General features: G+C 71.9%; 47 protein-coding genes. 22 read left to right on the top strand and 25 right to left on the bottom strand.

What is annotated here, in order from left to right:
• Nucleotides 1-74 precede the first annotated feature (74 nt).
• From ACFULQ_RS28500 to ACFULQ_RS28490, 3 genes are read right to left on the bottom strand one after another with little or no spacing between them, the layout of a single operon-like run.
• A complete protein-coding gene (locus ACFULQ_RS28500) occupies nt 75-1,469 on the bottom strand; it encodes an FtsX-like permease family protein (RefSeq protein WP_383549070.1) in 1,395 nt (464 codons plus the stop codon).
• Nucleotides 1,466-2,164, bottom strand: a complete 699-nt coding sequence (locus ACFULQ_RS28495) for an ABC transporter ATP-binding protein (protein ID WP_383549068.1) — start codon at nt 2,162-2,164, stop codon at nt 1,466-1,468. Before ACFULQ_RS28495 ends, ACFULQ_RS28500 begins: the two co-directional genes overlap by 4 nt.
• Nucleotides 2,161-2,694: a PadR family transcriptional regulator gene (locus ACFULQ_RS28490; RefSeq protein ID WP_383549065.1), complete on the bottom strand. Its 534-nt coding sequence runs from the start codon at nt 2,692-2,694 to the stop codon at nt 2,161-2,163. Before ACFULQ_RS28490 ends, ACFULQ_RS28495 begins: the two co-directional genes overlap by 4 nt.
• A 173-nt stretch (nt 2,695-2,867) precedes the next feature.
• Between ACFULQ_RS28490 and ACFULQ_RS28485 the strand changes: the two genes are divergently transcribed.
• The 3 genes from ACFULQ_RS28485 to ACFULQ_RS28475 are packed head-to-tail and all read left to right on the top strand — an operon-like array spanning nt 2,868 to nt 5,528.
• Nucleotides 2,868-3,119: a hypothetical protein gene (locus ACFULQ_RS28485; RefSeq protein ID WP_383549063.1), complete on the top strand. Its 252-nt coding sequence runs from the start codon at nt 2,868-2,870 to the stop codon at nt 3,117-3,119.
• Nucleotides 3,120-5,174, top strand: a complete 2,055-nt coding sequence (gene malQ / locus ACFULQ_RS28480) for a 4-alpha-glucanotransferase (RefSeq protein WP_383549060.1) — start codon at nt 3,120-3,122, stop codon at nt 5,172-5,174.
• A 57-nt stretch (nt 5,175-5,231) separates the two neighbouring features.
• On the top strand, nt 5,232-5,528 hold the full coding sequence (locus tag ACFULQ_RS28475; protein WP_383549058.1) for a hypothetical protein: 297 nt from the start codon (nt 5,232-5,234) through the stop codon (nt 5,526-5,528).
• A gap of 97 nt (nt 5,529-5,625) precedes the next feature.
• Here ACFULQ_RS28475 and ACFULQ_RS28470 read toward each other — a convergent pair whose 3' ends face one another.
• Entirely contained in the window at nt 5,626-6,192 is a 567-nt protein-coding gene (locus ACFULQ_RS28470) for a TetR family transcriptional regulator (protein ID WP_383549055.1), read from the bottom strand.
• A 127-nt stretch (nt 6,193-6,319) separates the two neighbouring features.
• On the opposite strand from ACFULQ_RS28470, the gene ACFULQ_RS28465 reads away from it, so the two are divergent.
• Complete coding sequence (locus ACFULQ_RS28465) at nt 6,320-7,783, top strand: FAD-dependent monooxygenase (RefSeq protein WP_383549052.1); 1,464 nt, start codon at nt 6,320-6,322, stop codon at nt 7,781-7,783.
• Nucleotides 7,784-7,874: 91 nt separating this feature from the next.
• Here ACFULQ_RS28465 and ACFULQ_RS28460 read toward each other — a convergent pair whose 3' ends face one another.
• Nucleotides 7,875-8,384 carry a MarR family winged helix-turn-helix transcriptional regulator gene (locus tag ACFULQ_RS28460; protein ID WP_383549049.1) on the bottom strand — a complete coding sequence of 170 codons (510 nt, stop codon included), beginning with the start codon at nt 8,382-8,384 and terminating at the stop codon, nt 7,875-7,877.
• A gap of 104 nt (nt 8,385-8,488) precedes the next feature.
• Here ACFULQ_RS28460 and ACFULQ_RS28455 point away from each other — a divergent pair, with 104 nt between their 5' ends.
• Nucleotides 8,489-9,583: an EamA family transporter gene (locus tag ACFULQ_RS28455; RefSeq protein WP_383549046.1), complete on the top strand. Its 1,095-nt coding sequence runs from the start codon at nt 8,489-8,491 to the stop codon at nt 9,581-9,583.
• Here the strand turns inward: ACFULQ_RS28455 and ACFULQ_RS28450 are convergent.
• The gene (locus ACFULQ_RS28450) at nt 9,519-10,682 is read right to left on the bottom strand and encodes a hypothetical protein (protein ID WP_383549043.1); all 1,164 of its coding nucleotides are present in this window, start codon (nt 10,680-10,682) and stop codon (nt 9,519-9,521) included. The two genes, ACFULQ_RS28455 and ACFULQ_RS28450, sit on opposite strands and share 65 nt — an antisense overlap.
• Entirely contained in the window at nt 10,679-11,833 is a 1,155-nt protein-coding gene (locus ACFULQ_RS28445) for a HesA/MoeB/ThiF family protein (protein WP_383549041.1), read from the bottom strand. Before ACFULQ_RS28445 ends, ACFULQ_RS28450 begins: the two co-directional genes overlap by 4 nt.
• Before the next feature lie 316 nt (nt 11,834-12,149).
• Between ACFULQ_RS28445 and ACFULQ_RS28440 the strand changes: the two genes are divergently transcribed.
• Entirely contained in the window at nt 12,150-13,397 is a 1,248-nt protein-coding gene (locus ACFULQ_RS28440) for a M14 family zinc carboxypeptidase (RefSeq protein WP_383549038.1), read from the top strand.
• A gap of 76 nt (nt 13,398-13,473) precedes the next feature.
• Here the strand turns inward: ACFULQ_RS28440 and pepN (ACFULQ_RS28435) are convergent, their stop codons facing one another.
• Entirely contained in the window at nt 13,474-16,050 is a 2,577-nt protein-coding gene (pepN, locus tag ACFULQ_RS28435) for an aminopeptidase N (RefSeq protein ID WP_383549035.1), read from the bottom strand.
• Nucleotides 16,051-16,200: 150 nt separating this feature from the next.
• Between pepN (ACFULQ_RS28435) and ACFULQ_RS28430 the strand changes: the two genes are divergently transcribed.
• Complete coding sequence (locus ACFULQ_RS28430) at nt 16,201-16,674, top strand: DUF1203 domain-containing protein (protein WP_383549032.1); 474 nt, start codon at nt 16,201-16,203, stop codon at nt 16,672-16,674.
• Nucleotides 16,675-16,677: 3 nt separating this feature from the next.
• Here the strand turns inward: ACFULQ_RS28430 and ACFULQ_RS28425 are convergent, their stop codons facing one another.
• Nucleotides 16,678-17,694, bottom strand: coding sequence for an aspartate-semialdehyde dehydrogenase (locus ACFULQ_RS28425; protein ID WP_383549029.1), 1,017 nt, complete (start codon nt 17,692-17,694; stop codon nt 16,678-16,680).
• Nucleotides 17,695-17,999: 305 nt separating this feature from the next.
• Between ACFULQ_RS28425 and ACFULQ_RS28420 the strand changes: the two genes are divergently transcribed.
• Both ACFULQ_RS28420 and ACFULQ_RS28415 read left to right on the top strand, forming a co-directional pair.
• The gene (locus ACFULQ_RS28420) at nt 18,000-18,524 is read left to right on the top strand and encodes a sigma-70 family RNA polymerase sigma factor (RefSeq protein WP_383549027.1); all 525 of its coding nucleotides are present in this window, start codon (nt 18,000-18,002) and stop codon (nt 18,522-18,524) included.
• A 1-nt stretch (nt 18,525) separates the two neighbouring features.
• A complete protein-coding gene (locus tag ACFULQ_RS28415) occupies nt 18,526-19,236 on the top strand; it encodes a hypothetical protein (protein ID WP_383549024.1) in 711 nt (236 codons plus the stop codon).
• Between the two features lie 78 nt (nt 19,237-19,314).
• Here ACFULQ_RS28415 and ACFULQ_RS28410 read toward each other — a convergent pair whose 3' ends face one another.
• Entirely contained in the window at nt 19,315-22,608 is a 3,294-nt protein-coding gene (locus ACFULQ_RS28410) for a S8 family serine peptidase (protein WP_383549021.1), read from the bottom strand.
• Nucleotides 22,609-22,849: 241 nt separating this feature from the next.
• Nucleotides 22,850-23,392: a CGNR zinc finger domain-containing protein gene (locus ACFULQ_RS28405; RefSeq protein ID WP_383549018.1), complete on the bottom strand. Its 543-nt coding sequence runs from the start codon at nt 23,390-23,392 to the stop codon at nt 22,850-22,852.
• Between the two features lie 109 nt (nt 23,393-23,501).
• Between ACFULQ_RS28405 and ACFULQ_RS28400 the strand changes: the two genes are divergently transcribed.
• The 6 genes from ACFULQ_RS28400 (at nt 23,502) to ACFULQ_RS28375 (ending at nt 29,842) form a co-directional block, all read left to right on the top strand.
• Nucleotides 23,502-23,945 (top strand): VOC family protein, encoded by a 444-nt coding sequence (locus tag ACFULQ_RS28400; protein WP_383549015.1) that lies wholly within the window; start codon nt 23,502-23,504, stop codon nt 23,943-23,945.
• 2 nt (nt 23,946-23,947) lie between these two features.
• Nucleotides 23,948-24,823 carry a pyridoxamine 5'-phosphate oxidase family protein gene (locus ACFULQ_RS28395; RefSeq protein ID WP_383549012.1) on the top strand — a complete coding sequence of 292 codons (876 nt, stop codon included), beginning with the start codon at nt 23,948-23,950 and terminating at the stop codon, nt 24,821-24,823.
• 9 nt (nt 24,824-24,832) lie between these two features.
• Nucleotides 24,833-25,276, top strand: a complete 444-nt coding sequence (locus tag ACFULQ_RS28390; protein ID WP_383549009.1) for an NUDIX hydrolase — start codon at nt 24,833-24,835, stop codon at nt 25,274-25,276.
• A 232-nt stretch (nt 25,277-25,508) separates the two neighbouring features.
• Entirely contained in the window at nt 25,509-27,278 is a 1,770-nt protein-coding gene (locus ACFULQ_RS28385) for a TIGR03767 family metallophosphoesterase (protein WP_383549006.1), read from the top strand.
• Nucleotides 27,279-27,377: 99 nt separating this feature from the next.
• Nucleotides 27,378-28,514 carry a serine hydrolase domain-containing protein gene (locus tag ACFULQ_RS28380; protein WP_383549003.1) on the top strand — a complete coding sequence of 379 codons (1,137 nt, stop codon included), beginning with the start codon at nt 27,378-27,380 and terminating at the stop codon, nt 28,512-28,514.
• 143 nt (nt 28,515-28,657) lie between these two features.
• Complete coding sequence (locus ACFULQ_RS28375; RefSeq protein WP_383549076.1) at nt 28,658-29,842, top strand: glycosyltransferase; 1,185 nt, start codon at nt 28,658-28,660, stop codon at nt 29,840-29,842.
• Nucleotides 29,843-29,929: 87 nt separating this feature from the next.
• Here the strand turns inward: ACFULQ_RS28375 and ACFULQ_RS28370 are convergent, their stop codons facing one another.
• Together ACFULQ_RS28370 and pepN (ACFULQ_RS28365) are read right to left on the bottom strand one after the other, a co-directional pair.
• Nucleotides 29,930-30,988 carry a hypothetical protein gene (locus ACFULQ_RS28370; RefSeq protein ID WP_383549000.1) on the bottom strand — a complete coding sequence of 353 codons (1,059 nt, stop codon included), beginning with the start codon at nt 30,986-30,988 and terminating at the stop codon, nt 29,930-29,932.
• 206 nt (nt 30,989-31,194) lie between these two features.
• Nucleotides 31,195-33,783, bottom strand: a complete 2,589-nt coding sequence (pepN, locus tag ACFULQ_RS28365) for an aminopeptidase N (RefSeq protein ID WP_383548997.1) — start codon at nt 33,781-33,783, stop codon at nt 31,195-31,197.
• Nucleotides 33,784-33,920: 137 nt separating this feature from the next.
• Between pepN (ACFULQ_RS28365) and ACFULQ_RS28360 the strand changes: the two genes are divergently transcribed.
• Nucleotides 33,921-34,583: a DsbA family protein gene (locus ACFULQ_RS28360; RefSeq protein WP_383548994.1), complete on the top strand. Its 663-nt coding sequence runs from the start codon at nt 33,921-33,923 to the stop codon at nt 34,581-34,583.
• A 267-nt stretch (nt 34,584-34,850) separates the two neighbouring features.
• Here ACFULQ_RS28360 and ACFULQ_RS28355 read toward each other — a convergent pair whose 3' ends face one another.
• Complete coding sequence (locus tag ACFULQ_RS28355; RefSeq protein WP_383548992.1) at nt 34,851-36,278, bottom strand: FGGY family carbohydrate kinase; 1,428 nt, start codon at nt 36,276-36,278, stop codon at nt 34,851-34,853.
• A 21-nt stretch (nt 36,279-36,299) separates the two neighbouring features.
• Nucleotides 36,300-37,343: a 2-hydroxyacid dehydrogenase gene (locus ACFULQ_RS28350; RefSeq protein WP_383548989.1), complete on the bottom strand. Its 1,044-nt coding sequence runs from the start codon at nt 37,341-37,343 to the stop codon at nt 36,300-36,302.
• A 108-nt stretch (nt 37,344-37,451) separates the two neighbouring features.
• Between ACFULQ_RS28350 and ACFULQ_RS28345 the strand changes: the two genes are divergently transcribed.
• The 3 genes from ACFULQ_RS28345 (at nt 37,452) to ACFULQ_RS28335 (ending at nt 40,342) form a co-directional block, all read left to right on the top strand.
• Nucleotides 37,452-38,864, top strand: a complete 1,413-nt coding sequence (locus ACFULQ_RS28345) for an FGGY-family carbohydrate kinase (protein ID WP_383548986.1) — start codon at nt 37,452-37,454, stop codon at nt 38,862-38,864.
• Between the two features lie 65 nt (nt 38,865-38,929).
• Entirely contained in the window at nt 38,930-39,553 is a 624-nt protein-coding gene (locus ACFULQ_RS28340; protein WP_383548983.1) for a histidine phosphatase family protein, read from the top strand.
• A gap of 12 nt (nt 39,554-39,565) precedes the next feature.
• A complete protein-coding gene (locus tag ACFULQ_RS28335) occupies nt 39,566-40,342 on the top strand; it encodes an SAM-dependent methyltransferase (RefSeq protein WP_383548980.1) in 777 nt (258 codons plus the stop codon).
• Between the two features lie 118 nt (nt 40,343-40,460).
• On the opposite strand, the gene ACFULQ_RS28330 is transcribed toward ACFULQ_RS28335, so the two are convergent.
• The 7 genes from ACFULQ_RS28330 to ACFULQ_RS28300 form a co-directional block, all read right to left on the bottom strand.
• Entirely contained in the window at nt 40,461-41,813 is a 1,353-nt protein-coding gene (locus tag ACFULQ_RS28330; protein WP_383548977.1) for an amino acid permease, read from the bottom strand.
• 112 nt (nt 41,814-41,925) lie between these two features.
• Nucleotides 41,926-42,822: a TauD/TfdA dioxygenase family protein gene (locus ACFULQ_RS28325; RefSeq protein WP_383548974.1), complete on the bottom strand. Its 897-nt coding sequence runs from the start codon at nt 42,820-42,822 to the stop codon at nt 41,926-41,928.
• Nucleotides 42,823-42,834: 12 nt separating this feature from the next.
• The gene (locus ACFULQ_RS28320; RefSeq protein WP_383548971.1) at nt 42,835-44,169 is read right to left on the bottom strand and encodes an LLM class flavin-dependent oxidoreductase; all 1,335 of its coding nucleotides are present in this window, start codon (nt 44,167-44,169) and stop codon (nt 42,835-42,837) included.
• A gap of 128 nt (nt 44,170-44,297) precedes the next feature.
• Complete coding sequence (locus ACFULQ_RS28315; protein WP_383548968.1) at nt 44,298-45,005, bottom strand: ABC transporter ATP-binding protein; 708 nt, start codon at nt 45,003-45,005, stop codon at nt 44,298-44,300.
• On the bottom strand, nt 44,981-45,820 hold the full coding sequence (locus ACFULQ_RS28310) for an ABC transporter permease (protein WP_383548965.1): 840 nt from the start codon (nt 45,818-45,820) through the stop codon (nt 44,981-44,983). Before ACFULQ_RS28310 ends, ACFULQ_RS28315 begins: the two co-directional genes overlap by 25 nt.
• On the bottom strand, nt 45,817-46,881 hold the full coding sequence (locus ACFULQ_RS28305; protein ID WP_383548962.1) for an ABC transporter substrate-binding protein: 1,065 nt from the start codon (nt 46,879-46,881) through the stop codon (nt 45,817-45,819). Before ACFULQ_RS28305 ends, ACFULQ_RS28310 begins: the two co-directional genes overlap by 4 nt.
• A 195-nt stretch (nt 46,882-47,076) precedes the next feature.
• Nucleotides 47,077-48,243, bottom strand: coding sequence for an ROK family protein (locus tag ACFULQ_RS28300; protein WP_383548959.1), 1,167 nt, complete (start codon nt 48,241-48,243; stop codon nt 47,077-47,079).
• Between the two features lie 421 nt (nt 48,244-48,664).
• On the opposite strand from ACFULQ_RS28300, the gene ACFULQ_RS28295 reads away from it, so the two are divergent.
• Nucleotides 48,665-49,240, top strand: a complete 576-nt coding sequence (locus ACFULQ_RS28295) for a biotin transporter BioY (protein WP_383548957.1) — start codon at nt 48,665-48,667, stop codon at nt 49,238-49,240.
• Here ACFULQ_RS28295 and ACFULQ_RS28290 read toward each other — a convergent pair.
• Nucleotides 49,230-50,498, bottom strand: coding sequence for an FAD-binding oxidoreductase (locus ACFULQ_RS28290; protein WP_383548954.1), 1,269 nt, complete (start codon nt 50,496-50,498; stop codon nt 49,230-49,232). The genes ACFULQ_RS28295 and ACFULQ_RS28290 overlap by 11 nt on opposite strands.
• 70 nt (nt 50,499-50,568) lie before the next feature.
• The gene (locus ACFULQ_RS28285; RefSeq protein ID WP_383549073.1) at nt 50,569-51,297 is read right to left on the bottom strand and encodes an LPXTG cell wall anchor domain-containing protein; all 729 of its coding nucleotides are present in this window, start codon (nt 51,295-51,297) and stop codon (nt 50,569-50,571) included.
• Between the two features lie 248 nt (nt 51,298-51,545).
• Between ACFULQ_RS28285 and ACFULQ_RS28280 the strand changes: the two genes are divergently transcribed.
• Nucleotides 51,546-54,110: a protein kinase gene (locus tag ACFULQ_RS28280; RefSeq protein WP_383548951.1), complete on the top strand. Its 2,565-nt coding sequence runs from the start codon at nt 51,546-51,548 to the stop codon at nt 54,108-54,110.
• 101 nt (nt 54,111-54,211) lie between these two features.
• Here ACFULQ_RS28280 and ACFULQ_RS28275 read toward each other — a convergent pair whose 3' ends face one another.
• A complete protein-coding gene (locus ACFULQ_RS28275; RefSeq protein WP_383548948.1) occupies nt 54,212-55,624 on the bottom strand; it encodes an amino acid permease in 1,413 nt (470 codons plus the stop codon).
• Nucleotides 55,625-55,829: 205 nt separating this feature from the next.
• On the opposite strand from ACFULQ_RS28275, the gene ACFULQ_RS28270 reads away from it, so the two are divergent.
• Nucleotides 55,830-56,315: a ribose-5-phosphate isomerase gene (locus tag ACFULQ_RS28270; RefSeq protein ID WP_383548946.1), complete on the top strand. Its 486-nt coding sequence runs from the start codon at nt 55,830-55,832 to the stop codon at nt 56,313-56,315.
• Nucleotides 56,316-56,382: the final 67 nt, after the last annotated feature.

Genomic DNA, 56,382 nt, shown 5'->3' with positions numbered 1-56,382 from the left:
GTCGTGCACCGCGCACGCGGCTCGGTTCCGGCCCCGGAGGTCCCCCGTGCCTCCGGGGCCGGACGTTCATGTGCTCACGTGTACCGCAGCTCCGCCGGGCGGACCGAGCGGCGCAGCAGCGGCAGTGAGGTCGCGGCGGCCAGGAGGCAGGCCGCGTAGATCCCGAGCGGGACCAGGAGGGCGGCGTACGGCAGGACCGTGCCTGACCGGTCCGAGCCCAGCGAGGCGTACCAGAAGCCGATCGCCGTACCGCCCAGGCCCGCCACCGCGACCGCGGGAGCCAGCGGCAGCGCGGTCTCCAGGAGCAGTGCCCTGGCCAGCACCCGGTGGGGCACCCCGGCGGCGACCTGGGCCGCCAGGCCCCGGCGCCGGGTGGCCAGGGACTCCATGGTGCCCACGGCAAGCCCCGTCACGGTCAGCGCGAGGGCTACGAGGATCGCGGCGGTCGTCAGGTCGAGGCCGGTCGTGTAGTACCCCAGATCGGCCGCCAGCGTTCCCTCGCGGCGCATGGTGTGGAGGGTCTCCAGCAGCACCTGCCGTACGCCCACGAAGCCCGAGCCGACGACCGTCACCAGCAGCACCGAGGCATGGGTGCGGGCCGCCGCCCACGGATCGTCCCGCAGCCGTTCCGCCGCGATCAGCAGCGCCGGGCTCTGGGCCCGGGAGGCCAGGGCCCCGCCCAGGCGCCGGGCCGCCGTGCCGGTCAGCGACACCGTGGCGACCCCGACGAGCAGGACGACGGCGAACAGGGCCGGCGGGCCGAGGGCCACCTCGACGGGGCCGCCGACGAACGACGACAGGCCGACGCACAGTGCCGTGACGCCGAGGAGCCCGATCACCACCCGCAAGGCCCGGCCCGGTCCCCACAGCGGCCGGACCCGCCGCACCCAGCCCAGCGGAGAGGCCACCACCCGCCACAGCGACAGCATGCTCACGGCCGCGCCCAGCACCGGTACGACCACGGGAACCAGGGCGACACCGGCCCACGTGAGGGCGCCGGGGCGGTCCCACAGAAGCAGCAGCAGCGGCACGAACACGGCCACGGCCGCCACGGAGCCCGCCAGACAGGCCATCCCGGACTCCAGGGCCGCGATCCGCCGTACCTGCCACGGACCGGCCCCCGCGAGCCGCAGCGCGGCCAGTCGCCGGTCCCGGTGCACCGCGCCGATCCGCGCGCACTGCCCGAGGAACCCGAGCACCGGGACGAGCAGCGTCACCAGGGCGAGCCCGACATTGCGCCGGTCGCTCGCGGAGTCGAGCAGTCCGGACCCGAAGGACACGGAGTAGTACCCGTCCAGCGAGTTCAGCGCGACGACGGCCATCCCGACGCCGGCCGCGAGCGCCGCCCCGACCGCCGTGAGCCCGACCCGCCACCACTCCCGCCGGTCGGAACCGCGGGTGAGCAGCCAGGCCATACGGAGATCGGTGAGCAGCGGGCCCGCGGGGCGTGCCGTGAGGTCGGTGCTCATGCCGTCACCTCCGCCGGAGCCACGACCCCGTCGCTCATCCGGACCTCGCGGTCGGCGTAGGCCGCCACCTGGGTGTCGTGGGTGATCAGCAGGATCGCGGTGCCGGACTCGCGGGCCGTGTGGACCAGGGCCGTCATGACCTGCTCGCTCGCCAGGGAGTCCAGCGCGCCGGTCGGTTCGTCGGCGAGGACCGCCTTGGGGCCGGTGATCAGGGCTCGGGCCAGCGCGGTCCGCTGGGCCTGGCCGCCGCTCATCTCGCCGGGGCGCAGCGCGGACTGGCCGCGCACGCCGAACCGCTCCAGCCACTCACCGGCCCGGGTGTGGGCGTCCGCGCGGGAGACGCCCGCGAGCAGCAGCGGCAGCGCCACGTTGTCGAGCGCGGTCAGCTCCGGGATCAGCTGGCCGAACTGGAAGACCACGCCGAACTCGGTGCGGCGCAGCTCGCTCAGCCGCTTCTCGGGCAGCCGGTCGAGGCGCTCGCCGCCGTAGGACACCGAACCGGTGTCGGGGCGGACGATCCCGGCCAGGCAGTGCAGCAGCGTCGACTTCCCGCTGCCGCTGGTGCCGGTGACGGCGAGGATCTCGCCGACGTCCAGGCGCAGGGAGGCACCGCGCAGGGCCTCGGTCCTGCCGTACGTCTTGCCGAGCTCGCGCCCTTCGAGAAGTGGCACCGGAGTGTCCCCCTTGTCGCTCATGCCGAGTCGACCTCGGCGGTCAAAGTGGTGAGCCGGGCCGCCGTGGTGGTCATCCAGCGGAGGTCGGCGTCGAGGTGGTTGAGGGCGTAGTCCGCCGAGAGCACGGTCGCGAGGTCGGTTCCCGGGGCGGTCTTGACCGCGGTGAGCTCGCGCATCCGCGCCATGTGGGCGGCGCGCTGGGCCCTCAGATAGGCCTCCGGGTCGCCGCCGGCCAGGATCGAGACGACGACCTTGGCGAAGATCTCGTTCGTCACGAAGGGCGCGGGCGGGGCGATCCGGCCGGCCCACCCGGCCAGTTCCCGCGCCCCCTCGTCGGTCGCGCGGTACTTCGTGCGCTCCGGGCCGCCGTCCGAGTCGGTGCCGTCGACCTCGGCGAGACCGTCCCGCACCAGGCGCTGCAAGGTCGTGTAGACCTGCCCGTAGGCGAGCGGACGGGCCTGGGGGAAACGCTCGTCGTGCCGTCGCTTGAGGTCGTAGCCATGGCTCGGCCCACCGGCGAGCAGCCCCAGCAGGATGTGACGGGTGCTCATGGCGACCAGTATGCATCACGTACATGTACTGAGTGAATAGTGATCAGTGGACGGAGGCGGCCGGGACCCGGAACATGACGAACAGCACGTTCTCCACTCCTGTACGTCTGTCGTCGCGTCCTGTGGGTAGGGCTGCGGTAACCCCCGTCGTCGTCCTCGACAAGGAGGCCCCCGTGGCCGCACCGGCACCCCTTCTGCTCCCGGCCCTGTCCAAACCCGAGGCGCCCGCTGACCACTTCTGTGTCTTCAGCGCCGAGGGCGCCTGCACCGAGACCCCGCTCACCAGCGAACCACCCCTGCCCGACGCCGAGCAGCCCCTCACCAGCGAGCCCCCGCTCGCCGACGCCGCCCCCCTGACCAGCGAGTCCGACGCGTATCCGGAGCCCTGCCCGAGCGGCGAGTCCTACGCCCACCTGGAGCCCTAGATGGCGGAGCCCCCCGGTCCGGAGCTGTCCCGGCTCGCCGAGTCCTACGGCATCGCCACCTCCTACCAGCCCTCCCCGGACCGTACGGTCGCCGCCTCCGCCACCGCCGTCACGCGGGCGCTGGCCGCCCTGGGCGTCGAGGCGGGCGACCCGGCCGCGGCCCTCGCGGCCCGTGAGCGCGAGCTGCGCGCCCGCCTGCTGCCGCCGACGGTGGTGTGCTGGAGCGGCAGCCCGCCCGCGTTCCTCGCCGACCTGCCCGCGGGCACCCGGCTGCGCATCGCGACCGAACAGGGCGAGATCCGCGCCGGCGCCGACGAACTCCCGCCCGGCATCCACCGGTTGACCGCCACCGCGCCCGACGGCCGCACTGCCGACGCCCACGTGATCGTGGCCCCGCCGCGACTGCCCACGCCGCCGGGACGGTCGTACGGACTCCTCGTCCAGCTCTACTCCCTGCTCTCGCACCGCTCCTGGGGCATGGGCGACCTCGGCGACCTCGCCGAACTGACCTCCTGGGCGGGGCGCGCGCTCGGCGCCGGCTTCGTCCAGGTCAACCCGCTGCACGCGGGCGTGCCCGGCGCCCCCACCGACCCCTCCCCCTACCGGCCCTCCTCGCGGCGCTTCCCCGACCCGGTGCACCTGCGCATCGAGGACATCCCCGAGTACGCCCAGGTCGCCGACGCCGACCGGCTCGGGGCCCTGCGCGAGCGGGCCGAGCGGCTGCGGGAAGCGGTGCTGGACAAGGGCGCGCTGATCGACCGGGACGCGGTGTGGGAGCTCAAGCGGGAGGCGCTCGAACTCGTCCGTGAGGTCCCGCTCGGGCCCGGCCGCCGCGCCGCCTACGCCGACTACCTCGCCGAGGGCGGCCAGGCGCTGGAGGACCACGCGACCTGGTGCGCGCTGGCGGAGACGCACGGCTCGGACTGGCGCGGCTGGCCGGCCGGCCTGCGCGACCCGCGGTCCGCCGAGACCGCCCGCGCGCGCGGCGAGCTGATGGACCGCGTCGACTTCCACTCCCGCCTCGCCTGGCTCACCGAGAGCCAGCTCACCGCCGCCCAGCGGGCCGCGCGGGAGGCGGGGATGCCGGTGGGCGTCGTCCACGACCTCGCGGTGGGCGTGCATCCCGAGGGCGCGGACGCCTGGGCCCAGCAGGCGTACTTCGCCGCCGGGTTCTCCGTGGGGGCGCCTCCGGACGCCTTCAACGCGCGCGGGCAGGACTGGGGGCTGCCGCCCTGGCGCCCGGACCGGCTGGCGGAGTCGGGATACGCGCCGTACCGCCAGCTCCTGCGGGCCCTCTTCCGCTACGCCGGCGCGCTGCGCATCGACCACGTCATGGGGCTGTTCCGGCTCTGGTGGGTCCCGCAGGGGCAGCCGCCGACCGAGGGGACCTATGTCCGCTACGACGCGGAGGCCATGCTCGCCGTGCTCGTCCTGGAGGCCTCGCGGGCCGGGGCGCCGGTGATCGGGGAGGACCTCGGGACCGTGGAGCCCGGGGTGCGCGAGGCGCTGCGCGAGCGGGGGGTGCTGGGGACATCGGTGCTGTGGTTCGAGCGGGACTGGGAGGGGGACGGGCGTCCGCTGCCGCCGGAGCGGTGGCGGGCCGACTGCCTCGCGACCGCGACCACGCACGACCTGCCGCCCACCGCCTCCCGGCTCACCGGGGAGCACGTCGAACTCCGGGACGCTCTGGGGCTGTTGACGCGGCCACTGGACGAGGAGCGGGCGGAGGCCGCCGCCGACACGGGGGAGTGGCTGGAGCTGCTGGCCCGTCTCGGTCTGCTGCACGGCACGGGCGGTGGCGCCGACCCCTCCTCGGAGGAGGCCCAGATCCAGGCCGTGCACCGGTTCCTGCTGCGCACCCCGGCCCGGATGGTGGGCGTCTGGCTGCCGGACACCGTGGGGGACCGCCGGCCGCAGAACCTGCCGGGCACGTGGGACCAGTATCCGAACTGGCGGCTGCCGATCGCGGACGGGGAGGGCCGGCCGGTGACCCTGGAGGACCTGGCGTCGTCCCCTCGGCTGCATGCGCTGGTGGAGGTCCTGCGCGCGCCGTAGGACGGGATACGGCACCCCGGGCGCGCGCCGTGGAGCGGCGTTGGATACGTTGGCTCCGTGGACAAGAAGAACGCCCTGCGCGCCGGCGCCCTGGCTGCCGGTACGACGCTGATGATGCTGCTCATGTCGGTTCCGGCCTCGGCGCTGACCCGCGACGACGGCGACGACCCGGGCACGGGTCTGAGCGTCATCGAGACGCTGGGCCTCTTCGTCGTGGCCCCGCTCGTGCTGTTCGGGGTCATCGCCGGTCTGGTCATGGTCCTGGACAAGTCCAAGGAAGAGCACCGGGTGACCAGCCGCAACATCAGGACCAAGCCCGCGGCGGCCGAGTCCAAGGCCGGCTCGAAGGCCTGACCTCGCTTTTCCCGGGGCGCCGGCTTCGCCCACGTACCGCTGGTGTGTGGGCGAAGCCGGCGCCCCGGTGTGTTCTCAGGGGTTCCGCGGTGTGTTCTCAGGGGCTCGGTGCCGTGAGATACCGCTGGAGCGTGGGCGCCAGCCACGCCACGATCTCCTCGCGCGGCAGCGCCACGGTCGGCGGGAACCGCAGGACGTACCGGGTCAGCGCGAGCCCCAGCAGCTGAGTGGCGGCCAGGGCGGCCCGCGCGGGAGCCTGTTCCGGGTCCGGGCACACCCGCAGCGCGACCGGCATCACCTGCTCCCGGAAGATGCCCTGCATGCGCTCTGCCCCGGCCTGATTGGTGGCGCCGACCCGCAGCAGGGCGGTGAGCACCTCGTTCTCCTCCCACATGCCGAGGAAGTGGGTCACCAGGGCCCGGCCGATGTCGTGCCGGGGCAGTGTGCCGGGCTCCGGCAGCCTCAGGTCGACCGAGACGGCCGCCGCGAACAGCCCCTCCTTGTTGCCGTAGTAGCGCATCACCATCGACGGGTCGATGTGCGCGTCCTTCGCGATGGCCCGGATGGTGGCCCGCTCGTAGCCGTCGGCGGCGAAGCGCTCGCGGGCGGCGGTGAGGATCGCTTCGCGGGTGGCGTCGGAGCGGCGGCGGGGGGTTTCGTTCACGTTGGGGATCCTATGCCAACGGATGTTGGCCAACAAGTGTTGACGCGTTGGGTGGGTGCGGCTAGCTTCGTCAACAGACGTTGGCCAACGCGTGTTGGCAAGCGTGTGTTGGCAGAAGGAGGCCACCATGAACGGCACCTCAGTGAACGGCACCCCAGCGATCGACGCGCCCGTGATCGTCGTCGGCTCCGGCCCCACCGGCCTCCTCCTGGCCAGCGACCTGGCCGCCGCCGGGGTCTCCGTGACCCTCGTCGAGAAGCGCCCGCACCGGATCAGCAACCTCTCCCGCGCGTTCGTCCTGCACGCCCGCACCCTCGAACAGCTCGACGCCCGCGGCCTGGCCGACGGCCTGGAGGCACTCGGACAGCGCCTCGACAAACTCCGGCTGTTCGGAAGCCTGACCATCGACCTGGCCGACCTCCCCTCGCGCTTCAACCACCTCCTGGTCCTCCCGCAGTACGAGGTCGAGAAGGCCCTGGAGCGACGGGCGGTGGAGGCGGGCGTCGACTTCCGGTACGAGACCGAGGTGACGGGCCTGGGCCAGGACGCGGACGGCGTGACGGTCGGCGTCAGGACCTCCGACGGAACCACGGAGTCCCTGCGTGCCGCGTACGTCGTGGGCGCCGACGGCATGCGCAGCGTCGTGCGCGACGCGATCGGCCTGCCCTTCCCCGGCCGCTCGGTCATCCGCTCGGTGGTGCTGGCGGACGTCCGCCTCGCCGAACAGCCCGAGACCCTGCTCACCGTCAACACGGTCGGGGACGCCTTCGCCTTCCTGGCGCCCTTCGGTGACGGCTACCACCGGGTGATCGCCTGGAACCGCGCCCATGACGTCCCCGACAGCGAGCCCCTCGACCTCGACGAGATCAGGGAGGTCACCCGTCTCGCGCTGGGCCGCGACTTCGGCATGCACGACGCCCGCTGGATGTCCCGCTTCCACAGCGACGAGCGGCAGGCCCCGGCCTACCGGGTCGGCCGGGTCTTCCTCGCGGGCGACGCCGCCCACGTCCACACGCCGGCCGGCGGACAGGGCATGAACACCGGGCTCCAGGACGCGGCGAACCTCAGCTGGAAGCTGGCCCAGGTCGCGGGCGGCCACGCGGGCCCCGAACTCCTGGACACCTACCAGTCCGAACGCCACCCCGTCGGCAAGGCCGTCCTCCGCAGCAGCGGCGGCATCGTGCGCCTCGCGATGGCCAAGCGCCCCTGGGAACTGGCCCTGCGCGCCGCCCTCACCACGGTCCTCGGCCACGTCGCCCCGGCCCGTCGCCGCATGCTCGGCCAACTCACCGGCATCGGCTACCGGTACCCCGCCCCGCGCACCGCCCACCCCCTCACCGGCACCCGCGCCCCCGACGTGCCCCTGGCCGACGGCGGCCGCCTCCACGAGTCCCTCCGCACGGGCCACTTCATCCTGATCACCCCGACCCCCATCGACCCGGGCCCCCGCAAGGACCGCCTCACCGTGGAACGCTGGGCGAGCGGCCGGGGGACGACGGTGCTGGTGCGGCCTGACGGGTATGTGGCGTGGGCGGCGGAAGGGGCGGACGCGCGGGACATCGAGTCGGCGCTTGTCGAGCATCTCGGGTGAGACCTCGCAGGCGCACGCGGCGCCGCAGGCCGATCCGCCTTCGCCGGCGGACGGAACGCCTCCGGCGCGCGCGTGCCCGTGGGGACCGGGCTCACTCCGGTGAGTTCTGCGTTCCCTCCAGCAGCTTTCGCAGCAGGTCGGCCAGTTGGTCGGCCTGTTCGTCGTCCAGGGGGGACAAGGCCGCCGTCTGGGTGGCCAGGCCCGCTGTCACCGCCTCGTCGATCACCGTCAGGCCCTTGTCCGTGAGGGTGACCTGGAGGCCGCGGCGGTCGTGGGGGTCGGGGGAGCGGCGGAGGAGGGCGGCGCGTTCGAGCTTGTCGAGGCGGCCCGTCATGCCGCCCGTGGTGAGCATCAGGGTCGAGGAGAGCTGGCGAGGGGAGAGGGTGTACGGCTCTCCGGCACGGCGGAGGGTCGCGAGGACGTCGAACTCGCCGCGGGAGATGCCGTAGGGGGCGTACGCCTTCTCCACGCGGTCGCCCATCGCGCGGGCGAGGCGGTAGATGCGCCCGAAGACCTCCATGGCCCTGGTGTCGAGGTCGGGTCGCACGGTGGCCCACTGCTCGATGATCGCGTCGACGGCGTCCTTACGCTCTGCACTCATGTGCCGAGTATCCGCGGGCCTCAGCTCGCCCGCAAGAAAGTGGCTTGCGGGAAAGTAGCTTAGGAGTAAGCTACTTTCTTGTAAGCGAACCAGGAGAGGGAGTCATGAGGAAGCCGACCGCCAACCGCCCCGCCACCATCCTTCTCACCGCCCTCGCCCCCGTCTCCTGGGGCACCACCTACGCCGTCACCACCGAGTTCCTCCCGCCCGACCGGCCCCTGTTCACCGGGATGATGCGCGCGCTGCCCGCCGGTCTCGTGCTGCTCGCCCTCGCCCGGGTGCTGCCGCGCGGGGTGTGGTGGGGCAAGGCGGCGGTGCTGGGGGCGTTGAACATCGGGGCCTTCTTCCCGCTGCTGTTCCTGTCGGCGTACCGGCTGCCGGGCGGCATGGCCGCGGTGGTCGGCTCGGTCGGGCCGCTGATCGTCGTCGGGCTGTCGGCGGTGCTGCTGGGGCAGCGGCTCACGGCGAGGAGCGTGCTCACCGGTCTCGTCGCCGCGTTCGGCGTCAGCCTGGTCGTGCTCAAGGCGGCCGGCGCCCTGGACGCGATCGGGGTCGCGGCGGCGTTCGCCTCCGCCGCCTCGATGTCCGCGGGCACCGTGCTCACCAAGCGCTGGGGCCGCCCCGACGGCGTGGGCCCGCTCGCCCTCACCGGCTGGCAGCTCACCGCGGGCGGCCTGCTCATCGCGCCGCTGGCCCTCCTCGTCGAGGGCGCCCCGCCCGCGCTCGACGGCCCCGCGGTCGGCGGCTACCTCTACCTCGCGCTGGCGAACACCGCCGTCGCCTACTGGCTCTGGTTCCGCGGCATCGGCCGTCTCACCGCCACCCAGGTCACCTTCCTCGGCCCCCTCTCCCCGCTGACCGCGGCAGTGCTCGGCTGGGCGGCGCTCGGCCAGTCCCTGACACCGGTGCAACTGGCGGGCATGGCGCTGGCGTTCGGGGCGACGGTGGCGGGACAGCTGGGGGGACGGCCGCACGCCGACCGGTCGTCCGTCGACCGGCCGTCCCCCCACCAGCCGCACGCCGACCGGCCGCACGCCGACCGGCCGTCCGCCCACCGGCCGCACGCCGACCGGTCCTCCATCGACCGGCCGTGCGCCGACCCGTCGTCCGGCTCCCTCGTGAGGCACTCGCCGCCTACGACCGTCTCCGCCCCCGCCACCACGTGCGCAGCCACAGGGCGTGCAGACCGCCGAGGGTGAGGACCACCGCCACCCCGTCCAGGCGGTCCCCGACCGAGGGCCCGGAGGCCGCCTTGACCAGCGCCCGCGCGAAGAGCGTGATGTCCGCGGGCAGGGTGACCGCCGCGAAGAACGCGAGACACAGCGTGGTGCCGACGACCAGCACCACGCTGTAGACGCGCACGGCCCGCCGTTCGTGCGCGGGCAGTTGGAGGCTGGGGTCGGGTTCCTCCGAACGACCGCCTCGGCGGCGCAGCAGCCGCCGCGCCCGGTACCGGGCGAAGGCCACCCCGTCCCCGAACAGGTCACGGCAACCGGTGAGGTCCTGGAGCACGAAGTACAGGTCCGTGCGCATGAAGACCATGAGCTGGAAGGGGAGCGGGAGCAGCGCGAGCAGGGTCACCGCGGCGAGGACCCGGCGGGGAGTGCCGGTCGAGGCGCCCGCCGCGAGGGCGGCCAGGCACGCGACCGTCAGGTTGGTCGCGATGCCGGCGAGGTAGGCCGTCAACCGGTGGCGGCGCGGGGCGAGTTCGATGCCGCTGATGTCGGTCTGCATCACCAGGAACTGGAGTCTGGTGCCCAGCCGTATCCGCCCGGCCACCCCGGTCGCGCGGGCGGTCAGCAGATGGGCGCACTCGTGGAGCAGCAGCAGACTCCAGCCGACGCCCGCGCCCAGGGCGATGACCGCGCTGCCGTGCGCACTCCACAGGAGCGTGCGGTAGTCGAGCGGTACGGGCGGGCGGCTGAGCAGGGTGACCGCGATCAGGGCGAGGACGGCCACCGGGACGGCGGGGCTGAGCAGCCAGCGCACATGGGAGGGCCGTATCCCCGCGAGCGACGGGGGCGGGGGCGGCTCCTGGTCGACCGCCCGGCCGTCGACCTCCGCGACGAACCCGAGTCCGAGCAGGGCCTCGACGAAGTCCGGTACGTCGATGTCGTCGCCGGTGCGGGCGCGGAGCCGGGCGCCGACCTCGGCCGGGGGCAGGCCCTGGGCGAGCAGGTCCAGGGCCTGCTTGCCCACCTCGGGCAGGGCCACGAAACGGCCGGTGGCCCGGCGGCCCACGATCCACTCGTCGCCGTCGGGACGGGAGTCCAGCGGATGCAGCCGTACGTGGTTCACGCACGCTCCCCGCACGCCGGGCAGTCCAGCAGGCGCGGGGTGCGCTGGTGGACGGGGTCGCCGGGGAGCATCAGGTTCGTCCCGAACCGGAAACCCGGCTCCAGCGCCGGGACCCCGGTCAGCAGGGCGAGGGCCGCGTGGGCGAGCAGCGCCCCGGAGAGGCCGGCGGTGACGGCGTTCGCCGGGTTCCACGGCATCCGGGGCGAGGCGACCTCCGGGTCCTGGTCCGGGCCGAGCCGCAGGTCCCGCCGCGCGATCTCCCCCTCCCGCAGACACTCCCAGCAGGCCCCCTGCCCGGGCACGTACACCCCCGCGGTCACGAGCGGCCCCCGGTACCCGGCGTCCACCCACGCCAGCCCGGCCGCCAGACAGACCCGGTTGGCCCAGCGCCGGATCGCGTCGGGACGGTCGGCGGCGAGGACGAGGAGGTCGTACGGGGAGGAGGACTGCGGCTCATCGGCGCTCACCAGCTCCGCCAGATCCCCCGGCCCCCGCACCTCCCGTCGCTCCCCGGTCACCCGCACGTCCGAGTTCAGGGACCGCAACGTCGTCACCGCGGCCTCGACCTTCGGGTGGCCGATGTCGGGTTCGCGGTACAGGGGCTGGCGGTTGAGGTTGGAGAGTTCGACCGTGTCCGGGTCGACGCAGTGCAGGTGGCCCACGCCGGAGGCGACCAGGGCGTGGGCCGCGTGGCCGCCGGTGCCGCCCACGCCGATCAGCAGGACGCGGGACGCGCGCAGGCGCAGCTGGGCGTCCCACGGGCTGGACCGCGGGGCGAGGTCCATCCAGCGCAGAAGCGGGACACCGCGGCTGTAGCGGTCCTGTTCCCGGGGCGGCAGGGGGACCGGGGCACCGGCGTCGTCCACGAAACCGGCGGCCAGCAGGTCGGCCATCGCCTGGCGGGCGTCCTCGCCGGGCAGGTCCGGGTGGACGCGGAGCACCTCGGCGACCACCTCCGATGGTCCGCGCGAGCCGTCCATCGCCTCGACCAGCGTCCACACCCAGCCCCGCGGATCGGCGATCTCCGCACCGATGCCGTGGATGACGCTGCCGACGCGGACATGACCGTCCACCGTCCGGTAGGCGCGGTGCTCGGGCTTGATCCGGGGCCGCCGTAACGCCTCGACCGTCACCGCACCCTCATCCGTCATCAGGGACCCCTACCCGTCACACGCACCCCTCCTTGACACTCTGACTCCCTCGGCACAGCCTTGACAAGAGCGGTCAGCGATCGCTTCGGAAAGGTCAAATCCCGGACGAAGACGAGGAGTTGAGATGCCGACAAAGATCGTGATCCGCCCCTTGGACAAGAAGGAGACCACGGGGGACAGCGGCGGCAACGGCGGCAGCTGAGAGGAGCTCACATGCCCACCAGGATCGTGATTCGCCCGCTGGACAAGAAAGAGACCACTGGGGACAGTAATTCCCAGGGTGCTTGATCGGACCACCAGCGTTCGGAGGACCGGCGTGCGGACTTCGCTCTATCCGGCAGTCGACGAACTGGAGCGAAGGGCCCGCGCGCTGGTCCGCGCCGCTCCCGGAGTGCTCCGCCTCGAACAGGTCGGACGGAGCCGGGCCGGCCGCCCGCTGTGGCTGCTGTCCGCCGGACACGCCGACCGGCACATCCTCGCCGTCGCCGGCGCGCACGCCAACGAACCGGTGGGCGGGGCCTCCGCACTGCGCCTCGCCGCCCTGCTCGCCGGCCGGCCCGAGCTGCTCGAACGGCTCGGCTGCGCCTGGCACTTCCTGCTCTGTCTCGACCCCGACGGGGCCCGCCTCGCGCACGGCTGGCAGCCGGAGGAACCGGAACCCTCGCTGACGGAGTGTCACCGCCGTTTCTACCGGCCCGCGTTCGCCCGCCAGCCGGAGTCCCTGCCGATGCCTCCCGGGGAGCCGCTGCCCGAGTCGGCCACGCTCGTGCGGGTCCTCGACGAGCTGCGGCCGCTCGCCCAGTTCACCCTGCACGGCATCGAGTTCGGCGGCGCCTTCGTGATGATGACGCACGCGGTGCCGGGCGCCGCGGACGCCTTCCGCCGGACGGCGGCACGGCTGCGCATCCCCGTGGACCGGCACCCCGTGGACGGCCCCGACTGGCGGCTCGACCCGCCCGGGGTCCTGGTGCTGCCCGACGGCCACGGCACGGGTGAGCGCGACCCGAGCGGGTTCGTCGCCGAGAGCACCTGGTTCCATCCGCGCCGCCACGGCACGCTCACCACGCTGATCGAGACCCCCGCCTGGGCGGTGCCCTCGGTGAGCGACGCGCGCCCCGTGACCGACCCGGACCGGGAGGCCGCGCGGCTGGGAGAAGTGCTGCTGGGCCGGAGCCGGGAACTCGCCGCCGTCCTCGGGAGCCGGCTCGACGGGGCCGTACCGGAGGAAGTGGCGCCGCTGCGGGACGCCGCGCGGGAGCTGCTCGGCGTGGCGCCGTCGATCGTGGCGAGCTGGGGCGCGGAGGAACCCGGCCTGTTCCAGGGCCACTTCGCGACCCGGGGCATCTCCGCCCGCCGTATCCCGCTCAGGGTGGCGGCGATGGCGAGCCGCGCGCTGGCCCGCACCGACCCCCGGACCGTGGAGATCCTCGACGACCTGGTGCGCGAGTGGAGCCAGGAACTGGAGAAGACGTACGACCTGCGGTGGGTGCCGGTGGCCGCGCAGACCGGCCTGCACGTGCGGACCATGCTCCACACGGCCCGGCTGGTGTGCGAGCGGGACTGAACACGGCCCGCACACCGACGGAGTGGACGTGGGAGGCGGACGACCGAAGTCGTCCGCCTCCCGGTGTCCGGGTCTCCTACTGCTCCGCCTGCGCGTCCGCCGCCTGGGCCTTCAGCGCCCGCTCCACGCCCGCGCGGGACTCGGAGACGAGCCGGCGCAGGGCCGCGTTGGGCTCCGCCGAGGCCAGCCAGGCGTCCGTCTTGTCCAGGGTCTCCTGGGAGACCTGGAGCGAGGGGTAGAGGCCGACCGCGATCTGCTGGGCGATCTCGTGGGAGCGGGACTCCCAGATGTCCTTGACCACCTCGAAGTACCGGTCCGTGTACGGCGCCAGCAGCTCCCGCTGGTCGGTCTGCACGAACCCGCCGATGACGGCCTCCTGGACGGCGTTCGGCAGCTTGTCGGACTCGACGACCTGCGCCCAGGCCTCCGCCTTCGCCTCCTCGGTCGGCCGCGAGGCCCGCGCGGTCGCCGCGTGCCGCTCACCCGCGGCGGTCTTGTCCCGCTCGTACTCGGAGGCGATCTCCGACTCGTCGTAGCGGCCGACCGAGGCCAGCCGCTGCACGAACGCCCAGCGCAGCTCGGTGTCGACGGCCAGGCCCTCGACGGTCTGGGAGCCGTCGAGCAGCCCCTCCAGAAGGTCCAGCTGCTCCGGCGTACGGGCCGTCGCCGCGAACGCCCGCGCCCACGCCAGCTGGTGGTCGCTGCCCGCGGCGGCCGACCGCAGATGGGCCAGCGTGGCGTCGGTCCAGCGGGCCAGCAGGGCCTCGCGGGCGGTGGGGGCGGCGTACAGCTCGATCGCCAGCTTCACCTGCCGGTGCAGCGACTGCACGACACCGATGTCGGACTCCTTGCCGATGCCCGACAGCACCAGGGACAGGTAGTCGCGGGTGGCCAGTTCGGCGTCGCGGGTCATGTCCCACGCCGACGCCCAGCACAGCGCGCGCGGCAGCGAGGACTCGAAGTCGCCGAGGTGCTCGGTGACGAAGGCCAGCGACTGCTCGTCCAGGCGGACCTTGGCGTACGACAGGTCGTCGTCGTTGAGGAGCACGACCGCCGGACGGCGCTTGCCGACCAGCTGCGGTACGGCCGTCAGCTCGCCGTCGACGTCCAGCTCGACCCGCTCGTCGCGCACCAGCTTGCCGCTGTCGTCGTCCAGTTCGTACAGGCCGACGGCGATGCGGTGCGGGCGCAGGGTGGGCTCGCCCTTGGCGCCGGCCGGGAGCGCCGGGGCTTCCTGGCGGATCGCGAAGGAGGTGATGACACCCTCCGCGTCCGTCTCGATCTCCGGCCGCAGGATGTTGATGCCGGCCGTCTGGAGCCACTTCTGCGACCAGGTGCCCAGGTCACGGCCGGAGGTCTCCTCCAGCGCGCCCAGCAGGTCGGACAGCCGGGTGTTGCCGTACGCGTGACGCTTGAAGTACGCCTGCACCCCGCCGAAGAACTCGTCCATGCCGACGTAGGCGACGAGCTGCTTGAGGACGGAGGCGCCCTTGGCGTACGTGATGCCGTCGAAGTTGACCAGCACGTCGTCCAGGTCGCGGATCTCCGCCATGATCGGGTGCGTCGACGGCAGCTGGTCCTGGCGGTACGCCCACGTCTTCATGGAGTTGGCGAAGGTGGTCCAGGAGTGCGGCCACCGGCTGTCCGGGGCGTACGCCTGGCAGGCGATGGAGGTGTAGGTGGCGAACGACTCGTTCAGCCACAGGTCGTTCCACCACTCCATGGTCACGAGGTCGCCGAACCACATGTGGGCCAGCTCGTGCAGGATGGTCTCGGCGCGCATCTCGTACGCGGCGTCGGTCACCTTGGAGCGGAAGACGTACTGGTCGCGGATGGTCACCGCGCCCGCGTTCTCCATCGCGCCCGCGTTGAACTCCGGCACGAACAGCTGGTCGTACTTCTTGAACGGGTACGCGTAGTCGAACTTCTCCTGGAACCACTCGAAGCCCTGCCGGGTCACCTCGAAGATGGCGTCCGAGTCGAGGTGTTCGGCGAGCGAGGGGCGACAGTAGATGCCCAGCGGCACCGACTGGCCGTCCTTCTCGTACACGCTGTGCACGGAGTGGTACGGGCCGACGATCAGGGCGGTGATGTACGACGAGATCCGCGGGGTCGGCTCGAAGACCCAGACGTCGTCCTTCGGCTCCGGGGTCGGGGAGTTCGAGATGACCGTCCAGCCGGTCGGCGCCTTCACGGTGAACTGGAAGGTGGCCTTCAGGTCGGGCTGCTCGAAGGAGGCGAAGACGCGGCGGGCGTCCGGCACCTCGAACTGGGTGTAGAGGTAGGCCTGCTGGTCGACCGGGTCGACGAAGCGGTGCAGTCCCTCACCGGTGTTGGTGTACGCGGCGTCCGCGACGACCCGCAGGATGTTGCGGCCCTCCAGGAGGCCGGGAAGGGCGATCCGGGAGTCCTGGAAGACCTCGGCGGGGTCGAGGGCGTCCCCGTTCAGGGTGACCTCGTGGACCGTGGGCGCGACGAGGTCGATGAAGGACTCGGCACAGTTCTCGGCGACGTCGAAGCGCACCGTGGTCACGGACCGGTAGGTACCGCCCTCCTGCGCGCCGGACAGGTCGAGATCGATCTCGTAGGACTCGACGCTGAGCAGCTTCGCCCGCTGCTGAGCTTCTTCGCGAGTCAGGTTTGTGCCAGGCACGCGGTCATCTCCTCGTTATGTGTAGGTTCGGCGGTTCGGTCATCCTTCCACGAACTGTCTCCCACGGATCGGGGGATTACCCTGCGGTTCCGGGGGCGCCCCGTCCGATTTCCGCCGGTCATCCGCGCTCGGCCGCGCCAGCCTGGTCCCATGACGACCTACCGCGCACGTCCCGTCACTCCCGCCACCCTGAGGGAACTCCGCGCAGCCGACGAATCGGGCCGCCCCCTGTCCCCCTTCACCGACGCGGAGGGCGGCGCTCCGCTGCGCTGCTGTCTGCGCCGCAGCGTCCCGGGTGAGCGGATCGCCCTCGTCTCCTACGCGCCCCTGCGCCGCTGGGCGGCCGGGACCGGGGCGCGTCCGGGGGCGTACGACGAACAGGGCCCGGTCTTCATCCACGCCGAGGAGTGCGCGGGGCCGGACGGGTCCGGCGGGTATCCCTTCGGGGGCGCCCACCGGACCGTGCGCCGCTACTCGCGCGACGGGCACATCCTGGGCGGGGAGCTGGTCGGGGAGCTCGGCGAGGACGCCTTCCGAAACGCGTTCGACGACCCGTCCGTGGCGCTGGTCCACGTCCGGGCCGTCGAGTACGGCTGTTTCCTCTACGAGGTCAGGCGGTCCTGAAGGTCAGTCCTTGAGCTCCGCCGCCACCAGCTCCGCGATCTGGACCGCGTTCAGCGCCGCGCCCTTGCGGAGGTTGTCGTTGGAGATGAACAGGGCGAGGCCGTGGTCCGCGGTCTCGTCGCGGCGGATGCGGCCGACGAAGGAGGCGTCCTGGCCGGCGGCCTGGAGGGGGGTCGGGATGTCCGAGAGGGTCACGCCGGGGGCGCCCGCCAGGATCTCCGTCGCGCGCTCCGGGGAGATCGGGCGCGCGAAGCGGGCGTTGACCTGGAGGGAGTGGCCGGAGAAGACCGGCACGCGTACGCACGTGCCGGAGACCTTCAGCTCGGGGAGCTCCAGGATCTTCCGGGACTCGTTGCGGAGCTTCTGCTCCTCGTCGGTCTCGTTCAGGCCGTCGTCGACGAGGTTGCCGGCGAAGGGCAGGACGTTGAAGGCGATGGGCCGCTTGTAGACCTGCGGCTCGGGGAAGTCCACCGCCGAGCCGTCGTGGGTGAGCTTGTCCGCGTCGGCGGCGACCTTCTGCACCTGCCCGTGCAGCTCGGCCACGCCCGCGAGGCCCGAGCCGGACACCGCCTGGTAGGTGGTGGCGATCAGCGTCTGGAGCCCCGCCTCCGTGTCCAGCACCTTCAGGACCGGCATCGCGGCCATGGTGGTGCAGTTCGGGTTGGCGATGATGCCCTTCGGGCGGTCCGCGATGGCGTGCGGGTTGACCTCGGAGACGACCAGGGGGACCTCGGGGTCCTTGCGCCAGGCGGAGGAGTTGTCGATCACGACCGCGCCCTGCGAGGCGACCTTCTCGGCCAGCGCCTTGGAGGTCGCGCCGCCCGCGGAGAACAGCACGATGTCCAGGCCGGTGTAGTCGGCCGTCGCCGCGTCCTCCACCGTCACGCCGTCCAGGACCGAGCCGGCCGAGCGCGCGGAGGCGAACAGGCGCAGCTCCGTGACCGGGAAGTTCCGCTCCTTGAGGATCCCGCGCATGACCGTGCCGACCTGTCCGGTGGCTCCGACGATTCCGACCCTCACGGTGACTCCCTCTGCGTGTCCTGGATGTGTCTGCGGCTTTTCCATCATGCGGCCGACCCGGGTCAGCCTGTCCAATTCTTTGTGCTCCATGCTCGAGGACTGGGACGCCCACGGTCCGCCACCCGTTGCGGAACTCGTGTCGCACCCCCGCTGAACTGGAGAAATTCGCCTGCCCTCGGCCCCGCGCCGCAAGCCGTGCGGCGCCGCGCGCCCGGTGTGACGTACACCTCGGAAAATTTCCCCCCGGCCCCGCCGAACGTTTCCCGCCCCACCGGCGTCGTAGGAGAAACGCGGCGAGGGGAGGGGTGTCGGTGCTGCGCAGAATCGCCCGCCGGACCCAGGGGGACGACCCGCTGGACGCGGCGCAGGAACGCCGGGTGCGAGCGGTGCTCGCCCTGGGCGGGGTGCCGCAGGCGGACCTGCCGGACGGGGTGCAGCAGGTCCGCCTGCGGCTGCTGGAGCGGGCGGCCAAGGGGTACGAGGCGCCGCGGGACGTGTCCGCGTGGGCCGCCGTGGTCGCCTCCAACCTCGCCATGGACTGGCACCGGGCCAAGAAGCGCCAGGAGCGGCTGGGGGAGCGGCTGGCCTCCCTCAGGCAGCACGAGCACCCCTCGGGGGAGGACACCAGCGTGCTCTCCCTCTCCGTCGCGCAGGGCCTGGACGAGCTGCCCGACCAGCAGCGCCAGGTCCTCGTGCTGCGGTTCTTCGCCGATCTGCCGGTGCGCTCCATCGCCCAGGAGCTGGGCGTCCCGGAGGGCACGGTCAAGAGCCGCCTGCACACGGCGGTCCGGGCCCTGCGCGCCCGCCTGCACGAGGACGAGGTGGTGTGACATGAGCGCCGAGAACGAGACGTACGACGGCGACGCGCTCATGGCCGCGATCACCGGCGAGGAACTGACCGACGAGGCCCGCGCGGACGCCGCGTTCCTCGCCGAGTACCGGGCGGCCGAGACCGACATCGGGCTGCTGCGGGACCAGCTCGGGATCCTGGGCGAGACCCTGACGGCGGCGCCGCCCGCCCCCACACCCGTTCCGGCCCGGCTACGGCCCTCCCCGGCCCGCCGCCGCGCCCGCGCCCTGGCCTTCGGCACCCTCGCGGCGGCCGCCGTCGCCGGTGTCGTCACGGGGCTCGGCTGGCTCATGGGACCCGGCGGAGGCGCGGACAGCATCAGCTCGGCCGACTCGGGGGCCTCGAAGGCGGAAGCCGGCGTCCGCTTCGGCGGCCCGGCCTACCTGGCCTGTGCGACCACGGTCGCCGAGGGCGAGGTCACGGCGGTGAAGAAGTTCGGGGCCACCGGAGAACTACAGGTCACCGTCCATGTCACCCGCTACTGGAAGCCGGACCGGGGCGCCGGGAACCTCACCTACGTGATCGGCGAGTACGACGTGCCCGAACCCCTCACCCGGGGCACCCACGTCCTGTTCGGTGTCACCGAGGGCTCACCGAGTCCCGATCACTGGGTCGTCGGTGAGGACCAGATCGCCCGGGAGCGGGCCTGGATCACCGCCTCGCTGCCCGAGTCCCGCACGCTGCCCTGCTGAAGCGGGCGCTGAACCGGACACGAGAAGGGCGGGCGCCCTCACGGACGCCCGCCCCTTAGATCGCCGTACGGAGAAGTGTTACGGCGTGACCTTCTCGATCTTCACGTTGCCGCTGCCCGCGACCGTGCCGCGCGCGTTGACGAGGCTGACCTGGCCGAAGAACTCACGGCCCTCCGGAGCGGGCGCCAGGGCGGTGACGCTGCCGGAGACGGTCGTCGAGGCACCCGTGGCGAGCTTGACCGGGGTGTCGGCGACGGTGACGGTGCCCAGGGCGCTGGAGAAGAACACGTCCTGGTAGTCGTACGCCGTGGTGCCGGCCGGGACCGCGTAGCCCGCGACCTCGATGGTGTACGTACCGGCGGCGGGCGAGGCGACCGAGACGGCCTCCTCGGAGTCACCGTCGGCGGACTGGCCGACCACGGCGCCGGCCGCGTTGTAGACCGTGAGGTCCAGGTCGGCGGAGACGTCGGAGACGTTGCCGATCACGACGTCCAGCGACTTGGCGCCCGCGGGCACCTCGACCGTGGTGGTCTGGGTGGCGCCCTCGGCGATGGTCGGGCGGGCCGTCTTGGACGAGCCGAGCGGGCCGCCGGCCAGCTTGCCGTCGATCGCGGCGAGCTTGTTGGTCACCTTCCAGGAGGCGGTGGCCGGGGTGCCGACCTTGGCCTCGGGGACGGTCACGGTCTCCGGGTCGAAGGCCGCGCCGTAGACGGCGACGTCGAGCTTGTACGGGTTGTCGAGCAGCGGCGAGGTGCGGCGCGACTCGACCTCGATCTCCCAGACACCGGCCTGCGGGTCGGCGTAGGAACGGGCGTCCGGCTTGCAGCCGTTGCCGTCGAGGTAGTTGTTGTAGCAGTTCGGGGTGCTGGTGACGTCGACCGGGACACCGTAGGGGTGGATCGCGATGAACCGGGTCTGGCTCTTGTCCTTCAGCCCGCCGATCGCGACCTCCAGGGAGGTGGCGCCCTCGGGGACGGTCACGAAGTACGACTGCGTGCTGTTGCGCTGCACGGGGTTCGACGCGGAGTACGTGTACTTCAGCGGCGAGGAGACCACGACCGTGCTGAGGATCTGCTGGTCGACGCCCTCGGTCTTCGGGTCGTCGACGACCAGGATCGCGCTCTTGAGGCCCGCGGACTTCGGCTGGGCCTGGACCTTGACGGTCACCGGCTGGTTCAGCGGGAGCCGGATGTCGTCCTTGCCGAGGATCCGGAAGGTGTCACCGGCGTTGTTCTCGAAGTACACCTCGTGGCGGAGCGCCTTGTCCGCACCGGACGTACGGGTGATGGTGATGTCGTACGTCTTCTTCTGGCCGGCCTTCAGACCGCCCTCGCGGTCGTAGAGACCGGTGCCGTAGCCCGGGGTCTTCAGCAGCTGGTCGATCGCGGTGTCGACCGGGGCCTTGACCGTGTAGTCGTGGGCGGTGGCGCCGTCCTTGATGGCGTCCCAGGCGTCCACGATGTTGATGAGGCCCGCGCCCTCCTCGTACGCCTGCACACCCTTGATGTGGTTGGCGGTCGAGGTCAGGGCGGTGCGCAGGGTGGCCGGCGTCAGCGCGATGTGCTTCTGCTTGGCGGCCGAGATCAGCAGCGCGGACGCGCCCGCGGCCTGCGGGGAGGCCATCGAGGTGCCCTGGAGCATCGAGTAGCCGGCCGGCAGCGTGTAGCCCGACTCGGCGACCGGGGAGCCCGGCAGCCAGGTCTGGGTGGTGTTGATGGCCGCGCCCGGGGCGGAGAGGGTCGGCGTGAAGCCGCCGTCCTCACGCGGACCGCGCGAGGAGAACGGCATCATGGCGTACTTCTTCTCCACGACCGAGCCGTAGTTGGCGGCCCAGGTCTCCTTGGAGATGGTCGCGCCGACGGAGATGACCTTGTCGGCCAGACCCGGGTCGCCGATGGTGTTCGCGCCGGGGCCGGAGTTGCCCGCGGAGATCACCAGCTGGACGCCGTAGGTGTCGATGAGGCGCGTGTAGAGCTCGGCGCGCGCGTTGTTGCCGTCGTTCAGCGCCGGGAGGCCGCCGATCGACATGTTGACGATGTCGACCCCGCGGTTGACGACGAGGTCGATCATGCCCTCGGTCAGCGCCACGTTGGTGCAGCCGCCGGTCCAGGTGCAGGCACGCGAGGAGACGAGCTTCGCGCCCGGGGCAGCGCCGTTCATCTTGCCGCCGAACAGGCCGTTGGCGGCGGTGATGCCGGCCACGTGGGTGCCGTGCTCGGACTCGATGACGCCGATGTTGACGTAGTCGGCCTTGCTGCCCGCGGCGTCGAAGACGACGTCCTTGCGGATCTCGACGACGAACGGCTGACGCTCGACGACGTCGGTCGCCGGGTTGTCGGTGCCGAAGTAACCGACCTGGAACCCGTCCTTGTACGGCTTCAGCGGCGTGTCGTCGGAGAAGTCGTTGTTGTTGTTCAGGTCGACCCGGACGGTTCCGGCGGCCGCGTCGTAGAGGACGCCCCAGACGTCGGTGGTGTCGCCGTCGCGGTTGGCGTCGCCCTTGGCGTCACCGCCGGCGGTGGCCGACTCGCGGAACAGGTTGAACTGGTAGGAGCCCGCCGGGGCCTTCCAGGTGGCGCCCGCGATGGTGAAGGTCGGGCCGCTGACGGGGTTGTTCATCCGCCGCCAGGTGGCGTCGCCGTCGGAGACCGGGTCGGTCGCGGTCACCCAGTCGACGATCTTGCGCTCACCGGTGGTGGTCTTCTGGAGCGCCGGGTGGCCGAGGTCCACACCCGAGTCCAGGATGCCGATGGTGACCCCGCGGCCGTCCGCCTTCGGGTGGTCCTCGACGAAGTCGACGGCGCCCGTCTCGAAGGAGGGGTTGTACGGGTTCTCGGCGGGCGTCTTCGCGCTCGGCGCCGGGTAGGTCTTCGCGGCCTTGTGCGCGGCGCCCTTGGCGGTGTCGGCGCTCGGCGTCGGGTCGTCCAGCGGGATGTCCTGCTTGACGTCGATGCCGTGCACGGAGGACAGCTTCGCGGCGGCGGCGATGGCCGAGTCCGCCTTCGCGGTGGGGACGGTGGCCCGGACGTAACCGAGCTTGTCGTAGGTCTGGCCCACCAGGCCGCCCTTGACCGCGTCCAGCTGCGCGGCGACCTGCTCGGTCTTGCCGGGGGCGGTGGCGACCATCAGCGTGATGCTCTTGTCGCCGGCGGCCTTGGCCTCGGCGAGCGCGTCGGCGTCGTCCGAACCGAGCTTCTCGTCGGCGGACTTCAGGCCCGGGTCCGACGCCGCGGGAGTGGTGCCCGCGTCGGCGGAGAAGGCCATGGGTATCGGCCCCGCCGCGGAGAGCGCGGCAACCAGTCCGGCGGCCGCGGCTATGCGCGCCACACGTCTCGCGCCCGATATCCGGGTGCTCTGGGGGGTGAGGGTCATCGGCATCCCTTGTGAGTAAAGGAACGAGCAGGCGTGCGACCGGGACCGATCGGTCCTGGCCACGGTGATCCGGAATACGACCCCGGATGAGCGCCCAGCTTTACGCATGGGAAGGATGTTTAGGGAGAGTTGACCGAATCGATATGGGTGTATGGGGAAAACCCGCGATGCCCTTTGGGACATCGGTGAAGGTGTGTGAGGAAGCGGTCAATTCGCCTCATGAGCCCTTTGGGAAGCCTTTTCACACGTCCTTGGTGCGCGCGTAGTGCCGGGACGCCTTCGCGCGGTTGCCGCAGGTCGCCATCGAGCACCAGCGCCGGGTGCCGTTCCTCGACGTGTCGAAGAAGTGCAGCACGCACGACTCGTGGGCGCAGGAGCGGATCCGGTCGGGCGCGGTGGTGAGCAGCTCCAGGTAGTTGCGGGCGGCGAGCCAGCCGGGGCCCCAGGCGGGGGTGCTCAACTCGGGGACCTCCACGGGCCCTTGGGGTGTCATCGAGAGGCGGATCCGGCCGTGTGCGAGCACGGCGTCGATCAGCGGGGCCCCCTCCTCGGGCGACCCGTCCACCACCGCCCGCAGGGCCTCGCGGGACTGCCGGACGTTCCGCAGCGTCCGGCTGTCGGGGGCGTACTCGCCGCCCAGCCCGGCCGAGTCCAGCCACACCGCGAGACCGCCGACGTCGGCGAGCAGGTCCTGGAGGCTTCCGTCGCTCATCCACCGCGTGTTGAGCAGGTCCAGCGCGAGCGGTTCGCCGGTGAGCGGGCGGGGATCGCGGGGGGCGGGCATGGGGGGCTCCCTTCCGTACTAACCGGTCAAGAGTACGTGACTGGTTGCGCGCGCCGCTTCTAACCTTTAAAGTCGCTCTCAAGGGTTAATCAAGCTGAAGGGGACAGCCGTGACCTTGCGCACCGGCCACATCGGCCTGAACGTCACCGACCTCGACCGTTCGCTCGCCTTCTACCGGGACGTCCTCGGCTTCCAGCTGCTCGGGGAGGGCAAGGAGGAGGAGCGCCGGTACGCCTTCCTCGGCGACGGCGAGCGCCTCGCCCTCACCCTCTGGCAGCAGGCCGAGCAGCCGTACGCCCCCGACCGCGCGGGCCTGCACCACCTCGCCTTCGAGGCGGACTCGATCGAACGGGTCAGGGAGTACGAGGAGGCCCTGCGGACCTACGGGGCGGACTTCGCCCACGACGGCGTGGTCGCCCACCGCGAGGGCGCCGGGTCGGGCGGCATCTTCTTCCACGACCCCGACGGCACCCGCCTGGAGATCTCCGTGCCGAGCGGCACCGAAGGGGCACCAGCACCTTCCGGTACGGCTCCGACCTGCGGGTTCTTCTAGTCATGGGGGTCTATCACGCGGGCTCGCGGGCCGTGCAGGACCGGGTCGGGGTACGCGAGATGGCGGATCACGTGGGCCGCTCGGTCGGCCAGGGCATCAGGGAGGTCGCGGCGGCCTTCCTGGCGCAGCAGCCGCTGCTGGTCGTCGGTGCCGCCGCGGCGGGCCGGGTCTGGGCCTCGCCGCTCGCGGGCGCGCCGGGCTTCGTCCGGGCGACGGGCCCGCACCGCATGTCGGTCACGGGCGGACCGCTGCCGTCCGACCCCCTCGCGACCACGCTCGCCACGCCCGGCACCCCCGTCGGCACCATCGCCCTCGACCCCCGCACCCGTCGCCGCATGCGCCTCAACGGCCGACTGGCGCCCACCGCACGGGGGTTCGCGATCGAGGCGGACCAGGTGTTCGCCAACTGCCCGAAGTACCTCCAGAGAAGGGAGTCGTACGAGATCGTGGCGGACCGCCGACCGGGCGAGCCCCTGCGCTCCACCGAACTCACCGGGGCGCAGGCCGAGTTCGTCGCCGCGGCCGACACCTTCTTCCTGGCCTCCGTGCACGCGGGCGGGGCCGATGCCAGCCACCGGGGCGGCAACCCCGGCTTCCTGCGCGTCGATGCACCGAGCGAGCTCAGCTGGCGCGACTACCCCGGCAACTCCATGTTCCTGAGCCTCGGGAACCTCGCCGCCGACCCCCGCGCCGGACTGCTGCTCCTCGACTGGACGACGGGCACGGCACTTCAGCTGACGGGCGAGGCGCACACCGAGTTCGGTCCCGAACGCAGGGTCCGCTTCACCGTACGGGAGGCGATCGAGACCCCCTCGGCGCTCCCGCTGCGCTGGTCCGCCCCCGAATACTCACCGGCCAATCCGGACCCGGCGGGCTAACTTGCCCGTATGCGCAAGAAGTTGAGGGTGGCGGCCTACGCCATGTGCGTCCGCGACGGACAGGTCCTGCTCGCCCGGTGGCTCAACGACGGCCTGCCGGAGTGGACGCTGCCGGGCGGCGGTATGGAGCACGGCGAGGACCCCTGTGACACCGTGCTGCGGGAGGTGGCGGAGGAGACCGGGTACCGCATCGAGGTCACCGGCCTCCTCGGCGTCAGGTCGCACCGGATCACTCTGCGCCGTCGCGGCCGCTCCGTCGACCACCACGGCGTCGGACTCGTCTACGAGGCCAGGGTCACCGCGGGCGAACTGCGCTACGAGGTCGGCGGCTCCACGGACATGGCCGCATGGCACGACCTGGACGCGGTACCCGCGTTGAAACGCGTGCCCCTGGTCGACTTCGGCCTGCGGCTGTGGCGCGAGCGGCCGGTGACCGGACGGCCCGCGGACTAGGTGTCGTACCCCGCCAGATGAACACGGCGTGACCACTCCCCGGCCGTTCGACGAGCGCTCCCGAACGCGCGGGGTGGCCCAAGATCCACGTACGGTGATCGGCGTTGCGCGTTGCCGTCTCGTTCACGCGCAGGTCATCCCCGGTGCCAAGCATCCAGAGCGAGCGGGTTGTTCGCGAACGTGATCACCCGCGACCACTGCCGACGCAGTTCGCACTCGGGGAGATCGCGCCATGTCGCGCATACGCTCTGTCGCCAGCACCACGCCGGCGGTCCACCGCCGTACCGTCCTCGCCGCCGCGGGCGCGGCCGCCGCCTCCGTCGGCGTCGGCTACGCCCTGCGGCCCACCGACAGCCAGGCCGCGACGACCACCGGTGCCGCCGAGGCGCCGGTGGCCCAGACCGTCCACCGGGCCGCGGCCGCCCCGGTCGAGGTGCCCCTCGCCCCGTACACCCGCGGCACCACCGTCGCCTCCATCGCCGCCCCCCGCACCTCCTCCGGCTACCGGCGCCTCGGCGACGGCCCCGGCTGGAGCCGCAAGGTGCGCTCCGAGCTCGCCGCCCCGAAGCCCGGGCGGGCCGGGCGCCGCACCTCGCTGGCCGCCTTCGTGCAGTTCACCGACCTGCACCTGATGGACAGCCAGCACCCGGCACGCCTGGAGTACCTGCGCTCGACCGACGTGCACGCCTGGCGGCCCCAGGAGGCGCTCACCGTGCCCGGCGCGATCTCCCTCGTCGAGCGGATCAACGCGCTGCGCGGCGGACCCGTCACCGGCGCCCCGCTCCAGTTCGCCATGACGACCGGCGACAACACCGACAACAACTCCCACACCGAGCTGGACTGGTTCCTCACCGTCATGAGCGGCGGCCGGATCACCCCCAACTCCGGGGACCCGCGCCACTACGAGGGCGTCCAGAACAGCGGCCTCAAGCAGTACTGGCAGCCCGACTCCACCACTCGCGACCAGGACAAGCAGGTCGGCTTCCCGCACCTGCGCGGCTATCTCGCCGCCGCCATCCGCGAGGTCAACAGCCCCGGCCTGAACATCCCCTGGTACTCCACGGTCGGCAACCACGACAGCCTGCCCCTCGGCTGCTTCGGCCACGGCGACTCCTGGCTCGCCGAGTACGCCGTCGGCGGCAAGAAGCTCATGTCGCTGCCCGCCGCCGAGGCGAAGAAGCTCCAGGACATGATCAGGAAGGCCTCCGACCCCCAAGGCCACCACTTCCGCGACCTGCTCAAGGCGCACACCCGGAGCATGCGCTCGGTCACCCCCGACGAGCGGCGCGCCCCCTACACCGCCCGCGACTACCTCAGGGCCCACCTCGACCCCGCGTACCGCGGCGTGGGCCCGGTCGGCCACGGCTACTCCACCGCCAACCTCGACGCCGGCACCCAGTACTACAGCTTCCGCATCGCCGACGACGTGGTGGGCGTCAGCCTCGACACCACCGACCCGGGCGGCCACTACCAGGGGTCCATCGGCGCCAAGCAACTGCGCTGGCTGGACCGGACGCTGCGGGAGAACAAGGACTCCTTCGTCGTCGTCTTCAGCCACCACACCAGCGACTCGATGGACAACCTGCGCCGGGACCCGGCCCACCCGGGGGAGCGGCGCTACGGCGGCGCGGACGTCGTGGCCCTCCTCGCGAGCCACAGCAACGTCCTCGCCTGGGTCAACGGTCACATCCACCGCAATGTGATCAAGGCCCACGCGGCTCCCGACGGCCGCTCCTTCTGGGAGATCTCCACCGCCTCCCACATCGACTTCCCGCACCTGGCCCGGATCATCGAGCTGGTGGACAACAAGGACGGCACCCTCTCGGTCTTCACCACCCTGGTCGAGTCCGCGGCCCCCCACCGCACCGACTTCGCCGACCTCTCCCAGACCGGCCTCGCCGCCCTCTACCGCGAACTCGCCTACAACGCCCCGGGTTCGAGCGACAAGCTGGGCGGCGGCTCCGTGGACCGGAACACCGAGCTGGTGCTGAAGAAGGGCTGAAAGCCACCCAACCCTCTTGATCCACCTCAACCTTCCCTCCGCGGCCGGAGTCTCTCCCGCCGATCACGCTCGCCGAGCGTGCCGGAACAGGGGGAAGACATGACCGTACGTACGACTGTGGTGGTCGGGGCGAGTGCCGTGGCGCTCACGACCGCCCTGGCCGCCCCCGCGATGGCGGCCGGGACCGACACCCACGGGGCCACCCTGCAGGCCGTCCGCGCCGCGGTGCGGGACGGCGTGCCCGGGGTGACGCTCACCGCGAAGGACGGCCGGAGCACCTGGTCGACCACCGCCGGGGTGGGCAACCTCCGCACGCACGCCCCGCGTTCGGCGGACGACCGCTACCGCGTCGGCTCCATCACCAAGACCTTCGTCTCCACCGTCGTGCTCCAACTGGAGGCGGAGGGACGGCTGTCGCTCGACGACACGGTGGAGAAGTGGCTGCCCGGGGTGGTCCACGGCCACGGCCACGACGGCAGCAGGATCACGCTCCGGCAGCTCCTCAACCACACCAGCGGGATCTTCAACTACACCGCCGACGACACGTTCGGGCGGACGTACTTCCTCAAGGACGGCTTCTTCCGGCACCGGTACGACACGAAGACGCCCGCGCAGCTCGTCGCCGTCGCCATGGCCCACCGGCCGGACTTCGCCCCGGGCACCTCCTGGAACTACTCCAACACCAACTACGTGCTGGCCGGCATGGTGATCCAGAAGGTCACCGGGCGGTCGTACGGCGAGGAGATCCGGGACCGGGTCATCGAGCCCCTCCACCTCACCGCCACCTCGGTCCCCGGCACCCGTGTCACCGTCCCGCGGCCCAGCAGCCGGGCCTACTCCAAGCTCGCCGAGACGGCGACCGGACCGACGTACGACGTCACCGGGCTGAACCCCTCGCTGGCCTCCTCGGCGGGCGAGATGATCTCCGACTCGGCCGACCTCGACCGCTTCTACTCGGCCCTGCTGAAGGGCAGGCTGCTGCCGCCGAAGCAGCTGAAGGAGATGAAGACCACGGTGACCGTCGAGGGGATCCCGAACGCCGGCTACGGCCTCGGGCTCATCGACCGCGAGCTCGGCTGCGGGGTCCATGTGTGGGGCCACGACGGCGGCATCCACGGCTCCAACTCCGTGGCCGTGACCACGGCCGACGGCCGGCACTCCCTCGCCTTCAACTTCAACGGCGACTGGTCGGGGGACACCGACGCGGTGATCGAGGCGGAGTTCTGCGGCAGGTAGGCGCCCCGACCCCGGCCCGAAGCACGCAGTTCATCCGGACGTAACGTCTGTACCGCCTCATATCGGCTAGCCCGCACTTGACGGGGATGGCTCGATTTTTGTCCAAGGCGGGTGGTCGTGTGCGTACGGGACACGAACTGCGAGTGCTGTCGGTCTACGAGGGGTTCTTCTCCGGTGGGGCCCGGATCGTCCACAGCGACATCGTGCTGGGCCTCGCCGAGGGCGGCCAGCACCACCAGGTGCTGAGCCTGCACGGCGAGGTGCACCGGGAGGCGACCCGGCAGCGGATGACGGACGACACCTGCTACCGGGCGCTGACCGCGGCCGGCGTGGGGGTCACCTCCCTCGGCCGCACCTACCGCGGCACCGGCGTTTCGGCCGACTTCACCGGCCCGGAGCTGGCCGAAACGGCCCGGGCGGCGGCCGGCGCGGACGTCGTCCTCTCCCTCAAGGAGCAGCCGCTCGCGCTGCTCAACCAGGCGGGCCTGCCGCGCCGCCCGGTCGTGGTCTGTCTGCACCGCTCCGACCCGGAGAACCAGGGCACCGCCCTCGACGAGCTGAAGGCCGCCATCGCCGACGGCAAGGTCGTGGCCTGCGTCTGCTGCGCCGAGTCGACGCGCGCCGCCTACCAGGCCGCCGGCGTCCCCGCCGACCTGCTCCACGTGATCCCCAACGGCGTCGACCTGTCCCGCTTCCGCCCCGACGCGGCCCGCCGCCGCGTCCTGCGCGCGGAGCTCGGCATCGGCCCCGCGACCCCCGTGGTCGTCTTCGCCGCCCGCTACGACGGCATGAAGAACGTCCCCCTGCTGCTCGCCTCCGCCCGCGCCTGGCTCGCCCGCGTCCCGGACGGACAGGTGCTGCTGTGCGGGGCGGGCATGACGGCGGAGAACCCCGGCCTCGCCGCCGACATCGCGACGGCGTTCGCGGGAGCCGAGGGACTCGCGGAGCGGGGGCTGCGGCCGCTCGGCGTCCGCCGGGACATGGAGATGCTGTACGCCGCCTCCGATGTCGTCGCCCTCACCTCCGCGTGGGGCGAGGCGGCCCCGCTGTGCCTCATCGAGGGCATGATGTGCGGCGCGATCCCGGTGGCGACGGACGTCGGCGACAGCGCCGCGATCGTCGCGGGCCTCGGTCTGATCACCGCCCCCGACCCCGAGGAGATCGCGGCGGCCTGGTCGCGGGCGGTGGCCTCGCGCGCCGACCTCGCCCCGGCCCTCGCGGCGAGCCGGGAACGCTTCAGCCGTACGAGAATGATCGCGTCGTACGCGGCCCTGCTGGACCGCGCCGCCGCGAGCGCCATCCGCCCGGCACTGCCGGAGCCGTTCTAGACCCGGGGCGCACGACGAGGAGGGGCCCCGGTTCCCCAGTCCCGGTGGGCCCCTCCTCTCCCCTCCTGATCCCTCCCCGGTCCGTCACTACCGGGGCAGGACCACGACATAGGCCGCGGGATCCCGGTCGCCGGAGGCCATCAGGGCCGTACGGACGACCGTGGCCTGCTGTTCCATCGCGTCGCGGAGCTTGCGCGGGGTGATGTGCACGACCGTGATGCCGAGCCGCTCCAGGTGCTCGCGCTTGCGCGCGTACTCGGACCACAGGGCGTCGTCGTCCTGCCGGTCGCCCTGGCGGGGTGCCCGGGTGTCGAGTTCCAGCGCCACCGCCTGCTCGGGCCAGTACGCGTCCAGGCCGCCCAGGTGCGGCCCGCCCGGGAGCCGGAGGTCGACGTTCCAGACCGGGTCGGGCAGGCCGTACTCCTGGACCATGCGGTACAGGCGGTCCTCCGCGATGGCGCGGCCCTCGGCGAGCAGGGAGTCCACCGCGTCCACCACGTGCGGGCGGCCCAGCAGCTTGGCGTTGTTCAACTCCTTGACCACGGCGGCCGGTTCGCAGTGGCCGCCGCGCACCGCCTCGGTCAGCAGCCGGCGTACCGCGCCCGCGTCCGTCAGCTCGGTGACCGCGTCCGCGAGGGCGCGCGGGACCGGCGCGACCGGGACGCCGGTGACCTGCTCGGCGGCCGGCAGGGCCGAGGTGCGCACGATCCGCGCGCCGCCCGCCGAGCGCAGCCGGCGCATCCGGGGCACCAGCACATCGATCCGGTCCAGGGAGAGCAGCGGCGGGGTCGAGCTGAAACCGTGCAGGGTCAGCGCCGCCAGGCCCGTGATCATCGCCTCGGCGTACACCGGCCGGTGCGGGTCCTCGGCGCCCGGCTGGGCGGGCACCCCGGCGCCGCGCTCCCGTGCCGCGTACATCAGCACCGCGTGCAGCCGCTCCTCGCTGGTCGGCGGGCCCGGGTGGAGCAGGAAGACGCCCGGGAGGAGCTGCTGCCAGGGGCCGCCGGGCCGGCACTGCTCGTTGGCTTCGGCGGCCGAGACGCCCTGCGTACGGAGGCGGCCGGCCGTCATGACACGGCGGTGCACCTCGGCGAGGTGGCGCAGGGGGCGGGGGGAGAGCGGGGGGACCGGGGTGTTGTGGTTCATGCAGCGGAGATTCCCGCACCTGATCGGCCCGCTAACCGCTGTTACACGCTCGTCGACAAATACGGACAAGACAGCACTAAAGGACGGGTGTTCGGATGCCGAGTAGGCAGCGAAAACCCCTGGTCCATTCGGGTGGGACCAGGGGTTACGGCCGCTATGACACGAATTTCGTAACGGCTACCCGACGCTCAAGCTTGGGCCAGAGGTCAGCCCTGATTGACGGCCTGCGCGTCGCACGCCTGACCCCGCAGCGTCCGCGCCAGATCGTCCCGCCCTTCCAGCACCAGCCTCCGCAGCGCCGGCGCCGCGTCCTCGTGCGCCGCGAGCCACGCGTCGGCCGCGTCCAGCGTGGCCTCCGAGTCCTGGAGCGAGGGGAACAGCCCCGAGACGATGTTCATCGCGATCTGGATGGAACGGTCCCCCCAGATCCGGGTGAGCGCCGCGAAGTACTTCTCCGTGTAGGGGGCGAGCAGCTCCCGCTGGACCGGCTGACCCCAGCCCGCGATCGTGGCCTCGGCCAGCGCGTTGGACAGCGCGTCCGACTCCACGACCTGCGCCCAGCCCTGCGCCTTCACCGCCGCCGACGGCCGCGCGGCCAGGCACCGCACCTGGTGGCGCTTGCCGGACGCGGTGTCGTCACGGGCCAGCTCCGCCTCCAGTTCCTTCTCACCGGCGAGCCCGTGCACGACCAGCGGCTCCAGGAACGCCCACCGCAGCTCCTGGTCGACCTCCAGACCCGGCACGGTCGTGGTGCCGTCCAGCAGCCCCCGCAGCATGTCGAAGCCGCCCGCGTCCTCGGCCGTGCGGGCGAAGAACCGCGCCCACGCCAGCTGGTGCTCGCTGCCCGGCTCGGCCCGCTCCAGCAGCTCGCGCTCGGCGCACTCGGCGAGCAGCGCCGCCCCGTGCGGACGCCAGTCGGGGGCCGCGTAGAACGTGACCGCCGAATCGGCCCAGGCGTGCAGCATCTGGAGCACACCGATGTCCGACTCGCGCCCCGCGAACCGCGTCACCAGCTCCACGAAGTCCCGGGCCGGCAGCAGCGCGTCCCGCGTCATGTTCCACAGCGCGGACCAGCACAGGGCCCGGGCCAGCGGATCGGACACCGAGCCGAGCCCGGACTTCAGGGTCTCCAGGGAGCCCGCGTCGAAGCGGGTCTTGCAGTACGTCAGGTCGTCGTCGTTGACCAGCACGAGCTCCGGCGCCTCGGCACCGGCCAGCTCCACCACGACCGTGCGCGGCCCGTCGACGTCCACCTCGGCGCGCGCGTACCGCTCCAGGGCCCCCTCGGGCGTACGGCGGTACAGCCCCACCGCGACCCGGTGCGGCCGCAGCTCGGGGTGCGACTCGGCGGCCTCCTGCACGACCGCGAGTTCGTCCACGAGCCCTTCCCTGGACAGCAGCACCTGCGGGGTCAGCGAGTTGACCCCGGCCGTCTGGAGCCAGGACCGCGCCCACGCGCCCATGTCGCGGCCGCTGGTCTCCTCCAGGACCGACAGCAGGTCACCGAGGCGCGTGTTGCCGTACGCGTGCCGCTTGAAGTAGCGCCGGGCCCCCTCCAGGAACGCGTCCTGGCCGACGTACGCCACGAGCTGCTTGAGGACCGAGGCGCCCTTGGCGTAGGTGATGCCGTCGAAGTTGAGCTTGGCGTCCTGGAGATCGCGGATGTCCGCGGTGATCGGGTGCGTGGACGGCAGCTGGTCGGCGCGGTAGGCCCAGGCCTTGCGGCGGTTGGCGAAGGTGATCCAGGCGTCCTTGAAGCGGGTCGCGCCGACATTGGCGAAGGTGCCCATGAAGTCCGCGAAGGACTCCTTCAGCCACAGGTCGTCCCACCACACCATGGTGACCAGGTCGCCGAACCACATGTGAGCCATCTCGTGCAGGATGACGTTGGCCCGGCCCTCGTAGGACGCCTTCGTGACCTTGCCCCGGAAGATGAACTCCTCGCGGAAGGTCACCAGACCCGGGTTCTCCATCGCGCCGAGGTTGTACTCCGGCACGAACGCCTGGTCGTACTTCCCGAAGGGGTACGGGTAGTCGAAGTGCTCGTGGAAGAAGTCCAGCCCCTGCTTGGTGACGAGGAACACGTCGTCGGAGTCGAAGTAGGGGGCGAGCCCCTTGCGGCAGAGGGCGCCGAGGGGGATCTCCAGGGTCGAGCCGTCCTCCAGCACCCGGGAGTAGGAATCCGTCACGTAGTGGTAGGGGCCCGCCACGACACAGGTGATGTACGTCGAGATCGGCTTGGTCTCCGCGAACCGCCAGACGCCGTCCGTCAGGGTCCCGGCGCCGTTGCTCCACACCGTCCAGCCCTCGGGGGCCCGCACCTCGAAGCGGTACGGCGCCTTCAGGTCCGGCTGCTCGAAGTTGGCGAAGACCCGGCGGGAGTCGGCCGGCTCGTACTGCGTGTAGAGGTAGACCTCGCCGTCCTCGGGGTCGACGAAGCGGTGCATGCCCTCGCCGGTGCGGGAGTAGGCGCACTGGGCGTCGACGACCAGTTCGTTGTCCGCGGCCAGGTCCTCCAGGGCGATCCGCGAGCCGTCGAAGACCTCGCCCGGGTCGAGGTCCCGGCCGTTCAGCGAGACGGCGGTCACGCTCGGCGCGATCAGGTCCGCGAAGCTGGTGGCCCCCGGCTCGTTGCACCGGAAGCGGATCGTGGTCACGGACCGGAAGGTGCGCGGGCCGTCCCCGGCCTGGTCGCCGACCGCCGAGCGCAGGTCGAGGGACACGTCGTACCCGTCGACGGACAGCAGGGCGGCCCGCTCCCGGGCCTCGTCACGGGACAGATTCTCACCGGGCACGGGCGATGCTCCCTCGGATGGTGCTCAGCATGCGGACAGGCCCGATCCTGCCATGTGCCCCTGACATCGGTCAGCCGGGAATGGGGTGGGCGAGCGACGGTGTTGGCGGTGGAAACGAACACTTTTCTAGGAGACCCATGTCCGAGACCGCGAACGCCTCCGGCAAGACCCCCGTCGACTTCTGGTTCGACCCGCTGTGCCCCTGGGCCTGGATGACCTCCCGCTGGGTCCTGGAGGTCGAGAAGGTCCGGAACATCGAGGTGCACTGGCACATCATGAGCCTGGCCGTGCTCAACGAGCCGAAGATCGACGAACTGCCCGAGGAGTACCGCGAGCTCCTGGAGACCAAGGCCTGGCAGCCGATCCGGGTGGTCACCGCCGCCTGGCAGAAGCACGGCTCCGACATCCTCGGCCCGCTCTACACCGCGCTCGGCACCCGGATCCACAACGAGGGCCAGGGCCCGACCCGTGAGGCCGTCGAGGGCGCCCTCGCCGAAGTCGGCCTGCCCGCCGACCTGATCGAGTACTTCGACCAGAAGGACTTCGAGTTCGACGCCGAGCTGCGCGCCTCCCACAAGGAGGGCATCGACAAGGTCGGCCAGGACGTCGGCACCCCGGTCATCGCGGTCCCCGGCGCCGACGGCGAGCAGATCGCCTTCTTCGGCCCGGTCGTCACCCCGGCCCCCAAGGGCGAGGAGGCGGCCCGCCTCTGGGACGGCACCGTGGCGGTCGCCTCGGTCCCGGGCTTCTACGAGATCAAGCGCACCCGCACCAAGGGCCCGGACTTCAGCAACCTGTAGTCACTTCTCCGGCTCGGGGAAGGAACCCCCGTCGTTCTGATTCCCGAGCCGCTGATACCGAAGACACCCTTCACGGGCACACCGGTAGTACGAGCCCAGGCGAGTGTGCTTGGGCTTGTGCTCCCGGACGAACTTCTGCTCCTCGTCGGTGAGCGCCCGGAACTCCTGAAGCGACCCACCACAATTCGAGCACCGCATGAACACCGTGCACTCCAGCCCACCCAGGGGCGCGGGGAACTGCGCGACAAGCCACGACGAAACCCGCAGCTAACGTCCGGCCGCCTCCCGAGCCACATCCAACCGTCCCAAATGCTCCTGGAACCCCTTGGAGTAGTACGCGGACCGCCCAGGATCCGGCTCAACAACGGCCGTAGGCTCGGTCCACACCCCGGCATCAAGCGAAACCCCGAACCGCTCCGCCGCAGCCAACACGGCCCCCCGAGCCCCCACCTCCCCCTCGACGACCCGAAGCGGCCGCCCGAGCACATCCGCCAGCAACTGCATCCACGCGGAACTACGGGTCCCGCCACCGCACACCGCCAACGACCCCGTCAGCCCGGCCGCCTCCAGACAGTGCCGAGCCGCATACCCGATCCCCTCACAGGTCGCCCGGATCAGATCCGCAGGCGTCGTCTCCAGCGAGACCCCGCTCAGCTCGGCCCGCAGATGAGGCTCGACAAACGGAGCCCGCTCCCCGGAGGGAGCGAAGTACGGCAGCACCCGCACCCCGCGCGCCCCCGGAGGAGTGGACGCCAGCAACCCGTCCACCTCCGCATGCGTCACCCCCGTCGTCGACAGCACCCAGTCCAGCGCGGCGGTACCGACCATCGCCGGCATGGCCCGCAGCCGATGCCCGTGCCGGTCGGTGGAGATGTACAGCCCGGCGGGCTCACCGCTCAGGTCGAGCTCGGTCGTCGCGACCAGCGCGGCGAGACAGGTCCCCACGATGAGGAGACCGTCCCCCGGCTCGGTGACCCCCGCCCCCAGCGCACAGGCCGGCAGATCGTACGGCCCGTTGGAGATCCGCGTCCCGGCCGACAGCCCCTCGCCGAGCGCGTGGCCGGTGGCGAGAGGGTCGCCGATGGGCGGCAGCAGTCCCCGCCGACGGGTCAGCCCCAGCAGCTCCACGACCCGGTTGTCGTACGTCCGGGTCCGCGGGTCCATGAACGGCATCGACGCGTCCGACACATCCGTCGAGGCCCGCGCGGCGCCCGTCAGCCGCTGGAAGACCATGTCCTTGCAGTACACGGCGGCCGCGGCGGCGTCCAGGGACTTCGGGTCGTACCGGTCCAGCCAGGCCAGCAGCGGTCCCGGTGAGCCCGGGAACATCGCACCGCCGGTCCGCCGGAACACCGTCTCGAAGGTGCCGTCCGCGAGCCACTGGTCGAGCAGTTCGTGCGCCCGCCCGTCCATCCAGGACACCGCGGACCGCACCGGCCGCCCCTCCTCGTCGACCAGCCAGACGCCGTCGCCCTGCCCGGTCAGCCCGGCCAGCTCCACCGGCTCCGGCACCCGCGCGGTCAGCTTGCCGAGGACGTCGACGACGGCGTCGTAGACCTCGGTCATGTCCTGCTCGACGAAGCCGCCGTGCAGGGAGAGCTCCACCGGGCGCGACTCGACGGCCAGTTGGCGACCCGCACCGTCGAAGGCGGCGGCCTTGACGACGGACGTGCCCACATCGATACCGACGTACATACGGATTCCCTTCTACGGCCGTCAGGTCAGGCAGTGCGCCAACCGCTCCCCGCGCGCCCAGCGGCCCACCTCCTCCGCCGCGATCCTCGCCGCCTTCTCCGCCACCGCCCGGCTCGCCCCGCCGAGGTGCGGGGTCAGGACGACCCGGTCGGCCAGGGCGTGCAGCCGGGAGTCCGCGGGCAGCGGTTCGAGCTCGTAGGTGTCGAGGGCGGCCGCCGACACCCGGCCGGCCTCCAGGGCGTCGCACAGGGCGCTCTCGTCGATCAGCGGGCCGCGGGCCACGTTCACCACGACCGACCCCTCGGGCAGCAGCCCCAGCTCGCGCGCGCCGATCAGACCGCGGGTCTCGGCGGTGAGCCGGGCGTGCAGGGTGATGGCCCGGGAGCGGGCGAGGAGGTGGTCCAGGGAGTTCACCCGCAGGCCGTGGATCTCGCCGCGCACATAGGGGTCGTACACCATGACCTGCGCGCCGAAGGCGCACAGCACGCGCGCGACCCGGCTGCCGACGGCGCCGTAGCCGACGAGCCCGACGGGCAGGTCCTCCAGCTCCAGGCCGCTGCGCTCGTACGTGTAGTAGGCGGCACCGCTCTCCCAACTGCCCTGCGCGGCGAGGAGATCGTGGGCCTGCGGGATGCGGCGCAGGGCGGCGAGCAGCATGCCGACGGTGAACTCGGCGGTGGCGGCGGCGTTGCGCCCGGGCGCGAAGCACACCCGTACGTCATGGGCCTTGGCCGCGTCGAGGTTCACGTTGACCGGCCCGCCCCGGCACACCACGACCAGCTTCAGCCGGTCGGCGGCGTTCAGCACGCGCTCGGTGACGGGGCCCATCTGGGTGACGAGGACCTCCGCGCCGTCCAGCGCCTCGATCAGCTCGTCCTCGGCGTCGCTCGCCTCCGTCACCTCGGAGACGGGCCCGAAGGGTTCGAGGGGCCAGCCGAGCGTCAACTCCGTGGTCCGCACGGCGAGGTCGCCCAGCTCGGCCTCGACCGCCCCGGCGATCAGCCGCGGCAGTACGAAGTGGTCGCCGGCCGCCACGACACGGACGGGATCGGTCCTCAGGGTCATCGTCGACCTCCGGATCGTCGCTTCACTGTCACGATGTTGAGCCGCGCGTCCGGGGTACGCATAGACCCCGTGCGGGTGGGAGGTGCCGGCAGGGCGGAGATGGCTGGGATGACCGACGAGAACGAGACGGCGTGGCTGGGGATCGACCTCGGCACACAGAGCGTGCGCGCGCTGCTGGTCACGGCCGCCGGAACCGTGCTGGGCCGGGGCTCCGCCCCGCTCGGCGGCCGGCGCGAGGGCGGGCGGCACGAGCAGGACCCGGGGGAGTGGTGGGAGGCGGTCCGCACGGCGACCCGTTCCGCACTCCTCACCCAATCGGGCGTACACGTCGGAGGGCTCGCGGTCTGCGGGACGTCCGGCACGGTCCTGCTGACGGACCCGCAGGGCCGGCCGACGAGCCCCGCGCTCATGTACGACGACGCCCGCGCGGCGACCGAGGCGGCCGCGCTGCGTGCGGCGGGCCTCGCGGTCCAGGACACCTGGGCGCTGCCGAAGGCGCTGTGGCTCGTCGCCGCCCACGGCAAGGGCAGGGTCACCCATCAGCCCGACACCGTCACCGCCCGGCTGGTCGGCCGACCGGTGCCCACCGACTCCAGCCACGCCCTGAAGACGGGCTACGACCTCGAGCGCGACGCCTGGCCGGACCTCGCCCTCGATCTCCCCGAGGTGGTCCGCCCCGGCACCCGGCTCGGCGAGGTCTGCCCGGCCGCCGCCGAGGCCACCGGCATCCCCGCCGGGACCCCGGTCGTCGCCGGGATGACCGACGGCTGCGCGGCCCAGATCGCGGCGGGCGCGCTGCGGCCCGGCTCCTGGAACTCGGTGCTCGGCACCACCCTCGTCCTCAAGGGGGCCGCCCCGGAACCGGTCCGCGACCCCACCGGCGTGGTCTACAACCACCGCGCGCCGGACGGGACCTGGCTGCCGGGCGGGGCGTCGAGCGTGGGCGCGGGCGCCCTCCCGGCGGACCTGGACCCCGTGGCCATGGACGAGCGGGCGGCCGCGTTCGAGCCCTCCGGCGCGATCACCTACCCGCTGGTGTCACGCGGGGAGCGGTTCCCCTTCCGCGCCCCGGACGCCACCGCCCTCACCCTCGGCACCCCGGCCGACGACGCGGATCGCTGGGCCGGCCTGCTCCAGGGCGTGGCCCTCGCCGAGCGGCTCTGCCTCGACTACCTCCACCACCTGGGCGCCCCGCTGGACGGACCGCTCACCTTCACCGGCGGTGCCGCCCGCAGCGCCTACTGGAACCAACTCCGCGTCGACATCCTGGGCCGCCCGGCCCGAATCCCGGAACAGACCGAACCGGCCCTGGGAATGGCCGCGTTGGCGGCCCACGGCGTCACGGGGGAGCCCTTGCCGGACCTGGCGGAGGGCATGGTCCGCATCCGCACCTACCTGGAACCACGCCCGGGCCGCACAGCCCTGTTCGCCGAGCCGTACGCCCGCCTCCTCGACGAACTCACCGAGCGAGGCTGGCTCCCAACACCGGTCGCGGCGCATGCGCACAGCCAACTGAACTGACTTAGGGGCGCGGGGAACTGCGCGACCAGCCACAACGGCGCCGCACACGACGACGGGACCAAGCCATGAGCACCACCCTCCTACTGACCCGCCACGGCCAAACGATCTGGCACGCCGAGAACCGCTACGCCGGCGTCAGCGACATCGGCCTCACCGACGAGGGCCGCGAACAGGCACAGGCACTCGGGAGATGGGCCACCACCCACCGCCCCGACGCGATCTGGACGTCGCCCCTCTCCCGGGCGATCGCCACCGCGGAACCGGCCGCCCGCGCCCTCGGCAGAGAACCGCACCGCGAACCCGACCTCAGAGAGTGCGACTTCGGGGTGGTGGAGGGCCGTACCCTCAACGAGTTCGCCGCCGAAGTCCCTGACGCGGCCGAGGCGTTCCGGGCGGACCCGGTGACGTATCCGTTCCCCGGCGCGGAGGACCCCCGCGAAGCCGCCGCCCGCGGCACCGCGGCCCTGCGCCGCATCGCCGCGGCCCATCCCGGCGAGCGGGTCCTGGTCGTCGCCCACAACACCCTGCTGCGGCTGGTGCTGTGCACCCTGCTGTCGATCCCGGTCGGGGAGTACCGCAGAGTGTTCCCGCGGTTGCGCAACGCGGCGATCACCGAACTCCGGCTCGACAAGGACGGATCCGCCGCACTTCTCTCGCTCAATGTGCCGTGCGAGCAGGACCGGTCGTAGCACGATAGGACCATGACGGAGATCGACACCTCGGTGCCGCATTCGGCCCGGATCTGGAACTACTGGCTCGGCGGGAAGGACAACTACCCGGTCGACGAGGCGGCGGGCGACGCCTACACCGCCGTCTTCCCCGGCATCGTCACCATCGCCCGCAGCAGCCGCGCCTTTCTCGGGCGCAGCATCCGGTACCTGGTCGAGGAGGCGGGCGTCCGCCAGTTCCTGGACGTCGGGACCGGACTGCCCACGGTCGACAACACCCACGAGGTCGCCCAGCGCAGCGCCCCCGAGTCGAAGATCGTCTACGTCGACAACGACCCGCTGGTCCTCGCCCACGCCCGCGCCCTGCTCACCTCCACCCCGGAGGGCGAGACGGCGTACGAGGACCTGACCCTCTACGAGCCGGAGAAGATCCTCGAAGCGGCCTCCCGGACTCTCGACCTCACCCGGCCCACGGCCCTGATCCTCAGCGGTCTCCTCGGCCATGTCGCCGACTACGACCTGGCCCGGGACCTGGTCCGCAGGCTGCTGGCGGGGCTGCCGTCCGGCAGCTACCTCTGTGTCAACGACGGTTCGCGCGGCACCGACCCGGACTACGAACAGGCGCAGGACGCCTACAACGAGACGGGTGCGGTTCCCTACTTCCTGCGCCCGGTCGACCAGATCGAGGCGTTCTTCGAGGGACTGGAACTCGTCGACCCCGGTGTGGTGTCGGTCCCGCTGTGGCGCCCGGACGGCGACACGGCACCGGCCCCGATCGGCCAGCACGGAGGCGTCGGGCGAAAGCCCTGACGGAATCGGATGCCCCCGCGAGTCACGTCCTCGCGGGGGCATCCGCCATTCCGCCCGCCGTCGTGAAGGGTGAGAAGACGATCACGAGGCCGGGCGCCTTATTGCAAGTAGATTGCAACTACACGCTAGCAACAGAAAGTGCCCTCTGTCGCGCGTATCCGACGCCCGCCAGTACCAGGGTCATCGCGCCCGTCGCGTACAACTGCACTCGGGTGTCCGGATCCCGGGCCATCAGCACGAGGATCGCCGCCATGCCCGCCAGGGCGGCCCAGGTGAGGACGGGGAAGCTCCGGGACCGGCGCAGGCGCAGGTGGGAGACGGCGACCAGGGTCCAGACGACGAGGACGACCGCGCCGATCATGTTGAGGAGCCAGGGGAAGACGTCGTCGGGCCGCCAGTGGCTCAGCAGCACACAGCCGAAGCCGAACAGGCAGGAGACCAGCACGGCGATCCGCGGGACACCGCTGGACACCCGGCCGAGCGCCTGCGGGCCCAGACCGCGCGCGACGAGCGAGTAGGCGATGCGCGAGGAGCCGTAGACGTTGGCGTTCATCGCGGAGAGCAGGGCCACCAGCACCACCACGTTCATCAGCTGCCCCGCCCCCGGGATGCCCAGTTCGTCGAGGGCGGCGACGTACGGGCCCTTCTCCACGACGGCCTTCGAGTCCCACGGGACCAGGGTGACGATGACCGCCATCGAGCCGATGTAGAACAGCCCGATCCGCCACATCGCGGTACGGACCGCGCTCGCCACTCCGCGCACCGGGTCCTCGGACTCGGCGGCCGCGATGGTGACCGTCTCCAGGCCGCCGTACGCGAAGACCGAGGCGAGCAGGCCGACGACCAGGCCCTCGCCGCCGCCGGGGAAGAAGCCGCCCCGGCCGGTGAGGTTGGCGGTGCCGGGGGAGTGAGTGCCGGGCAGGACGCCGGCGATCGCCAGGACCCCGAGGACCAGGAACAGGCCGATCGCACCGACCTTCAGGGCGGCGAACCAGAACTCGAACTCGCCGAAGTTCTTCACCGCGGCCAGGTTCGTGGCACAGAAGACCAGCATGAACAGGGCGACCCAGGCCCACTCCGGGGTCCCGGGGAGCCAGCCGGTCACGATCTTCGCGGCGCCGATGCCCTCCAGGCCCACGGCCGTGCAGAGCAGCACCCAGAACGACCACCCGGCCGTGAACCCGGCCCAGGGGCCGATGGCCCGCTCGGCGTGGGCGGAGAAGGAGCCCGACGACGGGTACGCGGCCGACATCTCGCCGAGCATCCGCATGACCAGCATCACGAGGAGGCCGGAGAGCGTGTAGGCGAGGACGATCGACGGGCCGGCGGCGGCGATCCCCGCGCCGGAACCGACGAACAGTCCGGCGCCGATGACCCCGCCGAGGGCGATCATCGACAGATGGCGCTGCTTGAGGCCGTGGGAGAGCGAGGCGGCGGACCCTTGTGGAGTCGTGGCCGTGGTGCTGGGCATGGGCGCGGTTCGTCCAGTGCGTGAGACGGCAAAAACGCCCACAGTCTGGGCGGTCCCCCCTGGTCAGAGGGGAGACCGCCCATCATGCGGACGTGTCCGGCACCGGCTGTGACTACGCCGCTACGGCTGTGTAGTACGAGGCGTCGCCCTGGATCGAGTAGCTCTCCTTGCCCTCGATGTTCACCGGGATGTCCCCGGCGACGGTCACCCGGTGCAGTCGGCGCGGCAGACCGTCGTAGTTGTCGACGGCGTAGTGCTGGGTGATGCGGTTGTCGAAGAGGACGAGCTGGTTCTCCGACCAGCGGTGGCGCAGCAGGTTCTCCGGCCGGGTCACGTACGACTGGAGGATGTCGAGCAGCTTGCGGGACTCGCCGGTCGACAGGCCCACGATCCGCTGCGCGAACCCGCCGATGAACAGCCCGCGTTCACCGGTCAGCGGGTGCACACGGACCACCGGGTGGGCGGTGCGGTACGTGATCGAGGTGAACTGGGCGCGGCGGGCGGCCTGTTCCTCGTCCAGGGTCTCCTCCGGCACGGCGTAGTCGTAGTCGTTGGTGTGCTCGGCCCACAGGTCGTCGGCGAGGCGCCTGAGGGGCTCCGGGAGATCCCGGTAGGCGGCGGCCGAGTTGGCGATCAGGGTCTCGCCGCCGTACGGCGGGATCGTCAGGCTGCGCAGGGTGCTGGCCTGGGGCGGGTTGAGGACGAACGTGACGTCGGTGTGCCAGTGGTTGGCGGCCCGGCCGCCCTCGCTGTCGACGGGCAGGACGTTGGGGGCGCCGTCCACGGCGGGCACGGTCGGGTGGGCGGTGGTGAGCTCCCCGAAGTGCCGGGCGAAGGCCTGCTGGCCCGCGTCGTCGAGGTTCACGTCGCTGAAGACCAGTGCCTTGTGGGCGTTGAGGGCCTCGCGAATCGCGGTGGCCGTCTCCTCGTCGAGGGGCTTGGAGAGGTCGACACCCGAGACGTGGGCGCCGATGTGCGCGGTGACCTTGCGGATCTCGATACCGGACATGGGAGGTCCTTCCTAGGCGTAGACGGGCTGGACGTGCTGGTTGGCGGGGCGGGGGAGGCCGTAGCGCTCCCGGAGGGTCTGGCGCGGTCCGTACTCGGTGCGCAGCAGACCGCGGGTGCGCAGGATCGGGACGACGTGGTCGACGAAGGCGTCCAGGCCCGAGGGGAGCACCGGCGGCATGATGTTGAAGCCGTCGGCGGCACCCTGTGTGAACCAGGTCTCGATCGCGTCGGCGACCTGCTCGGGCGTACCGGCGAAGGTGAGGTGGCCGCGGCCGCCGCCGAGCCGCCCGATCAGCTGGCGCACGGTGAGCCGGTCGCGCCGGGCCAGCTCCACGATGAGCGTGTACCGGCTCTTGGCCCCCTCGACGGCGGACTCGGGCGGCAGGTCCGAGGGCAGCTGCCGGTCCAACTCCAGAGTCCCCTCGGGGAGTTGCAGCAGGCGCTCCAGGTTGTCCACGCCGTGCCGGTGCACGATGTGGTCCTCCAGCTCCTGCTCCTTCGCGAGCGCCTCGGCCTCGGTGGCGCCGATGACGGGGACGATGCCGGGCAGCACCTTGATGTGCCCGGGATCGCGACCCGCTCTCGCGGTCCGTGCCTTCAGGTCGGCGTAGAAGTCCCGCGCGTCCTCGATGGTCTGCTGGGCGGTGAACACGGCCTCCGCGTACCGGGACGCGAACTCCTTGCCGTCCTCGCTCGACCCGGCCTGCACGAGCAGGGGGTAACCCTGCGGTGTGCGGGGGACGTTGAGCGCGCCCTCCACGCTGAAGTACGTCCCCTTGTGGCGGGGCGGGTGGATCTTCGTGTCGTCGCCCCAGACGCCGGCCGCCTTGTCCCCGACGATCGCGTCGTCCTCCCAGCTGTCCCAGAGCTTGAGGGCGACGTCGAGGAACTCACCGGCGCGGGCGTACCGGTCCGCGTGCGCGGGCTCGTGCTCCAGACCGAAGTTCCGGGCGGCCTCCTTGCCTGCCGTGGTGACGATGTTCCAGCCCGCCCGGCCTCCGCTGATGATGTCCAGCGAGGCGAACTTGCGGGCCAGGTTGTAGGGCGAGTTGTACGACGTGGACGCGGTCGCGATCAGCCCGATGTGCTCGGTGGCCGTCGCCAGCGCGGTCAGCAGGGTCAGCGGCTCCAGCGCACCGGCGGGCCGCTGGGCGAGACTGCTCCACAACTGCGGCCCGTCGGCCAGGAAGAGCGAGTCGAAGGTCCCCCGCTCGGCGATCTGGGCGAGCCGCACGTAGTGGTCCAGCGAGACATGGGCGAACGGATCACTCTCGGGCAATCGCCAGGAGGCTTCGTGGTGCCCGGTGGTCATCAGGAAGGCGTTGAGGTGGAGGTGGCGGGGCATGGGGGTTCCTTTGCTGCGGGAGACGGGAGGGGTGCTTCTGATCGCCGGGTCCGGAAACTTCAGCCCGTCCGGCGCTTGAGGACGAGGCCCCTTCAGGGCCGAAGCGGGGTCCGGGGCGGCAGCCCCGGTCAGTCACTGGAGCCGACGGTCACCCCCAGCGCCGCCAGCAACCGCACCCGGTACTCCTCCCGCGGCCGGCCCCGATCGATGACCTCGTCGACCACGATCCGCCCGGCCTCCAGCACCAGCACCCGGTCCGCGAGCACGATCGCCTCGTCCACGTCGTGGGTGACGAGCAGCACCGACGGCTGATGCCGCTGCCACAGCTCCCGAAGCAGCGCGTGCATCTTGATCCGCGTGAGTGCGTCCAGCGCCCCGAACGGCTCGTCGGCCAGCAGCAGTTCCGGCTCCCGCACCAGCGACCGGGCCAGCGCGGCCCGCTGCTGCTCACCGCCGGACAGCTCGTTCGGCCAGGCCCGTTCCCGTCCCGCCAGACCGACCTCGGCGAGCGCCTCGCGCCCCCGCTCCTCCCCGTCGGTGCCCAGCAGCACGTTGTCCAGCACCCGCCGCCAGGGCAGCAGCCGGGAGTCCTGGAAGACCACGGACACCCGTTCGGGAGCGGTCAGCTGTCCGCTGCCCGCCACCTCGTGGTCCAGCCCGGCCACCGCCCGCAGCAGCGTGCTCTTGCCGGAGCCGCTGTGCCCGAGCAGGGCGACGAACTGTCCGGCCGGGATGTCGAGATCGATGCCGTCGAGGACCTTGCGCCCGTCGAACGACCGGGTCAGACCGCGCAGTTGTACGGCGGGCCGGGTCAGCTGCTCAGTGATCGGCGCCATGACAGCACCCTCCGTTCGATGAGACGGACCGCGCTGTCGGAGGCCAGGCCGAAGACGCCGTAGACGACGAGACCGACGAGGATCACATCGCTCTGGCCGTAGTTCTGGGCCTGGAACATCATGTAGCCGAGTCCGCTGGTGGCGTTGATCTGCTCCAGGACGACCAGGCCCAGCCAGGAGCCGGTGACGCCGAGCCGGAGTCCCACGAAGAATCCGGGCAGCGCGCCGGGGATGACGATCTGCCGTACGAAGGCGAACCTCGACAGCCCCTGGACCTCGGCGAGTTCGACGAAGCGGTGGTCGATGCCGGCCAGCGCGGCGTGGGTGTTCAGATAGATCGGGATGTAGACGACGATCGCGATGATGGCGATCTTGAAGGACTCGCCGATGCCCAGCCAGAGGATGAACAGCGGGATCAGACCGAGGGTGGGGATCGCCCGGTTGAGGTTCACCGTCCCGTCGATCAGCGCCTCGCCGACCCGGCTGAGCCCGGCGGCCAGGGCCAGCAGGACACCGGCGGTCAGACCGATCGCGAAGCCGGACGCGGCCCGCTGGAGCGAGGTCAGGATGTCGGTGGGCAGGGTCCCGGCGGTCCACAGGTGGGCGCCGGTCCTCACCACCGTCCAGGGCGCGGGGATCGCGGCCGGGTCGAGCCGTCCCGCGGCGGAGGCGGCGGCCCACAGGGCGAGGAAGAGGAGCGGTCCGACGAGCCGCGCGGCGGGCAGCCGCCTGCCGGGGGAGAGCCGGCGGCGCCTGCGGACCTCGCTGCTCACCTCGGGGGCGGCGACGGCGACCGTCGTGGTCACGGCGCTCACCGCCGGTACTCCGCCGGTACGGCCTTCGCGGCGATGCCCTCGAAGCGGTGGTCGAACAGCACGCCGACGTCGAACTTCTTCACGAAGCCGCCCTCCGCCAGCAGGTCCGCGGTCTCCTGCTCCCACTTGATCGCCTCGGCCCAGCTCGGCGGGAACAGCGGCTTGTTGGCGAGCGCGGTGACGGCCTTCGCCTGGTCGAGGGTCAGGTTCTGCGTCTTGACGTAGAAGTCCTCGTTCCAGATGTCGGGGTTCTCGTACGTCCACACCTGGCCCTTGGCCCAGAAGGGGATGTAGGCGGCGACCGCGGCGGCCTTCGCGGGGTCGCTCAGCACCGAGGTCGGCGCCCACAGCAGGTTGAGCAGGTCGACCACGTCGGTGGTGATGGACCGGGCGCCCTTGGCCTCGTACTGCTTGAGGTAGGCGGGCGCCTGGCTGTTGGCGAGCGGGGCCACGTCCACCTGGCCGGACTGGAGGGCCGTGAGGAACTGGTTGCTGGTCAGCGGGACGAGCTTCACCTCGTCGTAGGAGAGCCCGGCCTTCTTCAGCGCACGCAGCAGCACGACCCCCTGGGCCTGTCCCTGTGAGAAGGCGAGCTTCTTGCCCTTGAAGTCGTCGACCGTGTGGATGTCGCTGCCGGGCTTGGTGGCGAAGAGGTAGTTCGGCTTTCGGGTGATGTTGATCGCGACGATCTTCGCGTCGTAGTTCTGGAAATGCGCCTGGATCGGCGGGATTCCCGCGTTGTTGCCGACGTCCAGGGAGCCCGCGCGGAAGGCGTTGATGACATCGGGGCCGGCCCCGATATTGGCCCAGCTCACCTTGAACGGAAGCGTTCCCAACTTGCCGAGTTTCAGTTGGAGTTGCTGGGTGCCCAGATATGAGGCGACCGTCAGGCCGGTCCCGGCCGGGACCTTGGCGGCGAGCGGGGCGGACAGGGCGTCCTTGCTGTCGGCGGCGGCACTGCTGCCGGCGCAGCCGCTGAGGCCGGCGACACCGGCCGCGGCCCCGAGGACGGAGGAGAGGAACAGCCGCCGGTCGATGCCGGACGTGCGGGAATTGGGCATGGGAATGCTCCCTGAATCAGTGCAGGAGAAAGTCACGGAGAAATGCGTTCATGCAGGGGAAATGAGCGCGTCACACGGGGCAACGTGTCAGCAACAAAGGGCGCGACAGTGCAGGTTCGGGCTCATGAACAGGATGTTCGCCGTTCCGCGGAAGCCCTGTCAACATTCGGAGTTTCTGAATTAAATAGCCTCAGGTCACGCGGCCAGAGGATCCCGGTAGAGCACGTCGAGCGCCACCGAGCCGCCGGCCACGGCGAGCACGGAATCCGGAAAACTCGACGGGACGACGGAACTCGCGCGGTCGTCGCCGACTCCTTCGCGCAGGGCGAGGAGGCAGTCCTCGCGGTGCAGGATGCCGACCTCGGTCACCACGACCGTCTCCGGGTTGAGCACGTCGAGCAGCAGCCGGGCCGCCCGCCCGACGGCGTTCGCCCGCTCCACCAGCAGCCGCAGCGCTGCCGGATCGCCCGCGGCCGCGGCGGTGACCACGTGCATCGGGTTCACGCCCTCGGTGACCCCCGCCCGCCGGGCCCGCCGGCACAGGGTGCGCTCGCTCAACTCGGCCTGGAGGCAGCCGGTCCGCCCGCAGTCGCAGGGCTCGGTGCCGCCCGGCACCGGCAGATGGGCGATAGCGCCCGCCTGGGAGCGCGGCCCGTGGTGCACCTCGTCGTTGGTGGCGAACGCCGCGTCCACCACGTTGCCGACGAACAGATGCAGCATGCTCCGGCTGCCGCGGGCCCGCCCGAACAGCCGCTCCGCGTTGACCAACGCCCGCGCGTGGCCGTCCACATGGACCGGCAGGCCGGTGCGGGTGCCGAGCAGCTCCCGCACCGGCACCTCGTGCCAGCCCAGCATGGGGTGCTCGACCACGGTCCCGGAGTCCCGGTCCACCCAGCCGCCGGCCGCGAAGCCGACCCCCAGGCACCTCAGCCGCGGGGACCGCTCCAGAAGCGCGGTGAGCCCGGCGGCGGCCCGCGCCAGGATCGTGGCGGCGTCGGCGCCGTCGTGCCGCAGCTCCCGCACGGCCACCACCCGGCCGCGCAGATCGAGCAGCGCGACAGTCGTATAGGGGACGGCCACATGGACGCCGCCCACGACGAACCGTGAGTCGTCCAGGTCGACGGGCACATGGGGGCGGCCCACACCCTGGGAGCGCTGGGGTGTCTCCGACTCCCGGATCAGACCGAGCTCGGTGAAGCGGGAGCAGTAGTCCGTCACGGACGCCGGGGACAGCCCGGTCAGCCGGGCGATGGTGCTGCGCGCCACCGGCCCGTGCTCCAGCACGGACCGCAGGACGACGCTGGCGCTCGTGCGGCGCCGGGAGGTGGGAGTCGGGGCAGGGGGTGTCGCGGTACGGGGCATGGAGGACCGTCCTCGGGAACGGGGGGCCGACACGTCTCGGAGGGTGAGGCGGGCCGGAGCCCGTCTCACTCCGGACGGCGACAGACGGCCGTGCCCACGCGTGCCAGATCGACGTGGCGACGCGAGGAGAAGTACCGGGACTGGGCGACCATGTCTGGAAGGGTAGGTCAGGAAGGGTGAATCCGACCAGACCACTAGGGTTCGTTTGGTGGTTCCCCACAGCCGGGTGAACAGAGCCCCTGTCGCCCCGGCCACCCCACCTCAGTGACAGGGGTCACGCCGGACCGGGTGTAACGCACACTCTTTGTCCGGAGCCCACCAAGCCCCTGTTCCCGGCTTTGTCGACGGTTGACGGTGATCGCCCGGAGGGCGCCGGGATAGCGTCACCGAGTCCCCTGTCGTTCACACCCGCGGAGTCCCCATGAGCACCGCCGTCGCCCCCGCCCGCACCGGCCAGGTCCTCGCCGACCTGGTCCCCGCCTCCCGCGTGCGGGACCTCGCGCTGGTGGCCGGCGGCGCCGCGCTCACCGGTCTCGCCGCGCAGATCGCCGTGCCCGTGCCGGGTTCCCCGGTGCCGGTGACCGGCCAGACCTTCGCCGCGCTGCTCGTCGGCACGAGCCTCGGCGCCCGCCGCGGTGTGGCCTCCCTCGCGCTGTACGCGCTGGCCGGTCTCGCCGGTGTGCCGTGGTTCGCCCAGGGCACCTCCGGGTTCTCCGTCTCCTTCGGCTACATCCTCGGCATGATCCTGGCCTCGGCCGCGGTCGGTGCCCTGGCCCGCCGCGGTGCCGACCGCGATGTCTGGCGGACGGCCGGCACCATGCTGGTCGGCGAGGCGATCATCTACGCCGTCGGCGTGCCCTACCTCGCCTACGCCGCCGACCTGTCGCCGTCCGCCGCGATCGCGGCCGGCCTCACCCCGTTCCTCCTCGGCGACGCCCTCAAGGCGGCCCTGGCGATGGGTCTCCTGCCCACGGCCTGGAAGCTCCTCAAGCGCTGACACCCCTGCGGAACAGGCTCGCCGGGTCGTACCGCGACTCCAGCTCGGCGAGCCTCTTGTCCGTCCCGGCGTCGTACAGCCCCGCGGTCCGGTCCCCGGCCCCGAAGGCGAAGTTGACGCTGCGGCCGAGGGTGAGGGGCGCGAGCAGCGCGAAGGCCGGGTCCAGCACCGCACGCGCCTGCTGCCGCCCGCCCATGGCCAACAGCCGTACCAGGAAACGCCCTTCGCGATACGGCACCGCGTTCGGCGCCGGCCGCGCCAGCGCCCCGCCCAGATGATTGATCTGTACGACCACCATGGCGCCGGCGCCGGGCCCGGTCCGCTCCAGCAGCTCACCCGCCCGCGCCACGTCCAGCTCGCCCAGCACCGCGCTGTCCCCGTAGTAGCTGTGCGGGAAGTCCGGATCACTGTGGATGGTGTGGCTCTCGGCGTACGGCATCTCGCGCAGGGAGTCGGCGAGCACCGGCCCGAACTCCCGCAGCGGGGCGAGGAGTCGGTCCCCGTCGGTGCCGGTGTACGCGACCCGGACCGAGACGACGTACCGCCCCCGCAGGTGCGGCGGCAGCGCGGGCAGGTCCGGATACGGTACGGCGGCGAAGGACGAGGTCAGCGTGTCCGGTACGGTCCTGGTCCACTCCTCGTACGCCTCCAGCAGGGCCCTTGGACCGACCTCGCGGCCGTCGAAGGAGAGTGAACCGCCGTAGAGCGTCCGCACGGGGACCAGCCCGATCTCCAGTGCGGTGACGACACCGAGGCGGCGGCCGCCGCCGAGGAGGCCCCAGTACAGCTCGGACCCCGGGGGCGCGTGCCGCAGTCGGCCGTCCCCGGTGACCACGTCCAGGGAGCGGACGTGGTCGGCCGCGTAACCGAACTCCCGTGCCAGGATGCCGAGTCCGCCGCCGAGCGTGTACGACACGGCACCGACGCCCGGCGCCGAACCGTTGAGCGGCGCGAGCCCGTGCGGTGCGGCGGCCGCCACCACGTCACGCCAGCGCACCCCCGCCTGGACGCGGGCGGTACGGGCCCCGGCGTCGATGGTCACCCGGTCCATGGGCCGGGTGCTGATGAGGACCCCGCCCTCCACCGGGCCGGGCAGTCCGTGGCCGGTGGCCAGCACGGTCACCGGCAGCCGTGCGTCGGCCGCGTGGCGCACGGCGGCGACCACGTCCTCGCTGGTGCGCACCGGGACCACGTGGTCGGGGCGCAGGTCGAAACCGGTCTGGAAACTGGTGACTTCGTCGTGGGTCGAGGTGTTCATGCCGGACAGGGTGGAGGCATAACCTGACAGTTTCCGTCAGGTTATGCCTCCGAGGATTTCCTGCTCCGCGTCAGGCGGTGCCGCCCTCCGGTCGGCGCTGCGACCACCACAGCCCCGCCGCGCCCGCCGCCAGCAGCGCCGCGCCCGCGGCCCCGAGGGGCAGCAGATCACGTCCGACACCCGTCTTCGGCAGTTCGCCCGGGGTGTCACCGCCGGGTGCCACCGGCTTGTTGTCGGTGCCCAGCAGCAGCGGGGTGGCCGGGGCGTTCGGCGACGGGTTCGTCGTACCGAACGGAACCGGGCCCTGCTGCCAGAACGTCTTCTTCCCGTCGCTGGTCTGCACCGGCAGACAGATCTTTCCGGTCTTGCCGAGATCGAATGTCGCGTCGACGGCGTACGACTTCGACTTACCGGCCGCGAGATTGTCGATCGGGCAGGCGAAACCGCTGTTCGAACCCTCCGGTAGATCCTTTTTCTCGATCGGAGAGCAGCCTTGAACGTTTTTGACCGTCATGCCGTCGAAACCGACGACCAAAAGCCTGATCTTTCCGCTGTCCTTGCTCCCGTCGTTCTTCACGGTGGCCGTGAGATCGGTCTTCTGCGAGCTGTTGTCGACAGAGATCGTGCCGGGCAGTGTGGTCGTCAGCTCCACACCGGCCGGCGCCTTGTCAACGGCCTTTCCCCCCTTGCTGCTTGCTGGTCCTTCGTCCGCGCTCGCGGTGAAGGACAAGATCATCACCGTCGAGAAGGATGCCGTGACCAGCGATCCGGCGATGGTCGTCATACGACGAGAACTCATGTTCGTCCCCCTTGGCTGCGCCTGAATTCGCAGTACTTGAAGAGGTACCACAAGATTTCTCCGCACTATGCTGGTACGGCGCGAAGTGTGACCATTGTGTTCCACTCGGGACATCGTTGAGGGGGTGCAGCGGATTGCCGGGGAATGCGGGAGAGACGGGAAATGCGAGGCGCGGCGGAGTTCCAGGGCTCCTGGTGACGGGGCGTTATCGCCTGGTCGAGAGTATCGGCCAGGGGGGAATGGGGCGGGTGTGGCGAGCCGCCGACGAGATGCTCGACCGGCAGGTCGCGGTCAAGGAGATGCGGATCGACGGCCTCGACGCGGAGGACACCCGCACCCGCCGTGAGCGCACCCTGCGCGAGGCCAGGGCGACGGCCCGGATCGACCACCCGAACGTCGTCCGGGTCTACGACGTCGTGGACGAGGGCGAACGCCTGTGGATCGTCATGGAGTTGGTCAAGGGCCGCTCCCTGGAACGGATGATGGTGGAGGACGGCGCGCTGGACCCGCGCGCGACGGCACTGCTCGGCCTGGGCCTGGTGGAGGCGCTGCGGCAGGTGCACGCGCGGGGGGTGCTGCACCGGGACATCAAACCGGGGAACGTCCTGGTGGAGTCCGGCTCCCGGACCGGCCGCCGGATCGTCCTCACGGACTTCGGCATCGCCGCGATGCAGGACGCCAAGGCGCTCACCATGGTCGGCATGCTGGTCGGCTCGCCCGACTACATGGCCCCCGAGCGGGTCTCGGGCCGCCCCCAGGGGCCGCCGTCGGACATCTGGTCCCTGGGCGCGACGCTCTGCGCGGCCCTCGGCGGCCGCTCCCCCTTCTCCCGCGACACCACCCTGGCGACCCTGCACGCGGTCCTCTACGAGGAGCCGGCACTCCCCGCCGCGGCGGGCCCGTTGACCGACATCCTGGCGGCCCTCCTGGAGAAGGACCCGTCGATACGGCCGGGCCTGGACGAGGTGGAATCAGCTCTCCACGAGGTCGCGTTCCCGGCCCCCACGCCGACCCTGCGGGTGGGACCGGCGGCGGACCCGGAGACGGCGGAACCGGGGGTTCCTGGAGCTGCGGGGGCTCCAGGAACCCCGGGAGCGTCGGACATGGGGGCCGGGCCGGATGCGGAACCGGCCCCCTCGGAGGGGTCGGCCGGATCGGCCGGGTCGGTCGGGCCGGTCGCCGAACCCGTATCCACGAACGCGCCAGGCGCCGAGGTGACTCCGTCGTCCCCGTGGGCCCCGCGGGAGTCGCCGACACCGGCCTATCTGGAGCCGCGGATCGTGCGGGCGGCGCGGGATCCGAGGGTGCCGGAGTCCGTGGCCGGCCAGGAGTCGGTCGTACGAGAGCGGCCGCCGGACGTCGTCGAGGCCGAGCCGTCGGACGCCGTCCCGGTCGCCTACGCGGCCGCCGCCGGTGGGCAGGACACGGACACATCCGCGGAGACGGCAGCGCGATCGGATGCCGACGCCGGCACGCCGGCCGAGAGCGCACTCTCTGCCGAGCCGGCGAGCACGGAGTCAGAACCACCGGCCCCCGCCGGGAGCTCCGACCCGGCGCATCCTTCGACCGACGCTGCCGAGCCGTCCTCACCCGCCGAGCCCTCCGGGACCCCGGAGCGTGTTCCCGTCGAACCGTCGTCCTCCGGTGGGTCGTTCGTCGTGGCTGGGGCCTCGGCGAGTGCGGCTGGGCAGGGGGCCAGCGCGTCCACCGAGGTGGTCTCCGAGGAGCGTTCGGAGGTCAGGTCCGAGACGCCGTCCGGGAACTCCGTGGGGGCCGCGCTCCGGGCCGGTGCCACCACGACCAGTACGCCCCTCGCCAGCGCTCCCACCCAGGACTCCCTCTCCGCGGGCGCCCCCACCGAGCACTACCCCATGCCGGACGCGCCGACCCGGGACACCCCCACCCGCGCGGCCTCCGCTCCCACCCGTATCGGCCCGGCCCCCCGCTCCCGCCCCGGAGTCTCCCTGATCCGCGGCAACCAGGCCGTGCCCGATCCGGGCCCCACGGGCGGCAGCGACACCTCGGGCACCGGTACGGACCCGGGCCCCGAGCCCGAGCCCGTCCAGCCCCTGGTCCTCGGTCCGCACCCCCACCGCGTCCCCCCGGAGGAACCCCCCGGCGAAGGCGAACTCCCGGGCCCCGCCCGCCCCGCCGATCCCGCCGATCCCGGCATCCCCCACCGCACCCGCCGCCGCACCACCCTCCTCGCCGCCGGAACCGTCGTCACCGCCGCCGCGGTCGTGGTCGCGATCATCCTCACCACCACCTCCGGCTCACCGGGCGACGACAACGCGGGCAACTCCCCGTCGGCCTCCGCCTCCGGGGAACCCGGCGCGTCCACCCCCGGCACCCCGTCCTCCACCGTCGAGGGCACCTCCCGCCCCCGTTCCCTCCCACCCGGCGCGCACGAGGAGGCCGGAGGGTTCGCGTGGGCGACCCCCACCGGCTGGCGGCGGGACGTGAAGACCGGCGCGGAGGTCCACTACACCTCGCCCGACGCCAAGCAGGAGCTGGCCGCCAAGTCCTCCCTGGCGCGGGGCGACCTGATGGAGACCTGGCAGACCTCCGAGCAGAACGCCCACCAGGGCCAGGACTACCGCAAGATCCGCCTGGAGGAGACGACGTTCCGCGACCACCCCGCGGTCGTCTGGGAGTACACCTTCACCCTCGGCGGCGTCCCCTGGCACGCCCGGCTGCTCGGCTTCAACGAGGGCGACAAGTCGTACCAGATCAACACCTGGTACCAGCCGGACATCGAGCCGAAGGCCCTGAAGACGTACGAGAAGGTGAAGGACAGCTTCACCGTCCTGTGAGCGCGTCCTGTGAGCGCGTCCTGTGAGCGGGTCCTGTGAGCGCACACGGCAAGGGCCCCGCGGCACACGCCACGGGGCCCTTGACCGAACCGTCGAAGGGGTCAGCCGACGGAGACCTTGTCGGTCACCTCACCGGCCGACGCGGAGGCGGGCCGCCCGCCGCCGACCTTCTCCCGCACCACGGCAATGACCAGCACCACCGCGGCGACGAGCAGCGACAGCAGCACGGTCTCCCGCCCGTCGTGCTCGGTGTCGGTCAGCATGTACCCCAGGACGAACACGATCAACGCGGCCGTCGCCCAGGTCAGATACGGGTACAGCCACATCCGCACGACCAGCTTCTCCGGCGCCTCGGCCTGGATGATCCTGCGCATCCGCAGCTGCGAGAAGCAGATGACCAGCCATACGAACAGGGCCACCGCACCGGAGGAGTTGACGAGGAACAGGAAGATCTTGTCGGGGGAGAGGTAGTTGAAGAAGACGGCGACGAAGCCGAACACCACCGAAGCGAGGATCGCGGCCATCGGCACACCCCGCCCGTTGACCCGCGCGAACGCCTTCGGCGCGTCGCCCCGCTCACCGAGCGAGAAGGCCATCCGAGAGGCCGTGTAGAGACCGGAGTTGAGACAGGACAGCACCGAGGTCAGCACGATGAAGTTCATGATCTGACCGGCGTGCGCGATCCCGAGGGAGTCGAGCGCAGCGACGTAGGAGCCGTTGTCCTGGATGGACTTGGAGTCCCACGGGATCAGCGTGACGACGACGAAGATGGACCCCAGGTAGAAGACCGCGATCCGCCAGATGATGCTGTTGGTCGACTTCGTCACGGCCCGCTGCGGGTCCTCCGACTCACCGGCCGCGAGGGTCGCGATCTCGCTGCCCATGAAGGAGAAGACGACCAGCAGGACACCGGTGAGGATGGCGCCGGGCCCATGGGGCAGGAAGCCGCCGTGGCCGGTGAGGTTGGAGAAGCCCGCCTGGTCGGTGTCGACCCCGGGGAGCACGCCGAACACCGCGAGCAGTCCGACGACGATGAAGGCGCCGATGGCCACGACCTTGATGCCGGCGAACCAGAACTCGAACTCGCCGTAGGACCCGACCGAGACCAGGTTGGTGGCGGTCAGCACCACCATCACGATGAGGGCCCACCCCCACTGCGGTACGGCGGGTATCCACCCTTCGAGGATCTTGGCGCCCGCGGTCGCCTCGACGGCGAGCACGACGACCCAGAAGAACCAGTACAGCCAGCCGATGGAGAAGCCGGCCCAGCGCCCGAGCGCCCGGTCGGCGTGCGCGGAGAACGAGCCGGACGTGGGGTTGGCGGCCGACATCTCACCGAGCATCCGCATCACCAGCACCACGAGCGTGCCGACGAGGGCGTACGACAGCAGGATGCCGGGTCCGGCGGTGGCGATACCGGAGCTGGAGCCCACGAAGAGGCCCGCGCCGATGACTCCGCCGATGGCGATCATCGAGAGGTGGCGGTTCTTGAGTCCGGCCTGGAGACCAGTCATACGGGGAATTCCTTTGTGCCGGGATGGGGGGATCCCGTACGAGCGGGGTACGGGTTGGTCCAGTGAATCGGAGGCAAAGGAATTCCTGAACCTTTGAATCCAGATCGTTACTTGAGGTTTCCTTGAGGTTCCATTGTCAGGTCCATATTTTCCCTGCCTGACACCCGGGGCTGCTGCCCCGAAACAGCCGTGTCACACTCGTTCCATGCGCGTGTATCTCGGCTCCGACCATGCGGGCTTCGAACTCAAGAACCACCTCGTCGACTGGCTCAAGGCGGCCGGCCACGACCCCGTCGACTGCGGCCCCCACATCTATGACGCCCAGGACGACTACCCGCCGTTCTGCCTGCGCGCCGCCGAGCGCACGGCGGCCGACCCCGAGGCCCTCGGCATCGTGATCGGCGGCTCCGGCAACGGCGAGCAGATCGCGGCGAACAAGGTCAAGGGCGTCCGGGCCAGCCTCGCCTGGAGCGAGGAGACCGCGTCGCTGGGACGCCAGCACAACAACGCCAACGTGGTGGCGGTGGGGGCGCGCATGCACACGCAGGAGGAGGCGACGAAGTTCGTCGAGACCTTCCTCGCGACCCCGTTCTCCGGCGACGCCCGCCACCAGCGCCGCATCGACATGCTGTCGGCCTACGAGACGACGGGCGACCTGCCGGAGATCCCGGCGCACCATCCGCAGCAGTAGTTTTTCGGCCCAGGGCCGGACGGGGGCGGGGTCGACTGCGGGCGCGTGGGGGCTGGTCGTGCAGTTC

The organism is Streptomyces sp. NPDC057253, from assembly GCF_042669125.1.
GTDB lineage: Bacteria > Actinomycetota > Actinomycetes > Streptomycetales > Streptomycetaceae > Streptomyces.
The sequence above is the reverse complement of the archived record's forward strand: the minus strand, read 5'-3'. Positions and strand labels throughout refer to the sequence as shown.

What these genes read in the sequence shown, in the direction of transcription:
- ACFULQ_RS28500 (WP_383549070.1), bottom strand. Translation starts at nt 1,469, where the DNA reads ATGAGCACCGACCTCACGGCACGCCCCGCGGGCCCGCTGCTCACCGAT.
- ACFULQ_RS28495 (WP_383549068.1), bottom strand. Translation starts at nt 2,164, where the DNA reads ATGAGCGACAAGGGGGACACTCCGGTGCCACTTCTCGAAGGGCGCGAG.
- ACFULQ_RS28490 (WP_383549065.1), bottom strand. Translation starts at nt 2,694, where the DNA reads ATGAGCACCCGTCACATCCTGCTGGGGCTGCTCGCCGGTGGGCCGAGC.
- malQ (WP_383549060.1), top strand. Translation starts at nt 3,120, where the DNA reads ATGGCGGAGCCCCCCGGTCCGGAGCTGTCCCGGCTCGCCGAGTCCTAC.
- ACFULQ_RS28465 (WP_383549052.1), top strand. Translation starts at nt 6,320, where the DNA reads ATGAACGGCACCTCAGTGAACGGCACCCCAGCGATCGACGCGCCCGTG.
- ACFULQ_RS28460 (WP_383549049.1), bottom strand. Translation starts at nt 8,384, where the DNA reads ATGAGTGCAGAGCGTAAGGACGCCGTCGACGCGATCATCGAGCAGTGG.
- ACFULQ_RS28455 (WP_383549046.1), top strand. Translation starts at nt 8,489, where the DNA reads ATGAGGAAGCCGACCGCCAACCGCCCCGCCACCATCCTTCTCACCGCC.
- ACFULQ_RS28445 (WP_383549041.1), bottom strand. Translation starts at nt 11,833, where the DNA reads ATGACGGATGAGGGTGCGGTGACGGTCGAGGCGTTACGGCGGCCCCGG.
- ACFULQ_RS28430 (WP_383549032.1), top strand. Translation starts at nt 16,201, where the DNA reads ATGACGACCTACCGCGCACGTCCCGTCACTCCCGCCACCCTGAGGGAA.
- ACFULQ_RS28415 (WP_383549024.1), top strand. Translation starts at nt 18,526, where the DNA reads ATGAGCGCCGAGAACGAGACGTACGACGGCGACGCGCTCATGGCCGCG.
- ACFULQ_RS28410 (WP_383549021.1), bottom strand. Translation starts at nt 22,608, where the DNA reads ATGACCCTCACCCCCCAGAGCACCCGGATATCGGGCGCGAGACGTGTG.
- ACFULQ_RS28405 (WP_383549018.1), bottom strand. Translation starts at nt 23,392, where the DNA reads ATGCCCGCCCCCCGCGATCCCCGCCCGCTCACCGGCGAACCGCTCGCG.
- ACFULQ_RS28395 (WP_383549012.1), top strand. Translation starts at nt 23,948, where the DNA reads ATGGGGGTCTATCACGCGGGCTCGCGGGCCGTGCAGGACCGGGTCGGG.
- ACFULQ_RS28390 (WP_383549009.1), top strand. Translation starts at nt 24,833, where the DNA reads ATGCGCAAGAAGTTGAGGGTGGCGGCCTACGCCATGTGCGTCCGCGAC.
- ACFULQ_RS28385 (WP_383549006.1), top strand. Translation starts at nt 25,509, where the DNA reads ATGTCGCGCATACGCTCTGTCGCCAGCACCACGCCGGCGGTCCACCGC.
- ACFULQ_RS28380 (WP_383549003.1), top strand. Translation starts at nt 27,378, where the DNA reads ATGACCGTACGTACGACTGTGGTGGTCGGGGCGAGTGCCGTGGCGCTC.
- ACFULQ_RS28370 (WP_383549000.1), bottom strand. Translation starts at nt 30,988, where the DNA reads ATGAACCACAACACCCCGGTCCCCCCGCTCTCCCCCCGCCCCCTGCGC.
- ACFULQ_RS28360 (WP_383548994.1), top strand. Translation starts at nt 33,921, where the DNA reads ATGTCCGAGACCGCGAACGCCTCCGGCAAGACCCCCGTCGACTTCTGG.
- ACFULQ_RS28355 (WP_383548992.1), bottom strand. Translation starts at nt 36,278, where the DNA reads ATGTACGTCGGTATCGATGTGGGCACGTCCGTCGTCAAGGCCGCCGCC.
- ACFULQ_RS28350 (WP_383548989.1), bottom strand. Translation starts at nt 37,343, where the DNA reads ATGACCCTGAGGACCGATCCCGTCCGTGTCGTGGCGGCCGGCGACCAC.
- ACFULQ_RS28345 (WP_383548986.1), top strand. Translation starts at nt 37,452, where the DNA reads ATGACCGACGAGAACGAGACGGCGTGGCTGGGGATCGACCTCGGCACA.
- ACFULQ_RS28340 (WP_383548983.1), top strand. Translation starts at nt 38,930, where the DNA reads ATGAGCACCACCCTCCTACTGACCCGCCACGGCCAAACGATCTGGCAC.
- ACFULQ_RS28335 (WP_383548980.1), top strand. Translation starts at nt 39,566, where the DNA reads ATGACGGAGATCGACACCTCGGTGCCGCATTCGGCCCGGATCTGGAAC.
- ACFULQ_RS28330 (WP_383548977.1), bottom strand. Translation starts at nt 41,813, where the DNA reads ATGCCCAGCACCACGGCCACGACTCCACAAGGGTCCGCCGCCTCGCTC.
- ACFULQ_RS28325 (WP_383548974.1), bottom strand. Translation starts at nt 42,822, where the DNA reads ATGTCCGGTATCGAGATCCGCAAGGTCACCGCGCACATCGGCGCCCAC.
- ACFULQ_RS28320 (WP_383548971.1), bottom strand. Translation starts at nt 44,169, where the DNA reads ATGCCCCGCCACCTCCACCTCAACGCCTTCCTGATGACCACCGGGCAC.
- ACFULQ_RS28315 (WP_383548968.1), bottom strand. Translation starts at nt 45,005, where the DNA reads ATGGCGCCGATCACTGAGCAGCTGACCCGGCCCGCCGTACAACTGCGC.
- ACFULQ_RS28305 (WP_383548962.1), bottom strand. Translation starts at nt 46,881, where the DNA reads ATGCCCAATTCCCGCACGTCCGGCATCGACCGGCGGCTGTTCCTCTCC.
- ACFULQ_RS28300 (WP_383548959.1), bottom strand. Translation starts at nt 48,243, where the DNA reads ATGCCCCGTACCGCGACACCCCCTGCCCCGACTCCCACCTCCCGGCGC.
- ACFULQ_RS28295 (WP_383548957.1), top strand. Translation starts at nt 48,665, where the DNA reads ATGAGCACCGCCGTCGCCCCCGCCCGCACCGGCCAGGTCCTCGCCGAC.
- ACFULQ_RS28290 (WP_383548954.1), bottom strand. Translation starts at nt 50,498, where the DNA reads ATGAACACCTCGACCCACGACGAAGTCACCAGTTTCCAGACCGGTTTC.
- ACFULQ_RS28285 (WP_383549073.1), bottom strand. Translation starts at nt 51,297, where the DNA reads ATGAGTTCTCGTCGTATGACGACCATCGCCGGATCGCTGGTCACGGCA.
- ACFULQ_RS28275 (WP_383548948.1), bottom strand. Translation starts at nt 55,624, where the DNA reads ATGACTGGTCTCCAGGCCGGACTCAAGAACCGCCACCTCTCGATGATC.
- ACFULQ_RS28270 (WP_383548946.1), top strand. Translation starts at nt 55,830, where the DNA reads ATGCGCGTGTATCTCGGCTCCGACCATGCGGGCTTCGAACTCAAGAAC.